Annotated in this window: 52 protein-coding genes (2 of these 52 running past the window's edge); 30 read left to right on the top strand and 22 right to left on the bottom strand. The window is 49.1% G+C overall.

Annotated features, from left to right (window positions below; genetic code table 11):
- Nucleotides 1-189, top strand: the final stretch of a protein-coding gene (gene pyrE, locus BMW71_RS11810) for an orotate phosphoribosyltransferase (protein WP_092173987.1). Its footprint begins 456 nt before the window's first position; 189 of the gene's 645 nt are visible here — the last part of the coding sequence; its start codon lies off the left edge, out of view; the stop codon is at nt 187-189.
- Nucleotides 190-272: 83 nt separating this feature from the next.
- Here the strand turns inward: pyrE and BMW71_RS11805 are convergent, their stop codons facing one another.
- Entirely contained in the window at nt 273-1,061 is a 789-nt protein-coding gene (locus BMW71_RS11805) for a TIGR02757 family protein (RefSeq protein WP_092173985.1), read from the bottom strand.
- A complete protein-coding gene (locus BMW71_RS11800; protein ID WP_092173982.1) occupies nt 1,061-1,615 on the bottom strand; it encodes a hypothetical protein in 555 nt (184 codons plus the stop codon). The genes BMW71_RS11805 and BMW71_RS11800 overlap by 1 nt, the downstream gene beginning before the upstream one ends.
- A 150-nt stretch (nt 1,616-1,765) precedes the next feature.
- Here BMW71_RS11800 and BMW71_RS11795 point away from each other — a divergent pair, with 150 nt between their 5' ends.
- From BMW71_RS11795 to BMW71_RS11785, 3 genes are read left to right on the top strand one after another with little or no spacing between them, the layout of a single operon-like run.
- The gene (locus BMW71_RS11795) at nt 1,766-3,343 is read left to right on the top strand and encodes a peptide chain release factor 3 (RefSeq protein ID WP_092173980.1); all 1,578 of its coding nucleotides are present in this window, start codon (nt 1,766-1,768) and stop codon (nt 3,341-3,343) included.
- A gap of 20 nt (nt 3,344-3,363) precedes the next feature.
- Nucleotides 3,364-4,095 (top strand): RluA family pseudouridine synthase, encoded by a 732-nt coding sequence (locus BMW71_RS11790; RefSeq protein ID WP_092173977.1) that lies wholly within the window; start codon nt 3,364-3,366, stop codon nt 4,093-4,095.
- A gap of 24 nt (nt 4,096-4,119) precedes the next feature.
- A complete protein-coding gene (locus tag BMW71_RS11785) occupies nt 4,120-4,974 on the top strand; it encodes a TraB/GumN family protein (protein ID WP_092173975.1) in 855 nt (284 codons plus the stop codon).
- A 15-nt stretch (nt 4,975-4,989) separates the two neighbouring features.
- Here the strand turns inward: BMW71_RS11785 and BMW71_RS11780 are convergent, their stop codons facing one another.
- Complete coding sequence (locus tag BMW71_RS11780) at nt 4,990-5,688, bottom strand: TVP38/TMEM64 family protein (protein ID WP_092173972.1); 699 nt, start codon at nt 5,686-5,688, stop codon at nt 4,990-4,992.
- Between the two features lie 108 nt (nt 5,689-5,796).
- On the opposite strand from BMW71_RS11780, the gene BMW71_RS11775 reads away from it, so the two are divergent.
- The gene (locus BMW71_RS11775) at nt 5,797-6,945 is read left to right on the top strand and encodes a cystathionine gamma-synthase (RefSeq protein ID WP_092173969.1); all 1,149 of its coding nucleotides are present in this window, start codon (nt 5,797-5,799) and stop codon (nt 6,943-6,945) included.
- Here BMW71_RS11775 and BMW71_RS11770 read toward each other — a convergent pair.
- The 5 genes from BMW71_RS11770 to BMW71_RS11750 form a co-directional block, all read right to left on the bottom strand.
- A complete protein-coding gene (locus BMW71_RS11770) occupies nt 6,939-7,772 on the bottom strand; it encodes a hypothetical protein (protein ID WP_092173966.1) in 834 nt (277 codons plus the stop codon). The two genes, BMW71_RS11775 and BMW71_RS11770, sit on opposite strands and share 7 nt — an antisense overlap.
- A 2-nt stretch (nt 7,773-7,774) precedes the next feature.
- A complete protein-coding gene (locus tag BMW71_RS11765) occupies nt 7,775-8,737 on the bottom strand; it encodes a Smr/MutS family protein (RefSeq protein WP_092173964.1) in 963 nt (320 codons plus the stop codon).
- A 117-nt stretch (nt 8,738-8,854) separates the two neighbouring features.
- Nucleotides 8,855-11,629, bottom strand: a complete 2,775-nt coding sequence (leuS, locus tag BMW71_RS11760) for a leucine--tRNA ligase (RefSeq protein ID WP_092173961.1) — start codon at nt 11,627-11,629, stop codon at nt 8,855-8,857.
- Between the two features lie 129 nt (nt 11,630-11,758).
- The gene (locus tag BMW71_RS11755; RefSeq protein WP_092173959.1) at nt 11,759-12,703 is read right to left on the bottom strand and encodes a hypothetical protein; all 945 of its coding nucleotides are present in this window, start codon (nt 12,701-12,703) and stop codon (nt 11,759-11,761) included.
- Between the two features lie 84 nt (nt 12,704-12,787).
- Nucleotides 12,788-13,693 carry a mechanosensitive ion channel family protein gene (locus BMW71_RS11750; protein ID WP_092174861.1) on the bottom strand — a complete coding sequence of 302 codons (906 nt, stop codon included), beginning with the start codon at nt 13,691-13,693 and terminating at the stop codon, nt 12,788-12,790.
- A gap of 228 nt (nt 13,694-13,921) precedes the next feature.
- On the opposite strand from BMW71_RS11750, the gene BMW71_RS11745 reads away from it, so the two are divergent.
- From BMW71_RS11745 to BMW71_RS11730, 4 genes are read left to right on the top strand one after another with little or no spacing between them, the layout of a single operon-like run.
- Entirely contained in the window at nt 13,922-15,463 is a 1,542-nt protein-coding gene (locus BMW71_RS11745; protein WP_092173956.1) for a GNAT family N-acetyltransferase, read from the top strand.
- Nucleotides 15,463-16,044 (top strand): KdsC family phosphatase, encoded by a 582-nt coding sequence (locus BMW71_RS11740; protein ID WP_092174858.1) that lies wholly within the window; start codon nt 15,463-15,465, stop codon nt 16,042-16,044. Before BMW71_RS11745 ends, BMW71_RS11740 begins: the two co-directional genes overlap by 1 nt.
- Complete coding sequence (kdsA, locus tag BMW71_RS11735) at nt 16,037-16,885, top strand: 3-deoxy-8-phosphooctulonate synthase (RefSeq protein ID WP_092173953.1); 849 nt, start codon at nt 16,037-16,039, stop codon at nt 16,883-16,885. The genes BMW71_RS11740 and kdsA overlap by 8 nt, the downstream gene beginning before the upstream one ends.
- Complete coding sequence (locus BMW71_RS11730) at nt 16,882-18,582, top strand: L,D-transpeptidase family protein (protein WP_092173951.1); 1,701 nt, start codon at nt 16,882-16,884, stop codon at nt 18,580-18,582. Before kdsA ends, BMW71_RS11730 begins: the two co-directional genes overlap by 4 nt.
- Here BMW71_RS11730 and BMW71_RS11725 read toward each other — a convergent pair.
- Nucleotides 18,526-19,290, bottom strand: a complete 765-nt coding sequence (locus tag BMW71_RS11725; protein WP_092173948.1) for a murein L,D-transpeptidase catalytic domain family protein — start codon at nt 19,288-19,290, stop codon at nt 18,526-18,528. The genes BMW71_RS11730 and BMW71_RS11725 overlap by 57 nt on opposite strands.
- A gap of 315 nt (nt 19,291-19,605) precedes the next feature.
- On the opposite strand from BMW71_RS11725, the gene BMW71_RS11720 reads away from it, so the two are divergent.
- The 6 genes from BMW71_RS11720 (at nt 19,606) to BMW71_RS11695 (ending at nt 23,004) form a co-directional block, all read left to right on the top strand.
- Nucleotides 19,606-20,016 (top strand): 6-pyruvoyl trahydropterin synthase family protein, encoded by a 411-nt coding sequence (locus BMW71_RS11720; protein WP_092173945.1) that lies wholly within the window; start codon nt 19,606-19,608, stop codon nt 20,014-20,016.
- Complete coding sequence (gene folE / locus BMW71_RS11715) at nt 19,976-20,677, top strand: GTP cyclohydrolase I FolE (protein ID WP_092173943.1); 702 nt, start codon at nt 19,976-19,978, stop codon at nt 20,675-20,677. Before BMW71_RS11720 ends, folE begins: the two co-directional genes overlap by 41 nt.
- A gap of 152 nt (nt 20,678-20,829) precedes the next feature.
- Nucleotides 20,830-21,510 carry an SDR family NAD(P)-dependent oxidoreductase gene (locus tag BMW71_RS11710; protein WP_092173940.1) on the top strand — a complete coding sequence of 227 codons (681 nt, stop codon included), beginning with the start codon at nt 20,830-20,832 and terminating at the stop codon, nt 21,508-21,510.
- An 82-nt stretch (nt 21,511-21,592) separates the two neighbouring features.
- Nucleotides 21,593-21,856: a hypothetical protein gene (locus BMW71_RS11705; protein WP_092173938.1), complete on the top strand. Its 264-nt coding sequence runs from the start codon at nt 21,593-21,595 to the stop codon at nt 21,854-21,856.
- 57 nt (nt 21,857-21,913) lie between these two features.
- Entirely contained in the window at nt 21,914-22,357 is a 444-nt protein-coding gene (locus tag BMW71_RS11700; protein WP_241684875.1) for a hypothetical protein, read from the top strand.
- Entirely contained in the window at nt 22,357-23,004 is a 648-nt protein-coding gene (locus BMW71_RS11695; RefSeq protein WP_092173935.1) for a flavin reductase family protein, read from the top strand. Before BMW71_RS11700 ends, BMW71_RS11695 begins: the two co-directional genes overlap by 1 nt.
- 16 nt (nt 23,005-23,020) lie before the next feature.
- Here the strand turns inward: BMW71_RS11695 and BMW71_RS11690 are convergent, their stop codons facing one another.
- Entirely contained in the window at nt 23,021-24,487 is a 1,467-nt protein-coding gene (locus BMW71_RS11690; protein WP_092173932.1) for a S1C family serine protease, read from the bottom strand.
- A gap of 253 nt (nt 24,488-24,740) precedes the next feature.
- On the opposite strand from BMW71_RS11690, the gene BMW71_RS11685 reads away from it, so the two are divergent.
- From BMW71_RS11685 to hslU, 4 genes are all read left to right on the top strand, one after another.
- Entirely contained in the window at nt 24,741-25,904 is a 1,164-nt protein-coding gene (locus tag BMW71_RS11685; RefSeq protein ID WP_092173929.1) for a 1-deoxy-D-xylulose-5-phosphate reductoisomerase, read from the top strand.
- 3 nt (nt 25,905-25,907) lie between these two features.
- Nucleotides 25,908-27,227 carry an RIP metalloprotease RseP gene (gene rseP / locus BMW71_RS11680; protein ID WP_092173926.1) on the top strand — a complete coding sequence of 440 codons (1,320 nt, stop codon included), beginning with the start codon at nt 25,908-25,910 and terminating at the stop codon, nt 27,225-27,227.
- A 189-nt stretch (nt 27,228-27,416) separates the two neighbouring features.
- On the top strand, nt 27,417-29,903 hold the full coding sequence (lon, locus tag BMW71_RS11675) for an endopeptidase La (protein WP_092173924.1): 2,487 nt from the start codon (nt 27,417-27,419) through the stop codon (nt 29,901-29,903).
- A gap of 12 nt (nt 29,904-29,915) precedes the next feature.
- A complete protein-coding gene (gene hslU / locus BMW71_RS11670; RefSeq protein ID WP_092173921.1) occupies nt 29,916-31,301 on the top strand; it encodes an ATP-dependent protease ATPase subunit HslU in 1,386 nt (461 codons plus the stop codon).
- A 47-nt stretch (nt 31,302-31,348) separates the two neighbouring features.
- Here hslU and BMW71_RS11665 read toward each other — a convergent pair whose 3' ends face one another.
- Together BMW71_RS11665 and BMW71_RS11660 are read right to left on the bottom strand one after the other, a co-directional pair.
- Nucleotides 31,349-33,475: a xanthine dehydrogenase family protein molybdopterin-binding subunit gene (locus tag BMW71_RS11665; RefSeq protein ID WP_092173919.1), complete on the bottom strand. Its 2,127-nt coding sequence runs from the start codon at nt 33,473-33,475 to the stop codon at nt 31,349-31,351.
- Nucleotides 33,472-33,933 (bottom strand): (2Fe-2S)-binding protein, encoded by a 462-nt coding sequence (locus BMW71_RS11660; protein ID WP_092173916.1) that lies wholly within the window; start codon nt 33,931-33,933, stop codon nt 33,472-33,474. Before BMW71_RS11660 ends, BMW71_RS11665 begins: the two co-directional genes overlap by 4 nt.
- A gap of 298 nt (nt 33,934-34,231) precedes the next feature.
- Between BMW71_RS11660 and BMW71_RS11650 the strand changes: the two genes are divergently transcribed.
- The 7 genes from BMW71_RS11650 to BMW71_RS11620 all read left to right on the top strand — a co-directional run bounded on the left by BMW71_RS11650 (nt 34,232) and on the right by BMW71_RS11620 (nt 43,912).
- Nucleotides 34,232-35,227, top strand: a complete 996-nt coding sequence (locus BMW71_RS11650; protein WP_092173911.1) for a beta-ketoacyl-ACP synthase III — start codon at nt 34,232-34,234, stop codon at nt 35,225-35,227.
- 25 nt (nt 35,228-35,252) lie between these two features.
- Complete coding sequence (gene efp / locus BMW71_RS11645) at nt 35,253-35,816, top strand: elongation factor P (RefSeq protein WP_092173909.1); 564 nt, start codon at nt 35,253-35,255, stop codon at nt 35,814-35,816.
- A gap of 111 nt (nt 35,817-35,927) precedes the next feature.
- Nucleotides 35,928-36,395 carry an acetyl-CoA carboxylase biotin carboxyl carrier protein gene (gene accB / locus BMW71_RS11640; protein ID WP_092173906.1) on the top strand — a complete coding sequence of 156 codons (468 nt, stop codon included), beginning with the start codon at nt 35,928-35,930 and terminating at the stop codon, nt 36,393-36,395.
- 30 nt (nt 36,396-36,425) lie between these two features.
- Nucleotides 36,426-37,787: an acetyl-CoA carboxylase biotin carboxylase subunit gene (accC, locus tag BMW71_RS11635; protein WP_092173904.1), complete on the top strand. Its 1,362-nt coding sequence runs from the start codon at nt 36,426-36,428 to the stop codon at nt 37,785-37,787.
- Nucleotides 37,788-37,973: 186 nt separating this feature from the next.
- Entirely contained in the window at nt 37,974-40,286 is a 2,313-nt protein-coding gene (locus BMW71_RS11630; protein WP_092173901.1) for a PSD1 and planctomycete cytochrome C domain-containing protein, read from the top strand.
- Between the two features lies 1 nt (nt 40,287).
- A complete protein-coding gene (locus tag BMW71_RS11625) occupies nt 40,288-41,745 on the top strand; it encodes a DUF1501 domain-containing protein (RefSeq protein WP_092173898.1) in 1,458 nt (485 codons plus the stop codon).
- Nucleotides 41,729-43,912, top strand: a complete 2,184-nt coding sequence (locus BMW71_RS11620; protein WP_244891158.1) for a c-type cytochrome domain-containing protein — start codon at nt 41,729-41,731, stop codon at nt 43,910-43,912. Before BMW71_RS11625 ends, BMW71_RS11620 begins: the two co-directional genes overlap by 17 nt.
- 75 nt (nt 43,913-43,987) lie before the next feature.
- On the opposite strand, the gene prfB is transcribed toward BMW71_RS11620, so the two are convergent.
- The 9 genes from prfB to BMW71_RS11575 all read right to left on the bottom strand — a co-directional run bounded on the left by prfB (nt 43,988) and on the right by BMW71_RS11575 (nt 53,446).
- A protein-coding gene (prfB, locus tag BMW71_RS11615; protein WP_177179624.1) for a peptide chain release factor 2 occupies nt 43,988-45,095 on the bottom strand; the annotation gives its coding sequence in 2 pieces (ribosomal slippage) (nt 43,988-45,043 and nt 45,045-45,095; 1,107 coding nt in all).
- An 81-nt stretch (nt 45,096-45,176) separates the two neighbouring features.
- Nucleotides 45,177-45,701, bottom strand: a complete 525-nt coding sequence (locus BMW71_RS11610; RefSeq protein ID WP_092173889.1) for a hypothetical protein — start codon at nt 45,699-45,701, stop codon at nt 45,177-45,179.
- Between the two features lie 24 nt (nt 45,702-45,725).
- Nucleotides 45,726-46,793 carry a branched-chain amino acid aminotransferase gene (locus BMW71_RS11605; protein ID WP_092173886.1) on the bottom strand — a complete coding sequence of 356 codons (1,068 nt, stop codon included), beginning with the start codon at nt 46,791-46,793 and terminating at the stop codon, nt 45,726-45,728.
- A 6-nt stretch (nt 46,794-46,799) separates the two neighbouring features.
- Entirely contained in the window at nt 46,800-47,348 is a 549-nt protein-coding gene (locus BMW71_RS11600; RefSeq protein ID WP_092173884.1) for a cob(I)yrinic acid a,c-diamide adenosyltransferase, read from the bottom strand.
- A 20-nt stretch (nt 47,349-47,368) separates the two neighbouring features.
- Entirely contained in the window at nt 47,369-48,085 is a 717-nt protein-coding gene (locus BMW71_RS11595; RefSeq protein ID WP_092173881.1) for an ABC transporter ATP-binding protein, read from the bottom strand.
- Between the two features lie 83 nt (nt 48,086-48,168).
- On the bottom strand, nt 48,169-50,952 hold the full coding sequence (locus BMW71_RS11590; RefSeq protein WP_092173879.1) for a tetratricopeptide repeat protein: 2,784 nt from the start codon (nt 50,950-50,952) through the stop codon (nt 48,169-48,171).
- Nucleotides 50,952-51,239 carry an Asp-tRNA(Asn)/Glu-tRNA(Gln) amidotransferase subunit GatC gene (gene gatC / locus BMW71_RS11585; protein WP_092173876.1) on the bottom strand — a complete coding sequence of 96 codons (288 nt, stop codon included), beginning with the start codon at nt 51,237-51,239 and terminating at the stop codon, nt 50,952-50,954. The genes BMW71_RS11590 and gatC overlap by 1 nt, the downstream gene beginning before the upstream one ends.
- The gene (locus BMW71_RS11580) at nt 51,236-51,994 is read right to left on the bottom strand and encodes a lysophospholipid acyltransferase family protein (protein WP_092173873.1); all 759 of its coding nucleotides are present in this window, start codon (nt 51,992-51,994) and stop codon (nt 51,236-51,238) included. Before BMW71_RS11580 ends, gatC begins: the two co-directional genes overlap by 4 nt.
- 84 nt (nt 51,995-52,078) lie before the next feature.
- Nucleotides 52,079-53,446 carry an NfeD family protein gene (locus BMW71_RS11575; RefSeq protein ID WP_092173870.1) on the bottom strand — a complete coding sequence of 456 codons (1,368 nt, stop codon included), beginning with the start codon at nt 53,444-53,446 and terminating at the stop codon, nt 52,079-52,081.
- Nucleotides 53,447-53,593: 147 nt separating this feature from the next.
- On the opposite strand from BMW71_RS11575, the gene BMW71_RS11570 reads away from it, so the two are divergent.
- The 4 genes from BMW71_RS11570 (at nt 53,594) to rpmF (ending at nt 56,827) form a co-directional block, all read left to right on the top strand.
- Complete coding sequence (locus tag BMW71_RS11570; protein ID WP_092173868.1) at nt 53,594-54,796, top strand: LysM peptidoglycan-binding domain-containing protein; 1,203 nt, start codon at nt 53,594-53,596, stop codon at nt 54,794-54,796.
- Nucleotides 54,797-54,977: 181 nt separating this feature from the next.
- Nucleotides 54,978-56,000: a 4-hydroxythreonine-4-phosphate dehydrogenase PdxA gene (gene pdxA / locus BMW71_RS11560; RefSeq protein ID WP_092173862.1), complete on the top strand. Its 1,023-nt coding sequence runs from the start codon at nt 54,978-54,980 to the stop codon at nt 55,998-56,000.
- A gap of 66 nt (nt 56,001-56,066) precedes the next feature.
- Nucleotides 56,067-56,618, top strand: a complete 552-nt coding sequence (locus tag BMW71_RS11555; RefSeq protein WP_092173860.1) for a YceD family protein — start codon at nt 56,067-56,069, stop codon at nt 56,616-56,618.
- A gap of 17 nt (nt 56,619-56,635) precedes the next feature.
- Complete coding sequence (gene rpmF, locus BMW71_RS11550) at nt 56,636-56,827, top strand: 50S ribosomal protein L32 (RefSeq protein WP_092173857.1); 192 nt, start codon at nt 56,636-56,638, stop codon at nt 56,825-56,827.
- A gap of 80 nt (nt 56,828-56,907) precedes the next feature.
- Here rpmF and BMW71_RS11545 read toward each other — a convergent pair whose 3' ends face one another.
- Nucleotides 56,908-57,671 carry the end of a hypothetical protein gene (locus tag BMW71_RS11545; RefSeq protein WP_177179623.1) on the bottom strand. 802 nt of this gene lie beyond the right edge of the window, so only the last 764 of its 1,566 coding nucleotides appear in the window; its start codon lies off the right edge, out of view — the gene reads right to left on this strand; the stop codon is at nt 56,908-56,910.

The raw sequence follows: 57,671 nt of genomic DNA, 5'->3' as shown, positions 1-57,671 counted from the left end.
ATGGTGGCAATTTTCACCTACGGATTTCCCCTGGCTGACCAAAATTTTGCAAACGAACACGTAAAGCTGGTGTGTTTGTCGGATTACGCATCCCTGCTACCTCAGGCACTGGAACAAGGCTATATCTCCAACGAGGACATGGCTGCATTGAACAGTTGGAGAAAAGAACCTGCTTCCTGGCAACCCTGACCTGAGCCCGGCACCCCCCCATGATTCTTTAGTCCACGCGAAGCGCCCGTTCCAAAATCCCCGTCAATCCCTTTCCCTACCCACTAGCGGACGGGGCCCGAACCTAGTTTCTCCACCACGCCCAAACCGAACAGGGCAAAGTCGTATTTGACCGGGTCCATTGGGTCATACATTCTCAATTGCCGGGTTAATTCCATGGCGGTCAGCCAATCGGTTTGCTTCCGCTGTATCAGGCCCAGCATGCGCCCTACCCGATCCACGTGTAAATCACAGGGACAGACGAGCTGTGAAGGAGAAAGCACCTTCCAAAGGCCAAAATCAACCCCACAATCATCCGTTCTCACCATCCAACGCAAAAACATATTGATGCGTTTGCAAGCGGCTTTTCGGGCTGGCGTGGCGATGTGCTTGCGGGTTCGTGAAGGCGCGTGGGGCGCGTCAAAAAAATAGGAGTGAAAATTTATCAATAAGCGTTCCATGATGTCCTGTTCCGCTGTCCAACCACGGGTAAAGGCCGCTTCCAGGCTATCATGTTCCCGGTAAAAGCGGGACAAAAAGTCGATGAAATACAAGGTGTCCACGTCGTTGAAGGTGCGGTGCTTGAAGGTTAAAAAAGGCTTGAGATCGGCAGAAGAATGGCCCAGAAGAAACTCGTGCGGACTATTGTCCATCCGTTCCATCAGTTCCAGACTCTTTTTGATGATGGTTTTCCGCTGTCCCCAGGCCAATATGGCCGCAAAAAAACCCGAAATCTCGATATCCTGCTTTTTACGAAACCGATGAGGAACGGAAATCGGATCCTCAGAAATAAATTCCGGGCGGTTGTAACGTTCGACCATTTCCTCCAGGTACTCCTTTAATCCTTGCTCCATCAGGCGATGGCTACTTTGACTTCCCCACCCTGGGTGCCATCAAACCACTTGAGACATAAAAAATCATCCTGCTTTTCGGAAAGATGCCAATCAAAGCACCGGATATGCGCCAATTTGGTCAATTTGTCATCATCCGGCTGGTACAGGCAGATATCAAAATCCGGTATTTGAGCAATGTCGGTCGTGTTCCATTTTTCCAGCAACAAACCCTCCTGAATCACCTTCACCTTTTTTCCGAAAATCAGGTCGTCGATTACCGAGGGTATCCCGTCTTTTCGTCTAAGTCGGTAGCATTCCGGCCCAAAAATAATCTGTTTGTAAAGTTTCCCTTCCAGAACATCCGAATCTTCGGACAGCATCGTCCAGTCGGATTCTTTTTTTACTGCCGGAGAAGACCGACTAAATCTCGCTAGAAATGAAGAGATAAACGAAAAGAAGTAAGTGACACCAATGAATAGTAAGCCAAAAGTTGCCAGAACCGGATAGGTCAACACAAAGATTGCATTCCAGATAAACTTAAAAAACCGGTGGAAGAATTGTTCAAATGTGTTCATGAGCTACCCAATACGCCTTCAAAACTACGAGAAATCGGCCAAACAAACAAAAAAGCCGAAATCCTGAACAAAAGTGTAGACCATATGCGTTCTCATCGAACATTGTCAGGCGATTTCCGTACCTTTGCAGGCTGAAAACACCTATGCTCCATGAATCTAATTCAAGAGATTTCGAAAAGAAAGACCTTTGGCATTATCGCTCACCCGGATGCCGGCAAAACCACCCTGACGGAAAAAATGCTTTTGTTCGGTGGAGCGATAAAAACCGCTGGCGCTGTAAAATCAAATAAGATTGATACCGCCACCAAATCCGATTGGATGGAAATCGAAAAGCAGCGGGGTATATCCGTAGCTACCTCCGTGATGGGTTTTGAATACAAAGGACAGAAAATCAACCTACTGGATACGCCGGGTCACCAGGATTTTGCGGAAGATACCTACCGGACACTCACAGCTGTTGACTCCGTCATCATGGTTATCGATTGTGTGAAAGGCGTCGAAATACAGACCGAAAAACTAATGGAAGTATGCCGCATGCGCAACACGCCGGTTATATGTTTCATTAACAAGCTGGATAGAGAAGGCCGAGATCCGTACGATTTATTGGATGAGGTTGAGCAAAAACTAGGGATACAAGTTCGTCCGCTTTCCTGGCCCATTTCCATGGGCAAATCGTTTAAGGGCGTCTACAACCTCTATGATCGGCAATTGAACCTTTTCACTCCCAGCCAGCGAAAAGTAAGCGATGACCGAGTTACCATAGACGATCTGGAAGCCACCCAACTGGACGACATCATTGGCCCGGGCCTGGCCCGGCAACTGCGGGAAGATGTGGAACTAATAGAGGGAGTCTATCCGGATTTTGACCCGAAAGAGTACCTGGAAGGTAAGGTTGCCCCGGTCTTTTTCGGATCAGCTGTCAATAACTTTGGCGTTCAGGAGATGTTGGACACGTTTATCAAAATTGCTCCCGGGCCCAAAAGTCGAATCACCGAGGAACGGGAAGTAAAACCCGAAGAAGATGCGTTCAGTGGGTTTATTTTTAAAATTCATGCCAACATGGACCCCAAGCACCGCAACCGAATTGCTTTTTTGAGAATTTGCTCCGGCAAATTTGAGCGCAACAAGCCTTACAATCACGTGCGGGGCACCAAGGCCCTGCGGTTTTCGAACGTAACCTCCTTTATGGCCCAGGACAAAGAGATCATTGAAGAAGCGTTTCCCGGCGACATTGTGGGACTCTACGATACCGGCAACCTCAAAATTGGGGATAGCCTTACGGATGGGGAACAGTTGCAGTTCAGAGGTATCCCCAGTTTTTCTCCGGAGATATTTCGGGAGGTAGTCAATAAAGATGCCATGAAAACCAAACAGTTGGACAAAGGACTCCAGCAATTAATGGAAGAAGGTGTCGCCCAATTGTTTACCTTTGAAATCGGATCCAGAAAAGTGGTAGGCACCGTGGGGCAATTGCAGTTTGAAGTCATCCAGTTCCGGCTTAAAAACGAATACAACGCCACGGCCGACTTTGTTCCCATGAACCTGTACAAAGCCTGTTGGATTCGCAGTAAGGACAAGAAGAAACTCGAAGAATTCGTCCGTTCCAAACAGCGGCATATTGCCCGGGACAAGGATGGAAAACTGGTATTCATGGCCGAAAGCAAGGCCTGGCTGCAAATGGTTCAGGACAACTTCCCGGACATTGAGTTCCACACCACCTCAGAATAGTTAGCGTAACGACCGACCGCATGAAGAAAGCTTTTAACGTAATTTACGAAGACAACCACCTTTTGGTGGTCAATAAGTCTTCGGGTATATTGGTACAGGGAGACAAAACCGGAGATAAAACCCTCACGGATTATTGCAAGGACTACATCGCCAAAAAATACGAAAAACCCGGAGCGGTCTTTCTGCATCCCGTCCACCGGCTGGACCGGCCCGTAAGCGGGATCGTGGTATTTGCCCGAACGTCCAAATCGCTGGAGCGCATGACCGCACTTTTCCGCAAACGGGAGGTGCACAAGGTGTATTGGGCAATCGTCAAACGCAAACCACCCGAGGAACTGGGAAAATTAACCTATTGGCTGGTAAAGGACAGCGAAAAAAACGTATCCAAAGCCTACGATAAGGAGGTGCCGGATTCAAAAAAATCCGAGCTTCATTACAAACGAATGGGCAAACTAAACGATCACTGGCTGCTGGAACTTCGCCCCCAAACTGGCCGGCCGCATCAGTTACGTGTCCAACTGGCGGCGATGGGCTGCCCCATTCGGGGCGATGTAAAATACGGGTTTTCCAAGGCCAATCCAGATGGCAGCATCAACCTGCATGCCTTTCATTTGGTGTTTATCCATCCGGTGAAGAAGGAAAAAATTTTTCTTAGAGCTGCGCTTCCCGAAGAGCCGTTTTGGGAACAATTTTTGGAGTTCGAGCAGGCAAAATCCAGCGACCGGCATTTGGATCAGACATTCAGCGGCTAATGCCGTTTCAAACATATACATCTTATGGTAAGGAAATTGGCTGCAGGCATGTGTTTTTTATTGGCATCCTTTTCTGGTTTTAGTCAGACAGAAGGCGTTTTTTGGAAAATCTCAGGCAAGGGACTTCCTGCTGTCTCCTATTTATTTGGGACCATTCACCTCATGTGCGAAGACGAATTTCACATGAGTCAGCAAATACGCCAACGACTGGGCCAGGCAGAGGCACTGGTCATGGAAATTGACCTGGATGATCCGGATCTCTACGGAGAGGTCATGACAAACATGTACAATAAAAATGGGGAGAAAATCACGGATTTTCTTTCTGTGAACGAATACCAAAAAATCCGAACCTTTTTATTGGAACGAACCGGGATGGATCTGGATAGGATGCTAGAGATGCGACCCATGGTTCTGATGTCATTGATTTACCCCAACCTGCTGGAATGCGAAACCATGGCCTTTGAAAATGAGCTTATGCGGCTCGCAGGGGAAAAAGAGACGCCGGTTTTGGGCTTGGAATCCGTAGAAACGCAATTATCGTTTTTTGACCGCATTCCATTAGAGGAGCAGTACCGAAGTTTTTTTACCTATACCGAGGACATGGAGAAAGGGAAACAAGAATTTGGCAAATTACAAAAAAGCTACCTGGCCGAGGACATTGCCGAGTTGCTAACATTGGTTGCAGAAAGCCCGGAATACCAGAATTACCAGGAAGTATTGGTGGATCAGCGAAACGAAAGCTGGATCAGACCGATGGGCGACCTGATGCAAAAGGGATCCATGTTTTTTGCGGTCGGTGCCGGCCATTTGGCGGGAGATCGAGGCCTGATTCGCTTACTCAAAAAAGAAGGCTACCTGGTAGAACGCATTTACCTGTAGGCGGCGAAGAGGCCGCTATCGCTTGAAAAACCGGTAAATTCCCCACAGGCTGATAAGGAGTAAAAGACCAATGGCGGGGTAGTGCCAGCCGGTTGTCTCTGCATTTATGGCCTGCTGAATGGTGCCGGCGAGTGTCCCTGTAAGAAATGCGAGAAAGGTTCGGGGCAACATCCCCAACAAGCCAAACCACAGTACACGCTGCAACCCGCTATTCAATAAAGCAAACACCAAATTGGAAATGGCAAACGGGATCACCGGGCTAATTCTGACAAAAAATACCAACCAACCCATTTGTTCTTTTTTTTGTTCAATGATCCGTTTGGCTTTGGGATAGGGCTGTAGCAACCAGGGCAGGCTGTCCTTTTCCAGTGCTTTACCGGAAAGGTAGCCCATACCACTTGCCAATGTATAACCCAGAACCATAAAAGGAAATGCTTCCCATCCGAAAACGAATCCACTTAGCACAGCGAATAGCGTGGTAGGTATCAAGGCAAAGCCCATTAAAACTGCCCCAGAAAGCACGTACACAAGAGCCGATTCTACATCTAACAAGGAGGGAACCGTTAATGTCCCCCAGTGCAGGTAGAGCACCCGAATGAACAGTAGTCCTCCCAGAGAGGGTAGTAAGCCCGCCCATAAAAAGGCCACTACTACCCAAGGATTTCTGCGATAGATAACTGCCAAATGCTTGAAAATAGTCGCTTTTTTATTCATCTTTGGACAAAGCTAAAAATAATCCCAATTTTAATTCATCGAATCTGAACCTTATCAGCTGCTTGCGTGAAAATAAAGGCGGTTCGCATGAATAATTAGTTGCTACTTATGAAATTTGGAACCAAAGTCATCCATGCGGGCGTGCAGCCTGATCCCAGTACCGGGGCCATCATGACCCCAATCTTTCAAACATCGACCTACGTGCAGCAATCGCCCGGAAAAAACCAGGGATTCGAATATTCCAGAACCCATAATCCCACCCGCGCAGTGCTCGAAAAGAATCTTGCCGCCCTGGAAAATGGATCTGTCGGATTAAGCTTTGCCTCGGGTATGGCTGCTATCGACGCCATCCTTAAGCTTTTGAAACCGGGAGATGAGGTGATCAGTACCAATGATCTGTATGGAGGAACCTACCGGATCTTTACAAAGATATTCGCCAATTATGGCATCCGCTTCCATTTTGTCAACATGCAGGATATGGCAGAAGTTCGGTCCCATCTCACCAAAAACACCAAATTGATATGGGCTGAAACCCCGACCAACCCCATGATGAATATCGTTGATATAGAAGCCTTGGCTGCTATTTCGAAGGAACATGGCGTGTTGCTGGGTGTGGACAATACCTTCGCCACCCCCTTTCTGCAAAACCCCCTGGACAAAGGTGCCGACCTGGTCATGCATTCGGTTACTAAATACCTGGCCGGACATTCGGACGTCATTATGGGCGCCATTGTGGTAAAAGACGCTGAACTGGCAGAGAAATTGGCTTTTATCCAAAACTCATGTGGTGCTGTACCCGGACCCCAGGATTGTTTTTTGGTATTGCGTGGTATCAAAACGCTGCACCTACGAATGGAACGGCACAGTCAAAACGGGAAAACCATTGCGGCCTATTTGAAAAACCACCCCAAAGTCGAAAAGGTGTATTGGCCGGGCTTCGAAGATCATCCCAATCATGCGATTGCAAAAAAGCAAATGCGGGACTTTGGAGGGATGATTTCCTTTACGCTAAAAGACAATCGTTTATCCGATGCCATACAGGTACTCGAAAATTTCAAGGTCTTTGTGTTGGCGGAATCCCTGGGAGGAGTAGAATCCCTTTGCGGTCATCCGGCCACCATGACCCATGCCAGCATTCCACGGGAGGAACGGGAAAAGGTGGGCTTGTCCGATTCGCTTATTCGTTTAAGTGTGGGGATAGAAGACGCCGAAGACTTGAAAAATGACCTTGCCCGGGCATTGGAGTCCATTCAGTGAAGCATTTTTGTAAACAATAGCTTGCACCTCTCTGTAATGCTTTGGGTCATTCCCTGGTGGTCTTTCTGGATTTGCGTAAGTACGAGTTGGTATTTTTTACTTACCCGCTCTTTTTGTCCAAGGTAGCAGCCCAGGTGCTGAAGCAAGAGTTGATTTCGGTGCCAGGGCTCCAGTTGCTGTGTAAGTTCGGCAATTTGCTCGTGCACTTTATCGGTAAAAATGCTATTTAGCCCAATGCTCAATCGGATTTTTTCGAGAACGGTGACTTTCTCCAGGCCTCCGGCGATCTCGTGGATGGTCTGAGGATCCAATCTGGACTTGGTATCAAAATAAAAAAAGTCGATCTCTTCATTAATAATCTGCGTAATGGCTGTATTGATGGTCAAAACAGTCATTCCCTCTGAAAAATGCCTCACCGCTGCATAAAGCGCTTCCCAGTCCTTTAGGGGAATGGACAGAATGATTTCGTAAACCTGTGAGTATACCTCTTTCTTATTTTGAGCAAGCTCCTTCTCGTAATCCGCAAAATCTTGTGGCTTGTTGCCAAGATAGGTATCAAAGCCATCTGCAATCATCCGGATATGTTGCACCTTGCGCAAGTTTTTATTCAATTCTTTAAAAGGAGTAAATACCCGGCTTACCTCCTGCTTGTTGGAAAAATGGACTTTTTCCAGCACCTGCAGAAATACCCGGAAAAAAAATAGCTCTCCATACAGGTCCAGCGCTTTTCGGGACTTGATCTTCTTCGAAAGTTCACCAAAAACGGTCTTGCCGGCATCAAAGTGCCGGTCAAAAACTTGCATGATCAGCGGTAAGGTCGATTCCATCGCTAGTCGTGAATTTTTACAGTGGTAGCTCCATAGCCAAAGTTCGTCTTCTGGCTGTCTTTAAAATACTTAATCCCGTTCATTTGACTTAGGTACCGGTGTATTTCCTTCCGCAATACCCCATTCCCAATGCCGTGTATAAAGGTAATCTCATCCATTCCCGTAGCAATGGCGTCGCTCAGCTTCCGCTCAAACACTTCCAGTTGTAGCTGCAACATCTCACCATTGCTCATCAAATCGTGGTTTTCGGTGAGCTTTTCAATGTGCAAATCAATGGATGCCGGCGGACGACTGATCTTTTTGATGGAAAAAGCAGCCGTATCCTTGGGATTCAGCGCTTCGTTGAGCTTCCGCACATCCAGTGGCGTCTCCTGTTCGTTCAGCTTGAAAAAATAAGCCTCCTTTTCAATCAATGGCGCCTTGCCTTTGTGCTTGAAAAAAGAGGTAGCTTTAAATTTCAGCCGCTTCTCAATGGGCATTTGGATCCCTTCCAGCTTTTTGTTTAGCGGTACCATCAGTATTTTCAATGCGGGCCATTGTTCAAAATCCCGAATCATTTTCTCTGCTACCTTTTTGTGGGAATCCGAATGAATGATGCCGGCATCCACATTTTTTGACGCCTCTCCCTGAAGCTCGTCCAGGGCATAAAGCACCTCTTTTCGGGTAGTATTGATCAGAACTACATCGTGTATCTGATCATTGTACGGAACGTATGCCAGAAACACACCTTCCCTTTTATCACGCACCTGTGCCTGCTGCCGGGTGTCGCCAATGTAGGACTTCGCTCCAGAAGGAGGATCAAAATAGGCTTTTTCTGCTGCATCAATGACGACCACCTCCGATTTTAGTGCCGGAATGCGAAAACCATCCTCTATTTCAATCTCTACCTGCCCTCCGGAAGAAAGCCGAGTAATGACTCCCTCCTCTTTGCCATGTAGCAACCGTACTCTATCCCCAATATTCATGCCGTAAATCTACCAAATAGTACGAGGAAAACCACGATTCCCGGGCATTCCCTGTCCAAAGTCACCGAAATGAAAAAAGAGACCCCGGATAATCTTCCCGGGGCTAATTTCCTTTTGCTAAATGACTATGTTTACAATCTTACCCGGAACAACAATGATCTTCTTAGGTATCTTTCCCTCGATCCATTTTTGCAGGTCCTCGTGAGCCAGCGCAGCTTCCTCGATTTCTTCCCGCGAAAGGTCGCTCGGTAAGCTCAATTTTACACGCATCTTACCATTTATCGAGACCGGGTACTCGTGACTGGATTCCACCAGGTACTTGTCCTCGGCTGTTGGATAACGCTGTTGGAGAATGGATTGATCGTGGCCCAGCCTTTCCCAAAGTTCCTCTGCAATGTGTGGCGCGTAAGGAGAAAGGATTACCAGTAGGGGCTCCAGAACGGACCGTTGGTGGCACTTCAAGGCCGATAATTCATTGACACAAATCATGAACGAAGATACCGAGGTATTGAAGGAATGCCGTTCGATATCTTCCTCCACCTTACGAATGGTCTTATGCAGGACCTTTAACGCCGCCATCTCGGGCTTTTGATCCGATACCTGCCAGTTTCCCTTCGCATCGTAAAAGAGCCTCCAAAGCTTTTTCAGGAATTTGAACACCCCGTCTATGCCGTTGGTGTTCCAGGGCTTAAACTGTTCCAATGGCCCAAGAAACATTTCGTACAAACGTAGCGTATCCGCCCCATACTGTTCGATCACGTCGTCCGGATTGACCACATTGTATTTGGACTTGGACATTTTTTCTACTTCTGCGCCACAGACGTACTTTCCTTCCTCCAGAACAAACCCGGCATCTGCCAGATCGGGTCTCCAGTTTCTAAACGCCTCCGTATCCAGCTGATCGTTGTGTACCATCCCCACCTCCACGTGCATGGAGATCACCTCGTATTTGTCAAGCAAACCATGACTTACAAACGTATTGGTACCTTTCTTTCGGTAGACAAAGTTGGACCGGCCCTGTATCATTCCCTGATTGATCATTTTACCAAAAGGCTCCTCGATCGGCACCCAGCCCCTGTCAAAGAGGAATTTGGTCCAGAATCGGGAATAAAGCAGGTGACCCGTTGCATGTTCGGCACCTCCAATATACAAGTCCACCGCACCCCAATAGGCTGCCGCTTCCTTGCTGACAAATTCCTTTTCGTTGGTTGGATCCATGTACCGAAAGAAATACCAGCTGGACCCTGCCCAACCCGGCATGGTACTCATCTCTAGCGGAAACGTTCCCTCCGGAGTGGTATAGGACCAATCCCGGGCTCTTCCGAGCGGAGGCGCACCGTCTTCGGTAGGCAGGTATTTATCTACCTCAGGCAGGCGCAGTGGGAGGTCCTTCTCGTCAATCAGGTAGGGCAGACCCTCTTTAAAATAAACGGGCAGGGGCTCGCCCCAGTAGCGCTGTCGCGTAAAAATGGCATCCCGCATTTTGTATTGGATTTTTCCCTTTCCGATTCCCTTCTCTTCAAGAAAAGCGATGGCCTTGTCCATGGCATCCTGCATAACCATGCCGGAGATAAACCCGGAATTAATGAGGGTACCTCCCTTGCCCGGAAACGATCCGTTTTCCATACTCCCTTCGATTACCTGTCGTATCTCCAGATCGAAATGTCTCGCAAAATTGTAGTCGCGTTCGTCATGAGCAGGGACTGCCATCACTGCTCCAGTACCGTAGCCTGCCAGTACGTAATCCGCAATCCAAATGGGAATCCGTTCTCCGTTAAACGGGTTGGTGGCGTAGCTACCGGTAAAGGCTCCCGAAATGGTTTTGACATCGGCCATTCGATCTCGCTCGGACCGGTTTTTGGCTTGCGCTACATATTGCTCCGCTTCCTCCCGCTGATCTTCGGTGATCAGCTGTTCCACCAATTCGTGTTCGGGGGCCAATGCGAGGTAGGTAACCCCGTAGATGGTATCGATTCGGGTCGTAAATACCTTAATGGTTTCCTCGATTCCTTCGATCGCAAATACCATCTCCGCACCTACCGACCTGCCGATCCAGTTTCGTTGCATTTCCTTTACCGGCTCCGGCCAATCCAATGAATTCAGGCCTTTCAGCAATCGCTCCGCGTAAGCGGTGATACGCATGCTCCACTGCATCATTCGTTTTCGTTCTACCGGATGACCGCCTCTTTCGGAAAACCCGTCTTTCACTTCGTCATTGGACAGTACCGTACCTAGCGCGGAACACCAGTTGACAGTAGTCTCCGCCAGGAAAGTAAGCCGGTACTGCAGCAAAAGCCGCTGTTTCTCCGATTCGGAAAATGCCAGCCAGTCATCCGCGGTAAACGGCGTCGGGTCTTCGTCGCAAACCGCCCGTACTCCCCGGCTTCCTTCTTTTTCGAAAAGCGAAACCAGGTGCGCGATGGGCAGGGCCTTGTCGGCATCCAAATCGTAATAGCTGTCAAACAGCTGCATAAAAATCCATTGGGTCCAGCGGTAGTATTCCGGGTCCGAAGTACGCACCTCCTTTTCCCAATCAAAGGCAAACCCGATATTCTTGAGTTGTTCCGTGTAACGTCTGATGTTTTCCTCCGTGGTTATCGCAGGGTGCTGCCCGGTCTGTATGGCGTATTGCTCCGCCGGAAGTCCAAAGGAATCGTACCCCATGGGATGCAGCACATTGAATCCTTTGAGTCGTTTGTAGCGTGTCACGATATCGGAGGCGATGTATCCCAGCGGATGCCCCACATGCAATCCCGCTCCGGAGGGGTAAGGGAACATGTCCAGGGAATAAAATTTGGGTTTGCCGGGATCCAGACGTGCATGGAAAATCCCGCTCTGCTCCCATCGGTCCTGCCATTTTTTTTCTATGGTGCGAAAATTATACTCAGACATTTGCTGTTTTGGTCAGTTTTTTTTGAATGATTCAATTTCAAAATTAAAAAAAATTATCCGTATTCGTTTCGAAAGCACCCCGGGATGTGCAAAATGAACACCTTTGATGGCAAGCCAATTGGGAGAACGTTACCAGAACCTAAATCCCCGCCCCCTGTTTCTAAAAATCCAGTTGTCCCAAATATCTTGCGAAAAATAAATCTCGGCACCGAAGTTTAACGTAAAATAGCCGTCGTATCTGGCCCCTGGCTCATCAAGTCGGGGATCTCCACTACCTCTCCGCGGGGCCCCTCGCCGATTGCGAATCAATTCCACATTGGGTTCACCATTGGGAAGCAGGTACCGGGGCTGCCTGACCGACAAGCGAAGCCGATCCGGGTTTTCGCCCGAAACGTAATCGGCAATTAGCTCTTCGTAATAACCGGATATATTGAACGTACTAATATCGTCCAGGTAGTCCGAGAGGGTAAACCGGTAATTGCCCTCGATAAAAAAATCCATGTATACATTTACCTTGTATTTCAAACCCAAGCCCATGGGGAACACCATAACCACATCCGAATACAGCTCATTTTCGGTCCGCAAAGGCCGTAAGTCCACCCATTGATCCCGATACAGGGTTTTCGGATTGTTGGTCGTGGCCCCGACGCCGAAAAATACGTACGGGTTAATAAACTCGCGGGTAATGTTATAGACCTTTACCGGCTTGTAATAGTATTCGACCAAAAAGGCTGCTTCCCAGTTTCTGCTCCTGAAGTTCAAATCTCTGGGAATCCGGCCGCTCCGGGGGTCTGCTTTTACATCTTGCCCGGAAATTTGATAATACGAGACATCTGCCCTTGCTTTGAGATTGGTACCAAAGGTGTACCGGGCACTAAAGGCCGCATTGTAGTCGGGTTGAATCCCTTCACTGTATTGCCACAACGCATACAGGTCACCGAAATACTGAGAAGGACCCGCTTGAAGTGAGAACGACCAGGGTTCTTCAAATCGAAAGCGATACATGCTTTGGGAAAAACTATCGTTGGAAAAGGCAAGTAAAAAAACTACCAAAAAAAATAAGATTCTCTTCATAAATAAAGCAGGCCTGATTCCCCTCGTTTAACCAACTGACCATTAACGCTCTAAAGATACAGGAAATGCCTAAAATAAAAAAAATTAGGATGAGGTAAATTTTTCCAGGCCGGAACGGATATGAAGGTCCCGCTGCGGAAAGGGAATCTCCACCATTTCCTCTCGGAATTTAGCGAAAATCGCATAGTATAGCTGGCTTTTTAGCACTTTCGGTTTATTGATGTACTCCGAAGTCCAGACCCTAAGGTTGAAATCAATGCTGCTGTCATTGTATTGCTCAAAAAGCACGTCTGGTTCGGGATAGCTGAGTACACCGGGATTGGCCTTTACTACCTCCAGCAGGATTCGCTTGATTTTATTGGGATCCTCCTTGTAGGACACCCCCACGGGTATATTGAACCGAATATTCCGGTCGTTGTGCGACCAGTTGATGACGGGGTTATCAATAAACTGACTATTGGGCAGGATAATGGAAATGTTGTCGTTGGTAAGCACCATGGTGGACCTGGCGGATATTTTGATCACATCTCCGTACACATCGTCCACCTCAATTCGATCGCCCACCTTGATGGGTCGTTCGACGAGAATGATCAATCCACTGATAAAATTATTGGTAATGTTTTGGAGACCAAAACCGATACCAACACCAATGGCTCCTGCAAGTATGCCCAGAGCGCTCAAATCGACGTTGCTATTTTGCAGGATGGTCACCAGGCCGAAAATGATCAATACGTATTTAAAAATGGTAGCAATGGACTGCCGGATTCCCACATCCAGATTGTACCGCACCAATACCTTATTCGCCAAAAATTTCCGGGTGATTTCGGAAATGATAAATAGGAAAACGATGGAAAGAGTAAGCCCGATAAATAAACCCACCGTCAGCCTGGTTTCACCAAGCATGAGCAGCTTAAAATTCCAAAATTCATCAAAATGCTCTAAAAAAGCCCAAAAATCCCCGTTCTTGATATCTTCTATAATTTCTTTCATTCGTCTCCCGTTTACATCTCTTGCTACATCCTGCCCTGCCCACCGGAAAAGGTTACGCAGGTGTCTGATTCGCTCACTTTTTTCCGCTATGTGGTAAATTTGCACCTGTAGGGATGCAGACCTACCGAACAGTCCGGTACCTTTTTTGCTGGAAAAAAGCGGGATAAAATCCCCGTGTCCTACACCAATAGCCACCAATTTAGGTAAATTTGTGATTAAAATAATGGTATGAGCAAGCAAAAAGAAGAACTTGAACATCGTCTAAAACTTAGGAACATCAAGCATTCCGATTTTAATGATATCCGGGAAATCATGGTTTCGGCTTATAAGACCCAGGGCATGACCTGGACCAAGGAAGAATTCAAGAACCAACTGAATGCCTTCCCCGAAGGACAGATTTGCCTGGAGGACAATGGGAAAGTAGTGGCCGTAGCGCTCAGCCTCATCGTAGACTATGCCAAATATGGAGATAATCACAGCTACGATCAAATCACGGGCTTCGGGAAATTCGATACCCACGATGAGGAAGGTGACACCTTGTACGGAACGGACGTTTTTGTAGATAAGGAGTACCGTGGACTGCGGCTGGGAAGAAGACTCTACGATGCCAGAAAGGAACTCTGTGAAAACCTGAATTTGCGGTCCATCATTGCAGGGGGCAGAATTCCCGGGTACAGCAAATACGCAGATCAAATGTCTCCGCGAAAGTACATCGAACTGGTAAAAAACAAGGAAATTTTTGACCCGGTCTTATCGTTTCAGCTGGCCAATGAATTTCACGTTCGGAAAGTGATCACCAAATACCTTCCGGAAGATACGGATTCCAGGGCCTATGCCACCCTTTTGGAATGGATCAACATCTATTACGAGAAGGACGAAAAGCTGATTGGCAACAAAAAAACGATCGTACGCCTGGGCCTGGTACAATGGAAGATGAGGCGGTTTACCGACGTAGATGACCTCATGCAGCAGGTAGAGTTTTTTGTGGATACGGTCTCCGATTACAAATCGGATTTCTGCTTGTTTCCAGAATTTTTCAATGCACCCTTGCTGGCGGAGTTCAACAAAATGGACGCGTCCGAAGCCATCCGAAACCTCGCAGATTACACCGAAGAAATTGTCAACCGCATGCGCGACCTGGCACTCTCCTACAACGTGAATATCATCGCTGGTAGCATGCCGGAATACGACGGGAAAAAACTCCGAAACGTGAGCTACCTCTGCAGAAGGGACGGTACCATGGACAAGCAATACAAACTGCACATCACCCCGGATGAGCAGTCGTACTGGGGCTTACAAGGAGGGAATGGAATCAAGGTATTCGATACCGATGCCGGAAAGGTTGGCATATTGATCTGCTACGATGTGGAATTCCCAGAGCTCAGCCGGATTTTGGCGGAAAAGGAGATGGATATCCTCTTTGTCCCTTTTTGGACGGATACAAAAAATGCCTACCTTCGGGTAAGCACCTGCGCCAAATCCCGGGCCATCGAAAACGAGTGCTACGTGGCCATAACCGGCTCCGTTGGTAATCTTCCACGGGTTGAAAACATGGACATACAGCATTCCCAGGCTGCCATTTATTCGCCCTCCGACTTTTCGTTTCCGCACGATGCGATCATTGCGGAAGCCTCGCTCAATACCGAAACGACCATCGTGGCAGACGTGGATCTGGATTTGCTGACGAAACTACGAAAAGCGGGAAGCGTACGAAATTTGGCACAGCGAAGATTGGATCTTTACTCCATACAATGGAAAAACAAACGATAATGCGTTATTTCAGCCATATTCCAAACGAACTCCTTGACCGTGCAAAACCCATCCGGATGCTGGTCACAGACCTGGACGGCGTATTGACCGACGGGGGCATTATTCTGGATAACAACGGCATGGAATACAAGTCCTTTCAGGTAAAAGACGGCCAAATCCTTCGGTACCTGCGGGATGCAACCATACAGGTAGGCGTACTTTCGGGCCGCGATGTAGCTGTATCCAAAATAAGGTGTGAGCAAATGAACGTGGACTTTCACCGACACGGACTAACAGACAAATGGGGGGCGCTATCCGAAATTCTATCCGACAAAGGCATCCTGCCAGCCGAAGTCGCCTACATTGGAGACGATTTGATAGACCTGGACCTGCTGCAACGGGTGGGTTTCTCTGCTGCCCCCTCAGATGCCATGCCGTATATCCTGGACAAGGTAGACTACGTGTGCAGAAAAGGGGGAGGGAAAGGCGTCTTTCGAGAAGTGGCAGACCTTATTTTGTATGCGCAGGGCAAACTGCCCGGCCTCCTTTCCGAAAACTCCCGGCTAGACCCTACCGGCACCAACCCAACAAACAATGAGTAGCCCCACACATACCATGCGCATCGGCGCGTCCGTAACACTAGGAACCGACCGGCCTGTTTTGTTTTCCGGCCCCTGCGCCGTGGAAAGCAAAGAGATCTGTCTCGAAATTGGCAGCAAGGTCAAATCCTACGCACAGAAGCATGGTTTTGACTACGTTTTTAAAGCTTCTTTTGACAAGGCCAATCGCACCTCCGGAAGCTCATTCCGGGGGATTGGTTTCGATCAGTCGATAAAGGTACTGCAGGAGGTGGGAGAAGCCCTACACCTACCCCTGGTAACGGATGTACACGAAAGTTATCAGGTTGAAGCCGTCGCAGCTGTGGTAGACGTGATACAGATACCGGCATTTTTGTGCCGGCAAACAGACCTTTTGCTGGCAGCCGGAAAATCCGGAAAGGCCATCAAGATAAAAAGAGGTCAATTCATGGCTCCGGAAGACATGCAGTTTGCCGTGGATAAAATCCGCAGTACCGGTAACCTCAATGTGTGCCTGACCGAAAGGGGGTTTTCTCTGGGCTATCACAACCTGGTGGTAGACATGCGCGCATTACCCATCATGCGTCAATTCGCCCCCGTGGTGTTTGATGTCACGCACAGCGTACAGCAACCCGGTGCCAACCAGGGTAGCAGTGGGGGACAGCGGCAAATGGCGCCCTACCTTGCGCGGGCAGCGGCTGCAGCCGGCGTAGACGGATTTTTTATCGAGACCCATCCGGAACCTGCTAAAGCCCTGAGTGACGGACCAAACATGATTCCCCTCGCAAAAATGGATGCATTCCTGGGCATGATAAAAGATGCCTGGGACACCGGCAACCGGTACCGGAATTTTCCCGCCGTATGAATGCCTCTTTTCGCCTCCGATTCCGCCTACCTTTCCTGGTGGCCTGCCTGACGGTGGCGCACGCATCCGTTTTAGCCCTACCGAATAATGCCGGCACCGCCTCGGAAATACGGTCAATCCTGGAACGAGACGAAACACAAACAAACACAATTTTTGGGCATTCTCCGATACACGCCAAATCCCACCTACTCACATTTTATTCGGAGAGGGCCTTCGCACCGGCCTGGTCTGCCCAGCAGGAGCCTACCTGCGAAGCACTAGAGTTGTGGCAACTTATCGGGCAGGCAGGTTTTGATGGGTTACTTCCGGAAGATTATCACCTTTTGCCGATCAGTGAACTAATTGCCCGTTTTTTCGACACCGGACTACTCAGAGAGCGGGAGCTTGCCCTACTCGATGTTCTGTTAAGCGATGCCTTCATCGGGTATGCCCACCACTTGTACCAGGGAAAAATTCATCCCGAACACGTAAAGGGCGTTTGGAACATTCAAACCAAGAGACACGAACCACGGGTGCTGGAAAAATTAAACCGTGCCCTGGCTACCAAAAAGGTACGCGAGGAACTCTTTAGTCTGCGTCCAAAATTCCCTATTTACGACAGAATGCGTACTTCCATGAAAAAATATGCAGCGTTGGCCAGGGAATATACGGACCAAAACGAGCCCATACCTACCACCGAAAAACCCTTGGAAATCGGCCAACGATATTCTCAGATTCCGACCGTTCGGGAAAAATTGATTTTTTGGAAAGACCTGGAAATGCATCCGGTAGCAACCGGTCGGGATGACTTGTACGACAGTATCCTGGCCATGGGCGTAAAAAACTTTCAGCGAAGAAATGGCCTCCAGGCAGATGGGGTCATCGGGAGGGGCACCCTGGAGGCACTCAATCAGAGCGCCGAAATCCTAATGAACAAGCTAGCAGTAAACATGGAACGCCTTCGCTGGCTTCCGGACACCACGCTGCAGGAGTTTATCCTGGTCAATATTGCCGGGTATTCCATGGATTTTATCAGTGAGCAGGACACCCTGCTCCACTCAAATGCCATTGTTGGAAAAACCTACCGGAAGACACCGGTATTCAACGCTGCTATGAGCTACCTGGTCTTTAGCCCCACCTGGACCATCCCTCCTACCATCTTGAAAAACGACGTGTTGCCTTCGGTACGAAAAAACAACGCGTATCTTTCGCAAAAAAATATGCGGATTCTGGACCATTCCGGAAGGGAAATTAACCCCGACGAAATAAAATGGGATGACATGACGGGAAGCAATTTTCCCTACCTTATCCGACAGGACCCGGGACCTGCCAACTCACTCGGTTCCGTCAAGTTTATGTTTCCCAACCAATACGACGTATACATCCACGATACGCCGTCACGGGAATTGTTTTACCGGGAAGACCGGGCCCTGAGTTCCGGCTGTATTCGCATCCAAAAACCGTTTGAATTAGCCCAATTGTTGTTAAAAGACCGGCCGCTATGGACAGATGAACGCATTCGAAGCGCTATGCAACAAAAAAACGAACAGGTTGTGATGTTGAACAGGAAAATACCTGTCATTATACTTTATCTGACCATTTGGACAGATTCCAATGGCCGTGACAACGTGCGCAAGGATATTTACAACCGAGATACGGAACTATTGCACTTGCTGCGCCAACCCCTGCTCGAAGGCCGCCTCCGCAGCGAAAATTGATTTTTCCTGGTAAAAAGGCTGGTCGGCATGAATGTACAGGCAGCTTTTGTCTTGAATCAACGCAATCACCCCTTCGAAGTTTTCGTGAGGAAGTGCCGGACAACCCAGACTCCTTCCCAATCGACCGTAGCTCGCAACAAACTCTTCGGTGGCATAATCTGCCGAATGGATGACAATGGCCCTGGCTCTGGCTTTGTCGTTGATACCTTTTTCCAGCCCGTCCAGCCGCAAGGAGACCCCATGTTTACCGATGTATTTTTCTCCGGTCAAGTAAAAACCCAGGCTGCTCATGTAACTATCGGGCGTATTCGAAAAATTGGTCGCAAGCAAATCCCCGGAATTCCGTCCATGCGCCACCAACGAGGCATGCTTCAGGGTTTTGGCTTCCATGTCGATGATCCATAAGCGTTTTTCTGTTGAGGGAAGATCGAAATCGACCAGCGTGAGGGGTTTCCCCTCCGCCAACATACCCTTCTCTGCCAACAGGTGGTAACCACTGAGGGCACGTTGTAAAACTTCCTTTCGGAGGGAGCCCGCATCCTGCCGTACATTCTCCCAGATGCGTTCAAGCAATTCCAGGTTCTTTTCCGTGACCGATCGTTCCATCGGCTCAACAGACGTTGGACCCGGCTGAACCAGGTGAGCGTCGCCGAAAGAAAGTACCGGACTGGCGATCAAAAACAAACAAACGACTAGTTTTTTCCTCATATTCACTAAAACTGGTTCAGGCATGGTGCCACGAGATCCCCTGCCCACTGGTTGGAATAACAGTCCGGATTGAAAAATAATTTAATTTGCGTTCATTTTTTTAGTTTTTTTCCCATTGGCTGATAATTTATAGTATTTTGAACCCAACCGCCTTATTCAGGTGTTCTTTGGCTTGGCAATGAACTCACTGGAACGAAGGGTATGCCTTTTTCCGAGGAATTGTTCCGCTGGTGAAGGTGTGCTTTGCAGGTTATTTTGTTGAGTTTTTGCAAAAATAAAGTGAACAAATAAACGGATAATCCGGTTAGAGAAACTATGAAATTATCAATCTACCGAAAAGAACACTTCAATGCCGCCCACCGACTGCACAATCCAGCCTGGTCGGATGATAAAAATCAGGAGGTTTTCGGAAAATGCAACAATCCCAATTACCACGGGCATAATTACGATTTGATTGTAAAGGTCTCGGGTCCGGTTGATCCGGATACCGGGTATGTATACGACATGAAATTGCTGAAAGATCTGATCCGAGCGCATGTCACCGATAAGTTTGATCACAAAAACCTAAATTTAGATACGGATGAATTTAAAAATCTTAACCCAACTGCGGAAAACATTGCTGTGGTTATTTGGCATATTTTGAGAAATAAAATTGAAAAAAAATACGACTTAACAGTTCGATTATATGAAACAGAAAGAAACTTTGTTGAATTCAGCGGGAATTGATCTCAATCAGACCATAGAGGAATTGGGCGACGAGCACATGGCGTCCTCTCACGACACCCCCCTTCGGGAGGACGCATTTGAGATGGATGATGACCTGAAAATGGAGCTGATTGAAAAACATTTTAAGGAGATCATGTACATTTTGGGTTTGGACCTGACAGACGACAGCCTGAAAGGAACACCGAAACGGGTCGCAAAGATGTTTGTGAAGGAGGTTTTTAGTGGTTTGGATCCTAGAAACAAACCGGACGCCAAGCTTTTTGAGAATAAGTTTCGTTACAGCGAAATGTTGGTCGAAAAAGACATCACGTTCTACTCTCATTGCGAGCACCATTTTGTCCCAATCTACGGAAAAGCGCACGTGGCGTATATTTCTAATGGGCACGTCATTGGTTTATCCAAAATTAATCGCATCGTTCAATACTATGCCAAGCGACCGCAAGTACAGGAACGGTTGACCGTGCAAATTGGAAACGAGTTAAAAGCTGCATTGGGCACCGAAGATGTGGCCGTTATTTTGGATGCCGACCACATGTGTGTGTCAAGCAGGGGTGTCCGGGACACCAGCAGCAGTACCGTCACGTCGTTTTACAGCGGACAGTTTGAACATTCGGCACAAAAACGAAACGAATTTCTCAAATACCTGGAACTTCCCCGGTAATCGAACGAATAAGGTGTATTCTGGCTCGTTTCCCAACCGGAGTAATTGTGTCTCCCATCAATCGGTTTTGATGGGAGATTTTTTTAAAGGGCTTGTACTGGCAAACAATTTGATGTTTTATTCATTATACTAAGGTAAAGGAGGAAAAACTTATGAAGGACAAAAATATAGTAATCATTGGTGGAAACAGTGGAATCGGAGCGCAGGTAAAAGAGATACTGCAGGCGGCCGGGGCAGAGGTATTTACCTACTCCCGTTCTCAGGAAGGCAGTCAAAAATTGGACGTGCGTTCAGACTTTACAGAAATTGAAGGCATACCCGAAGTTGTCCACGGAGTACTTTATTGTCCCGGTACCATACAACTAAAACCCTTTCACCGATTCGGTCTGGACGATTTCAGAAATGACCTCGAAATCAATTACCTGGGAGCAATCAAGGTGTTGCAGGCGCTTCAGCGTCCGCTCAAAAAATCCTCTGGAGCTTCTGTCGTGCTGGTAAGTACGGTTGCGGTACAAACTGGATTGGGATTTCATTCTTCCATTGCCGGGGCCAAAGGGGCAGTCGAGGGTCTAACCCGATCTTTGGCAGCGGAATGGGCTTCGAACGGCATCCGGGTAAATGCCGTGGCTCCCTCACTCACGGATACACCACTTGCACAAGTCTTGCTTTCCACACCAGAAAAGAAAGAGGCGGCCGGGAAACGGCATCCGCTGGGACGCTTCGGGACAGTCGATGATATTGCAGCGGCCATCCACTTTTTATTATCCGATAGCTCTTCCTGGATCACCGGACAGGTGCTAAAAATAGACGGAGGAATGTCGAGTATCCGGTGAAAGGGTTGTATTTTTGCAACATTTAGGTTGAACAAAGTGTAGATAGATAAGGGTATTGTCCCTGAATAAAATTAGTAAACGTATGAGGACCCCACCTGAATCATTCTTGATCTTTAAAGCGGAGCTGAAAAAAGCTCAGCTTGAGAAAGAGCGATTGCGAAAAGCCTACGAGGAGAAACTCGCTGACATGAACCGCGAGCTTTCCCGATTAAAAGAACAAATAGAGGCCCAACAGGAATTAATGAGAACAACGATTGACTACGCCATTAAGCTGGAAGAAGACCTGGGGAATTTCAAAGAAGAAGTAGAAAACGAGAAAAAACAAAGAAAAAGCTCTTTTCACTAAATCTATTAGGTAAGTATTCCGTAAATTAACAGGTATTTGATGTAAACAAAGGTTACCATGAACGACACCCTAAACAAATCAGCGATGGAAAACTTTGACCTGTCTTTCGAAGGGAGATATGCCAAGGTATTTGTCGATGAATCCCGTGGAATAATCATTTGCGAATTGTTGGTGGATTACGTACCAATAGAAGACTTTAAGGACACGTTTCACAAAATATCCGCACTGGTGAAAAACGGTTCTTTTTACAAATTTATTTTTGACAAACGTGCGCTTCGTGCCTTTCATCAGCCGAGCATGGAATGGTATTTCCTGGACTGGAAAAAAGAGATGTACTTTCAAGGCATCACGGTTCATCGCAAAATACTTCCCGCAGAGAAATGGTTTGAAAAGATGGTGATGATCGCGAAAAAACAAATAATTGAAAACAATCCGGGCAATATTATCGAAAACCTGGATATCAGCTATTGCGACACGATCGAAGAAGCTATCTTAACCTAATGAAGCATTTTTCCAAAAAAGCCATTCTTGACGCCGATAAGAACTTCAGGCGAGATTTTGTCAATTGCTTGAGCGGGTACAAGAGTTTAAACCTTATCGGAACCTTCAACGAGGAAACAGGGGAAACAAATCTGGCCCCCTTTTCCCAGGTTTTCCACATAGGTGCCAGCCCACCACTAGTAGGCGTACTTTTCCGTCCCCCTACAGGCGAGCGGCACTCACTTGGAAATATTGTCCACAATGGAGACTTTACCCTAAACCACGTCACGGAGAGTTTTTACAAAGAGGCGCACCATTGCGGTGCTCGCTGGCCTAATTCCGAGTTTAAAGCGACCGGACTCAAGGAAGAATACAAAGACGGGTTTCCGGCTCCATACGTCGCTGGAAGTCCCCTGCAGGTGGGCTGCACGATGGAAGAACAAGTACGCCTGTCGGTGAATAATACGGTTTTAATAATCGCCAACATCGAACACGTCTACGTACAGGAAAACGCCCTGGGAGAAGACGGTTTTATCGATCTTCAGGCGTTGGGGACCGTAACCGTATCTGGACTGGATTCATACCACCTCGGCCAAAAACTGGCACGGTTGGCCTACCCCAAGCCCGATCAACCGATACGAGTAATTTCTTCCGACGGAGACGAGTAGAAAATTCAGTATTCTGCTACTGAACGCTGTAGGATTGAATGAACGGTTGCCCACCGGGCGTTCTGCCTTCGAGTACCAATCTACCGCTGTAATCTTCAAGAAATCGCCCGACCTCCTCCGGGTCCGTTGCGGGGGTTTCGTTGATATGTGTCAAAATAAATCCCTCGCCCAAACCCAGGTCTCGGAGGTATCCCCTCGTCATGGTGGAAATTTTTACCCCATAATCCAAATCAAATCGATCCATCTCGATGGCATTGATGGCTTCAAGCTTTGCCCCTAACAGCGGAGAAGAGTAAAACGAACGTTTGATTACGCCAGTTCCTCCGAGCAGGTTTTGCAGAGTCAGTTCGGATGTCCGGAGTACATTGTCCCTCAGGTAATCCACCGTTATTTTATCCCCCGGGTAATAATAGGAAAGAGCTTCTTCGAAACTCCCCTTCCCGGAAATACGGTTACCGTCAATGTTAACAATGACATCTTCTACCCGCATGCCTGATTTTTCCGCCGCACCACTTCGGATGACGTGCGAGACCACCACGCCATCCAGGGATTTTAATCCCATTTCCTCCGCCAATTCGGGAGTTATCTCGTTTACTTCCAGTCCTGGAATGGCTTTCTGCACTTCTCCGTACTGAATCAAATCGTTGGCAATCTTGGTCGCGATATCTACCGGGACGGCAAACCCATACCCGGTGTAGGAACCCGTGCGGCTTAAGATGGCGGTATTGATTCCGACCAATTCCCCCCGATCGTTGACCAGCGCACCGCCAGAATTTCCAGGGTTGATGGGGGCGTCCGTTTGAATAAATGACTCCAGGGGAAATTCCCCTCCCATAATGTTGATCTGCCTTTCTTTCGCCGAAACAATGCCAGCGGTAACGGTGGAGGTGAGATTAAACGGATTCCCTACTGCCAGCACCCACTCACCGATTTGAAGGGATCGGCTGCTACCGATCTTTATTGCGGGAAGCCCACGTGCTTCAATTTTCAAAACGGCGATATCGGTGTTGGCATCCGAGCCAATTAGACTGGCCTTATACGTTCGCTTTTTGTGAACAACTTCGATGGTTTCGGCCCGCTCCACGACGTGATTGTTGGTGATGATGTAGCCGTCTTCGGAAAAAATCACGCCTGATCCGGTACTTACCGTTTGCTGGGGCACCCCCTGCCTGAAGAAATAATCAAAAATACTATACCGCCGGGAGTCCTGTCCCGAAAAATTTTTGATAAATACCACCGATCCGGTACTCTTCTCCGAGGCCTCCACGAAGGAGTCCGGAACGCTCGGCGGGTTTTGGACAGTTGTTTCCGAAAGTTTTTCCCGATTTTCCTCCATGCGGGAGGTACGGTATCCGAGGTTTTCGTTCCACTCCTGGTTCGGAACGATTGCGCTGCGGTCTTGCATCAGGCTGGAATAAGACCAGGCACCTAGGATTCCTCCTACAAAGGAAATGATGGCAACAACAAAATAGCTTCTTTGCATGACTCCACAATTGGTGTTAAATGGATTAAACGGAAAGGTTCCCCGTTTACGTTGGGATTTTAACATAAATTAGCACGAACTATCGTAAGAACGCTACCCCTTTTCGTATCCTAATTTTATGCCAAAAAAAGAGATTCTGTAAAAAGCACAAAAAAAACAGGGAAAACTGTTTTTACCTTGTAAATTTGTCAGTAGTTTCGACTGAAGCTGCCGGATACAGCAGCACACTTTTTGACTAAAGTAAGAAAACCCCATGTCTACAATTAAACGAGTCGCTATCCTGGGTTCCACAGGAAGCATTGGTACCCAGGCCTTGGAAGTCATCCAACAACACCCCGAAAAATTTCAGGCCGAGGTATTAACCGCACAAAACAATAAAGAGCTACTCATTGAGCAGGCCATTCAGTTCCAGCCCAATGCGGTGGTGATTGGAAACGAAGGCTTGTATCAGGAGGTAACACAACGCCTCTCGGCCTACCCCATCAAAGTATACACCGGACAAGATGCCATTGCATCCATTGTGGAAATGGACTCCATTGATATCGTATTGACGGCCCTGGTAGGCTATGCCGGCCTCATTCCTACGTTACGGGCGATTGCCGCCGGAAAGCCCATCGCGCTGGCCAACAAAGAGACCATGGTGGTGGCTGGAGATCTGGTCACCCGTCTGGCCAGGGAAAAGGCCGTCAACATTTATCCGGTAGACTCGGAACACTCTGCCATCTTCCAATGCCTGGTGGGGGAATTTCATAACCCGATCGAAAAAATAATCCTTACCGCTTCTGGCGGCCCGTTCCGGGGTAAAGACCGGTCTTTTCTGGCAGGAGTGACCAAAGAACAAGCCCTAAAACATCCCAATTGGGACATGGGTGCCAAAATCACCATTGATTCTGCTTCTCTAATGAACAAAGGTTTGGAGGTAATTGAAGCCAAATGGTTGTTTGGGCTTGAAACCAACCAAATTGAGGTGGTTGTTCATCCCCAATCCATCATTCACTCCCTGGTACAATTTGAAGACGGATCGATGAAAGCGCAACTTGGACTGCCGGATATGCGTATCCCTATACAATTTGCATTGTCCTACCCCGACCGTATCAAATCATCTTTCCCAAGGTTTGACTTCGCAAACTATCCCAATCTGGAGTTTGAGCAGGCCGATGAGGAGACATTCCGAAACCTCAGACTGGCTTACAATGCATTGGAAAAAGGAGGAAATACCGCTTGTTCACTCAATGCTGCCAACGAAATGGCAGTGGCAGCATTTTTGCAGGACCGAATTAAGTTTCTGGAAATGTCTGACCTGATTGAACAGACTATGGAGAAAATTGGTTTTATTAAGACGCCAAGTTTGGATGACCTCATCCAAACCGATAAGGAAACTAGAAAATTATCAGAGGAAATCATCAGTAGATTTTAAGGAATGGATACATTAATAATGGTAGCACAACTGCTACTGGGCTTGTCAATTTTGGTAGGGCTGCACGAAATGGGGCATTTACTGGCAGCAAAGCTGTTTGGGATGCGTGTGGAAAAGTTTTCCATCGGCTTTCCACCAAAAATTGCCGGCTTTCAATGGAAAGGGACCGAATATTCGATAGGAGCCATTCCTCTGGGAGGCTTTGTAAAAATATCTGGAATGGTGGACGAATCCCTGGATGCCGAACAAATGGCGTCTGAACCCCAACCCTGGGAATTTCGATCCAAACCTGCCTGGCAACGATTGATCGTCATGTTGGCGGGCATTATTGTAAACGTCGTGACTGGCGTCATTGTCTTCGTCTTTCTGGTCTACAATAATGGCGAAACCTATTATTCCCGCGATCAGGTGATCGAACACGGGATTGTAGCTTATGATATCGGCGAGCAAATCGGCCTGCAAAAAGGGGACAAAATTTTGGATATCAACGGTATCCCCTACGAGTCGTTGAACGACATCAGCAGTGGAGACGCCCTGCTCAGCTCCGATGGCTATTACACCATCGAACGCAATGGGGAGCGCATGAAAATATCCATACCCCGCGGATTTATCAATTCCTTTTCCAACGAAGAAAGCATGTCTAACTTCATCCAAATCCGGTTTCCATTTGCCGTATTGGATGTCATGCCGGATGGTACCGCTAAAAATGCCGGTGTAAAGGCCGGGGACAAAATTCTGGCAGTAAATGACACCGATATTTATTACTTTGATGAGTTGCAGGCCGCCCTGGAGGAGCACAAAGGTGGGGAAGTGGCACTCACGCTGGAGCGCGACCAACAGGAGCTCATCGCTCAAGTAGCAGTCAGCGAGGAAGGCACGATTGGCATCGCGGCAGAAAACCTTCTCGAACCGGTAAAAAAGAAATACTCCTTTGCGCAGGCAATCCCAATAGGGACAGAAAGGGCCTTCAGTGTGGTCATCATCAACGCCCGGGCAATGGGGAAAATGTTTACCGGAGAGGTTTCGGCTAAAAACGTAAGCGGACCGATAGGCATGGCGAAATTTTATGGCTCCACCTGGGACTGGACAAAGTTTTGGTCCATCACCGGGCTCATTTCCATGATTTTGGCGTTCATGAATTTGCTTCCGATACCGGCACTGGATGGGGGTCACGTCATGTTTTTATTGTACGAGATGGTATCCGGTAGAAGTCCTTCCGATCGCTTTTTAGAAAATGCGCAAAAAGTGGGCATGGTCTTACTGCTGGCGATCATGGTGTTTGCCATTGGCAACGATATCCTAAAGTTGTTTACCGGAACCTGACGAATGTGACTGGAAAAGCGTTTAGTTTTAGTCCGGTTGTATTTTGGCTGGAGCCAAGGGTTGCCTGACAATTTGATCCGCAAAGCAACTTGGCATACGCCTTGGACATTTTATTCGTATCTCCGGAAGAAGGGAGTTTTTTTGTATATTAAAAAAATAACGTGACAGACTGTCTGTCATTATGTCTGTATGAACAATAACGACAATCAACTATATCATTCATTAATATTGGGCGATTATTCTGGCGAAGGGGATCTGATACAACTGATTACTGACGACGAGGACGAAGGCACATTAACGGAGGAAGATCTTTCCAAAGAAATTTCGATTTTATCCGTACGAAACACCGTACTGTTCCCAGGCGTGGTCATCCCAATCACGGTAGGCCGACAACGCTCCATCAAACTCGTAAAAAAAGCCCAAAAAGGCGATAAGCTGATTGGGGTGTGCGCCCAGAAAAACCCCAACATGGAGGATCCTTCCTGGGAGGACATTTACCATGTCGGTACATTGGCGAAGATTATAAAAATGATTGTATTGCCCGATGGCAATACGACCATCATCATTCAAGGAAAAAAACGGTTTGAAATCGAGAGTGAACTCTCGGAAGACCCCTATTTTCAGGCAAATGTGCGGTATCTGGAAGAAACCTTTCCGCAAAACAGCGAAAAAATCGAAGCGCTGGAACAATCCCTGAAAGAAGCGGCCTTCAAAATTTTGCAACTAAACCCGGAAATTCCCCGTGAGGCGCAGGTAGCCTTGGACAACATCGACAGCACGCCTTTTCTAACGCATTTTCTTTCATCCAACATCAACGCTCCGGTAGAATCCAAACAACGCCTGCTGGAGATCAACGATGGCATCGATCGGGCCACGCTCTTGCTGGAATTCATGATGAAGGACATCCAAATGTTGGAGCTCAAAAGTGAGATTCAGAAAAAAGTCCATACAGATATCGATCAGCAGCAGCGGGACTATTTTCTCCGGCAGCAAATGAAAGTCCTGCAAACCGAACTGGGCGAAGAAGGACCGGAAAAAGAGGTAGAAGAGCTGCGCGCGAAGGGTAAAAAGAAAAAGTGGCCCAAAGAAGTGGCCGTACAATTTGAAAAAGAGCTGGATAAAATCCTGCGGATGAATCCGGCCGCGGCAGAATACCCCATTTCGCTCAACTATGCCGAGGTATTGGTAGAGCTCCCATGGAACGAGTTTACGTCGGATAACTTTGATCTGAAACGGGCCAAAAGAATCCTGGACCGGGATCATTCGGGCCTGGACAAGGTGAAAGAACGAATCATCGAATACCTGGCCGTATTAAAACTAAAAAACGACCTCAAAGGCCCCATTCTTTGCCTTTACGGCCCTCCCGGTGTGGGGAAGACTTCCCTGGGCAAGTCGATTGCCAAAGCATTGGGGAGAAAGTACGTGCGGATGTCCCTGGGGGGATTGCATGATGAGGCAGAAATCCGCGGGCACCGCAAGACCTATGTAGGAGCCATGCCTGGAAAAATCATTCAAAACATGAAAAAGGGCAAATCATCCAACCCGGTTTTCGTTTTGGATGAAATCGACAAATTGAGTTCCGATTTCCGAGGCGATCCATCCTCGGCCTTTTTGGAGGTATTGGACCCGGAGCAGAACAATGCCTTTGTGGATAATTTCCTGGATGTGGAATACGATCTGTCCAAAGTGCTATTTATAGCAACGGCCAACACGCTGGAAACCTTGCAGCCTGCGCTCCGAGACCGGATGGAGATCATCGAAGTGACCGGCTACACCCTGGAAGAAAAAGTAGAAATTGCCAAAAAACACCTGGTCCCCAAACAACGAAAGGAGCATGGGCTAAAAGCCAGGGACATTTCCTTTTCGAACGCGGCCCTCGTCAAAATTATCGAAGACTATACCCGTGAATCCGGCGTTCGAACACTGGAACGACAAATAGGAAAGTTGGTGCGCAACATCGCCAAATCCATTGCAATGGAAGAACCGTACCAGAAAAAGATCACCCCACAGATGGTTCGGAAAATCCTGGGAGGAGAGATCTTTGATAAAGAAATTTATCAGGACAATTCACTTGCCGGTGTGGTTACAGGTCTGGCCTGGACCTCCGTAGGCGGAGAAATTCTGTTTATAGAAGCGAGTATAAGCCGGGGAAAAGGCAAATTGACGCTTTCCGGCCAATTGGGAGATATAATGAAAGAGTCGGCCATGACGGCCATCTCCTACCTTAAATCCCAGGCCGACACGCTGAACATCGATCACCGGGTATTTGATCAGTACGATTTGCACATCCACGTACCTGCCGGTGCCGTGCCAAAAGATGGTCCCTCGGCTGGTATCACCATGCTGACCGCCATTGCGTCGGTCTACACCCAGCGCAAGGTGAAATCCAAGTTAGCGATGACGGGCGAAATAACGCTACGGGGAAAAGTAATGCCTGTAGGCGGGATTAAGGAAAAGATCCTGGCGGCAAAACGCGCCGGCATCAAAGACGTTTTGCTTTGCAAACGAAACCAGCGGGACATCGAAGAAATCGATGAAAGTTACCTGAAAGGGGTCACCTTCCATTTTGTCGATCACGTAAGCGAGGTGTTGGATATCGCACTTCTTCCCGAAACAGTGGATCATCCGGTCAAGTTTACCTTTGACACCGATGCCAACAAAGCCGGATCCAACTAAAAAACAAACGACATGAACCATTTGACACCGAAGCAGATTGTTGCGGAACTGGATAAATACATCATTGGACAGACAGATGCAAAAAGAAACGTTGCCATTGCGCTGAGAAACAGGATCCGACGACTCATGGTCAAGTCTGACCTGCAAAAAGACATCGTTCCAAACAACATCCTTATGATTGGTTCCACCGGGGTAGGCAAAACCGAGATTGCGCGCAGACTGGCAAAAATTGCCAATGCCCCTTTTACAAAAGTGGAAGCCTCGAAATTTACGGAAGTGGGGTATGTGGGCCGTGATGTTGAATCCATGGTTCGGGATCTGGTCGAGCATGCCATCAATTTGGTAAAAGAATCAAAAAACGAAGAAGTAAAGGAAAAAGCAGCCCTGATTGTCGAAGACATGCTGCTGGACATACTGATTCCGCCCGTCAAGGGGACGGGATTTACGGGCACGGTAACCAAAGAAAATTTCAACCCTGATCAGGCTTCAGAGCAGGAATTAAACGAACGGACCCGCGAACGATTTCGTGAGAAATTGAAAAACGGCGAATTGGAAACCCGAAAAATCGAAATCAATGTCAAGCAGTCTGCCCCTTCGGGAATCGGAATGATCGGCAACGGCATGATGGATGAAGCCAGCATGGCGGGCCTGCAGGACATGCTCAGCAACATGATGCCCAAACGGACCAAAAAACGAAAAGTGAGCATCGGAGAAGCGCGAAAAATCCTGATGGAAGAAGAGGCTTCCAAATTGATCGATTTCGATGAGGTGAAGGAGCAGGCCATCCGGCTGGCGGAAAATAATGGTATCATTTTCATCGACGAGATTGACAAAATAGCCTCCGGATCCCGAAAGTCCGGTGGTGGACCCGACGTCAGCCGGGAGGGTGTCCAACGAGATTTGTTGCCCATCGTGGAGGGCAGTGCTGTGAATACCAAATACGGACTGGTGCACACCGATCACGTACTGTTTATCGCTGCCGGTGCCTTTCACGTGAGTAAGCCTTCAGATCTCATTCCTGAATTGCAAGGAAGGTTTCCGATTCGGGTGGAGCTATCCAGCCTGACACAGGATGATTTCTACCGCATCTTAAAAGAGCCCAAAAATGCGCTGACCAAACAATACCAGGCCTTGTTTGAAGCAGAACAGGTCTACTTGGAATACACCGACGAGGCCATTCAAGAAATTGCAGCTCTCGCGTTTAGCATCAACGAAGAAGTGGAGAACATTGGGGCGCGCAGGCTTCATACCGTCATGAGCCACCTGTTAAACGATTTTCTTTTCGACGTACCCGATAGTATCGGACCGAATAGCAAGATCATGATTACCAAAGAGATGGTGCAGGAAAGACTCAGTTCACTGGTAAAAAACCGGGATTTGTCCCAATACATTCTCTAAACAAAGAGACGATACCGTTCCAAGATCGATTAATACCCCTGGGACATTCAGGCGTTCGGCACCCGTCCGGAAGGCACCATGGGAAGCCGGTAGAGTTTTACACCCACAGCATCGTCAATGGCATTCCGAATGGCTGGAGCGATGCAGACAATAGGCGCCTCTCCGGCACCAGATGATGGAAGGTCTTTTCGGTTAACCAGCAGTACTTTTGTTTGGGGAATATCCTTGAAACGGGGCACCCGGTACGAAGACAGAAACGCATTGGATACATTTCCGTCGTCAAATTCCACGGCTTCGAAAAGCGCTCCACCCAGGCCTTGCAAAACGCATCCGGTGACCTGGCTTTCCAGGTGTCGCGGATTGAGAATTGCCCCACACTCGAAGGCCGTTACGGCAGAAATAACCCGCAGTTCCCGTGTATTTGGATCTACCGCCACCTCGGCAAAGGTAGCAACAAACCCGCCTTTTACCGCACCGCATGCCATACCAAACCCGTGGTTAGATGCCGGTTTTTCCCGGTTCCAGTCAAAGGCCTGTCCGGCTGTTTTGATGACGGATTTTAGGCGTTCGTCTTGCAGGTTTTTCAGTCGAAATTCCATGGGGTCGGCCCGAACCATTTGGGCAAGGTCGTTGATGGTGGATTCCATGGCGAAAATATTGGCCGTAGAAGCCAAGGCCCGGTAAGATCCTTGCCGCAAGGGCGAATCGGAGCGGTGGTATTGCTCGTATTTCGTGGCACCAAGGTACGGGGAGTTGATGCCTGCTCCTCCCGAATTGTAATTGTGAAACTCCCAAGAGGAAAGGCGGCTGCCGTCCACCGCTGCCCTCACCTGTATCAATCCCGCCGGCCGGAAATACGCCCACTTAAATTCTTCTTCCCTGGTCCAGGTAACCTTTACTGGTTTGCCTACCGCCTTGGCGAGCATAGCGGCTTCTATTCCCGCTTCACCGGTATGCTTTCCTCCGTACCCAGAGCCCGTATCGGGCATGTAAACCCGGATTTTTTCCTTGGGAATGGAAAAAGCCCGTTCCAACTCTTCCTGTACGCCAAAGGGTCGCTGCGTACCGGTCCACACTTCCAGAGAACCGTCCTTCCACCGAGCCAGGCCCGCCCTGGGCTCCAGGGGTACATGTGCGATATAGTCTATTTTAAATTCTTGTTCCAGCTTCAGGGAGGCGAATTCGTAGGCAGCTGTGATTTCGGAGGGTACCGCATTTCCTGGTTCTCCCGTGCGCTTCAAATGGTCAAATAACGCGGCGCCTGCTACCTGAGGGGAACGTTCCCATTCGGCTTCTATCGTCGCAAGGGCCATGGCCGCAGTTCGGGAATTTTTGGCAACGACGCCGATAAAATCTCCTTGCTGCACTACCCGAACCCCAGGTATAGTGGCAGCGGCATCGACATTGGCACGAATCAGCTTTGCTCCATAAGCCGGGGGGCGGAGCACTTTTCCGTAAAGCATATCCGGTACCACCATGTCCGAAACATAGCGATGCTTGCCGCGAACAAAATCCACTCCATTTATTTTTTTTACAGGGGTGCCCGCCACGGTCCATTTTGTGGGATCGATGGTCCGTACGTTTTCATTCATTGGAAGTAGCAGCTGTTTGGCGTTTGCCAGGCTACCGTAGCCCAATTGTTTTCCATTTGTGGGGTGCTTTACGGAACCTTTTTCCAGCTTTAGTTCGACTTCACCCAGTTTCCACTCCTTCCGCGCCTCCTGAAGCAGGATCTCCCGCAAACTTGCGGCGGCCTTTCGGAGAATTGGCGCCATCTGTGGGGTGGTCAGGCTGCCGTAGGTTCCCCGGTCGTAAGGGGTTCGGGCGGTATCTCCCATAATCAGGCTAATTGTGGAGATCGGTACGAAAAGCTCTTCTGCCACCACTTGTGTCAGGGAGGTACGAATATTTTGCCCAACTTCCACCTTACCGGTAAAAACCGTGATGGCACCGGTTGCCGATACGTGAATCCAGGAAGATAGCGTATCGGGGGCTGCCGGCATACCGGTTTCCGAAAGCCGGGAGAGGCTTTCTGACGCCAAGTAGTCGGTCCACACAAAGTAAGTGGCGATGCCGGCCCCCATGTATTTGAAAAAATTTCTTCGGCTAAGCCCGCGGCCAGGCAATGACTTTCTACGGTAGTGGTTGATTGATGTATTGCAGGTATCTTTCATGCCTTGGTGGTGTTTTGGGTTAGTTTCTTTAATGCATTCAGGATGGCCGGATAGGTGCAGCACCGGCAGATATTTCCGTTCATGCCGTCCAATAGCTCCTGCTCGTCCAGAGATTTTTTGCTTTCCACGAGTGCCACGGCCGTCATGATCATCCCCGGAGCACAATAGCCACATTGAAATACGTCTTCCTCCAAAAAAGCCTCCTGCACCGGATGCAACCGTCCATCCGCATCCAGTCCCTCAATGGTCCGTATGCGTTTGCCCTGAACGCTGGTTACGGGGGTGATGCATGCCGGAGTAGGGGTTCCATTCACCAGCACCTTACAAGCTCCACACGCAGCTTCTCCGCAACCGTATTTGGTCCCCGTAAGATCCAATTGTTCCCGGAGTACTTCCAGCAGGCTGGGGTTGCCTTGCACGTCCACGGTGTATTCAGTAGCATTGACGTTGATTTTCATGATATTCTTTGGGTTTCAGGGTAAGTGACTTAATTTAGTCAAATAAAGGGAAAAATACAACGAAATGCCTTTTGGCGGGTAAATCCGGTGCGCCCGTTTTCATTTATTTTCCACATATCCATAAAATCTTTGGTGGACAAGCACATTTTAAATAATTTTGGGATTCTTAATTTAAAACTGTGAAGGCCAACCCTTAAAAAACAGTAAAAAAAACCGGAATTTGCCGAAATAAACTGTTGGAACAAAACAAACGAACGACAGTCCTGCCCGATTCCTTTTTGATACAAGAACACATTAAATGAAAAAAAGAGCTGTAATTACGGGCGTCCATGGCTGGGTGCCGGAGTACGTACTGGATAACAAAGAATTGGAAACCATGGTCGATACCAACGATGAGTGGATCACCAGCAGGACCGGAATCAAAGAACGAAGGATACTTAAAGGTGAAAATCAGGGCACTTCTGTGATTGGTACGGAGGCGGTAAAAGGGCTGCTCGCGAAAACCAATACCAATCCGGAGGACATTGATTTGATTATTTGTGCGACAGTGACGCCAGACATGCTATTCCCCGCCACTGCCAATATCGTGGCCCATAATGTGGGGGCAACGAAGAGTTATAGTTTTGACATCTCGGCAGCATGCTCGGGATTTTTGTATGCATTGACTATCGCCAGCCAGTTTATCGAAACCGGTGCTCATAAAAAAGTAATCGTGATTGGCGCGGATAAGATGTCGTCCATCGTCAATTACGAGGACCGTACCACCTGCATCATCTTCGGCGACGGGGGGGGTGCGGTGCTTTTGGAACCTACCGAAGAGCCGCTGGGGGTGATGGATTCCTTGTTGCATACCGACGGATCCGGTGCGGATTTTCTTCACATGCGGGCTGGCGGAAGCCGAAAACCCGCCACCCTGGAAACGGTAAAAAACAGGGAGCATTACGTATTTCAGGAAGGGTCCACTGTCTTTAAGTTTGCTGTCACGAAAATGGCGGATGTGAGTGCCCAAATCATGGCAAGAAACCACCTGGAAGGTGCAGATATTGCCTGGTTGGTTCCGCACCAGGCCAACAAGCGAATCATCGATGCCACGGCAAACCGCATGGGTATCGGTCCGGAAAAAGTAATGTTGAATATCGAAAAATACGGCAATACTACGGCTGGCACCCTTCCATTGTGCCTTTGGGATTACGAATCACGCCTGAAAAAAGGCGATAACCTGATTCTTGCGGCATTCGGCGGGGGATTTACCTGGGGAGCGGTTTATTTGAAATGGGGATACGATCCAAACTAATACGTAAACAAATTAACATTCAGATATGGCAAGTACCGCTGACTTTAAAAATGGGCTTTGCTTGGTGTTTAACCACGACATCATGTCAATTGTAGAATTCCAACACGTAAAGCCCGGCAAAGGCCCTGCCTTTGTACGAACCAAACTAAAAAGCCTTACTTCGGGAAAAGTACTGGATAAAACCTTTAATGCGGGAGAAAAGGTGACTACCGCCCGGGTTGAAAAACGGTCGCACCAGTACATCTACAACGACGATTTTGGCTATCACTTCATGGATACCGAAACGTTTGAGCAAATTCCCATCGAGAAAAAGTTGATCGAACGGCCCGAATTGCTAAAAGAAGGGCAGGTGGTGGACATTCTGATACATGCCGAAACGGACAAGCCATTGGGGGTAGAACTGCCTCCATTTGTTGAATTAATGGTGACCTACACCGAACCAGGCATCAAAGGGGATACGGCTACAAACACCTTAAAACCAGCCACCTTGGAAACGGGTGCAGTGGTAATGGTCCCGCTTTTCGTGGAACAAGACATCCTGATCAAGGTTGATACCCGTGACGGTTCGTACTCGGAAAGGGTCAAATAAAGCAGGTAGTTCCGCAGAAATTCATTAACTTACATAGATTTAGTACCTTAAAAAAATAGACAATCGCCTCCCGGGAAATCCGGTAACAGGACGATATTAAAATAAACGATTATGAAGGCAAAAGAAATCCAAGAATTAATTGACTTTATTTCAAATTCCGGGTTGGCCGAGGTAAAAATAGAGACGGATGAATTCAAGCTTTCTATTAAGAAAAACTCGGAAGTGGCTGTGGCGAGACCAGCCGACGTTTCCAATCCCCAAGCAGTAGCCGTGCCACAGCCGGCAGCCAGCCATTCGCCGGAAAACAACGTTAACCACGCGCCGGCTGCCGCTTCTTTCCTGGAAGTCAAATCGCCCATGATTGGTACCTTTTACCGCTCGCCCAACCCCGACTCCGATTATTTTGTCAATGTGGGCGATGTCATTCAAAAAGGACAAACCGTCTGCATCATCGAGGCCATGAAGCTTTTTAACGAAGTGGAATCCGAGGTGTCCGGTAAAATCGTTAAAATCCTCGTTGACGACGCGTCTCCGGTGGAATACGATCAACCGCTTTTTCTGGTTGAGCCTCAGAATTGATTTTTTTTCCAACCAAATTCACAGAAAAACGTGTTCAATAAAATATTAATAGCCAACAGGGGAGAAATAGCGCTGCGAATCATCCGCACCTGTAAGGAAATGGGGGTGAAAACGGTGGCCGTGTATTCGACTGCAGACAAGGATAGTCTACACGTACGGTTTGCGGATGAGGCCGTTTGCATCGGTTCTCCTCCCAGTAAAGATTCCTACCTCAATATCCCCCGAATAATCGCCGCCGCAGAAATCACTAACGCGGATGCCATCCACCCGGGTTATGGGTTCCTCTCGGAAAACGCGGAATTTTCCCGCATCTGCGAGGAATACAACATCAAATTTATTGGAGCCAGCCCCGAAATGATCAACCAAATGGGCGATAAGGCAACAGCCAAGGCCACCATGGCGGCGGCCGGTGTGCCTACAATTCCTGGCTCGGAAGGCTTGTTGGATTCCGTGGAACAGGGGCTGTCCCTGGCTGAGGAAATTGGCTATCCGGTCATTCTAAAAGCCACCGCCGGTGGGGGTGGCCGTGGCATGCGTATAGTCAACGAACCCGCCGGTTTCAAAAAGGCATGGGACGATGCCCGACAGGAATCGGCCGCTGCATTTGGCAATGCTGGCCTTTACCTGGAAAAATTTGTGGAAGAGCCCCGGCATATCGAAATCCAAATCATTGGAGATGCAACCGGAAAAGCCTGCCACCTATCGGAAAGGGACTGCTCCATCCAACGACGCCACCAAAAACTGGTGGAAGAAACCCCTTCCCCATTTATTACCGATGACCTTCGGGAACAAATGGGAAAAGCAGCCATCAAAGGAGCGGAAGCCATTTCCTACGAGGGAGCCGGCACCATTGAATTTCTGGTGGATAAAAACCGCAATTTCTACTTTATGGAGATGAATACCCGAATCCAGGTAGAACACCCCATCACAGAAGAGGTAACGGACTTTGACCTGATCAAGGAACAAATCAAAGTAGCGGCAGGCGAGCATATCAGTGGGAAAAATTATTTCCCGAAACTCTACGCCATGGAATGCCGGATAAACGCCGAAGACCCTTCCAACGGCTTCCGGCCCAGTCCCGGTAAAATTGTCAATCTACACCTGCCCGGTGGCAAAGGGGTGCGCATCGACAGCCACGTATATGCAGGATACGTCATTCCCCCAAATTACGATTCCATGATCGCAAAATTGATCGTTAGCGCCCAATCCAGGGAAGAAGTAATCGTGCGCATGAAGCGGGCATTGGAAGAGTTTGTGATCGATGGGATAAAAACCACCATTCCTTTTCACCTGGCCTTACTCGAGGATCCACAGTTCGTTGCAGGGAATTTCACAACGAAGTTTTTGGATACCTTCGATTTTTCGACCATCAAAAGTACCAAAGAGCATTAGTCAGGTGTGAATACCTAACTTCCGTATATACAACGTTTCAAAGGAAGGCTTCGGCCTTCCTTTTTTTGTCTTCCCCCCAGAGATGACCCCTTTCCACCCATCCCGTACTTTCGCGGCAATTTTAACTATTGCTTGTAATTTCACGTATTAATTGTGAAATTGTTGGTTGTTAATTAATTATAACCAATGCTTAAGTACCCAACGTATTTCCTTTTTGCCCTTGCCCTGCTGGGCGCTTGCTCCGAAAAGCCTGCTGACGGAGAATTCATGGCCTCAGGAGATCAGATCAGCTACAATTTCCATGTTCGTCCAATACTTTCGGACAATTGTTTTGCCTGCCACGGACCGGATGAGAACAAGCGCGAATCGGGTCTTCGGCTGGACATGGCCGAGAGTGCCTATGCGGCGCTGAAAGAAAACCCGGGCGCCCACGCCATTGTGCCTGGCAAGCCTGCCGAATCCGAAGTCATCAAGCGTCTGGTATCCACCGACGCAGCCGAAATGATGCCACCACCGGAATCCAACCTCAAACTGAGTGAAGCCGAAAAGGAGATCATCCGTAAGTGGATCGATCAGGGTGCCGCCTACGAACCGCATTGGTCCTTTGTGCCGCCCGTAAAAGCGGCCCTTCCGGAACTATCCGATCCTTCCTGGCCCCAAAACGAACTCGATTATTTTGTGGGCAGCCGATTGGAGCAGCGCGGCCTGACGCCCAATCAACCTGCGAATAAAATGCACTTGCTCAAGCGCCTGAGCATCGACCTGACCGGGTTGCCTCCAAGCCTGGAGCTGATGCAAGCCTACCAGGCCGACGAGTCCCCGGAGGCTACCGAAAAAATCATCGACCGCCTCTTGGATAGCCCTGCCTTTGGCGAGCGCATGGCCGTGCTCTGGATGGATATCTCCCGGTATTCGGATAGCTACGGCTACCAGGACGACAACGTCCGCACCCAATGGCCCTACCGGGACTGGGTCATCCACGCCTTCAACAACAACATGCCCTACGACCGGTTCATCACCTGGCAACTTGCAGGAGACCTGCTGCCCGATGCGAGCAAAGAGCAAATCCTGGCCACCGCCTTTAACCGCAACCACAAGTACACGGAAGAGGGCGGCGTGATCCCCGAAGAATACCGGGTGGAATACAACGTAGACAAAACCAATACCTTCACCAAAGCCATCCTGGGCCTGACCGTGGAGTGCGCGCAGTGCCACGACCACAAATACGACCCCATCTCCCAGGAAAACTACTTTCAGCTATACGCCTTTTTTAACAACACCCCCGAAAAAGGGTACGAAGGAGACGTAAGCATTTCCAAGCCTGCCAAAAATCCGATCATGTGGATCGAAAAAGAGGACCTGCAGGGCGTACTTGATTTTGTCAACCACAAAGACACCAGCAATATCATGGTTTCGGTCATGGCCGACTTCAAGGACAGCCTGAGGCGCACCTACATTCTGGATCGGGGGCTCTACGACCAGCCCACCCGGGAGGTGCAGCCCTCCACCCCAGAAGCCATCTTTTCCTTTGACCAGAACACCTACAAACCGAACAGACTGGGTCTGGCCGAATGGACCTTTGCCGAGGACAATCCCCTCACCGCACGGGTCTTTGTCAACCTGATCTGGCAAGAGCTTTTCGGGGCAGGGATCGTGCGCTCGGCCGGAGACTTCGGCATGCAGGGAGACCTACCCACCCATCCCCAATTGCTGGACTGGCTGGCGGTCGATTTTCAGCAGAGCGGCTGGGACATCAAGCAGCTGATCAAAACGATTGTCAGCTCGGCCACCTACCAGCAGTCGGCCGAAGTAGACAAAAAGAAACAGGAAAAAGATCCGGATAATTTCTATCTGGCCCGTGCTCCCCGTATCCGCATGAACGCCGAGCACATCCGGGACATGGTCCTGTTTAGCAGCGGGCTGATGGTACAGGAACTGGGCGGTCCCAGCGTGAAGCCTTACCAGCCGGAAGGGCTCTGGGAAGCCTCCACCTCTGGCCGGGGAGAATTGGCCGAATACCGGCAGGATGCCGGTAATTCCCTGTACCGCCGGGGACTGTACACCTTTATTAAATTAACCTCACCTCCGCCCAAACCCATCATCTTCGATGGAAGTAACCGGGACGTATGCGAAGTGACGCGAAACCGCACCAATACCCCCCTGCAGGCGCTGGCCATGCTCAACGATCCCCTGGTACTGGAAGCCTCCCGGGTGCTGGCAGCCGGACTACTCGATCAGGGAAAATCCGAGGACGCTGCAATTGAGGAAGCATTTGCACGCATCCTTTGCCGTCCTCCCAGTGCGGAGGAACGCGGGTTGCTGACCGAGTACTACCGGGAAGAGTTGAAACGGTTTCAACAGAGCCCCGAGAAAATACTGCAAGCCGTCAGACCGGGGGAATCTCCGCTTGGTCCCATGGGAGATACCGCCGAGGCAGCCGCCCTCATGCAAGTAATAGTGGCCATTTACAACGTAGAAGAAGCGATTACCAAAACCTGATATGGAAAAAGAACAATTAGAAAACGGATTGAACGAAAACAGGAGAAAGTTCCTGTCCAAGATAAGCCTGGGACTGGGAAGTGTCGCATTGGGCTCGCTTCTGATCCCTGATTTGTTTGATGGAAAATCCCAGCTGGACACCGATAAGCTGATGGCCAGCCTGCCCCACTTCGCCCCCAAAGCCAAACGGGTGATCTATTTGTTTCAAAACGGAGCCCCCAGTCAGCTGGAATCCTTTGATTACAAGCCCACCCTCAACAAGCGACTTGGAGAGGAACTCCCCGACTCCATCCGTCAAGGGCAACGCCTGACCGGGATGACGGCCGGTCAGTCCTCCTTTCCCCTGGTCGGCTCCTACCACGGATTCAAGCAATACGGGCAATCCGGGGCCTGGGTAAGCGACTTGTTTCCCTACACAGCCAAAATTGTGGACGATCTGTGCATCGTCAAATCCATGCACACAGAAGCCATCAATCACGATCCCGCATTGACCTTTTTTCAGACGGGTGCACAGGTAGGCAACCGACCCAGCATGGGCGCCTGGCTGAGCTACGGACTGGGCAGTGAAAACAACAACCTGCCAAGTTTCTGCGTGCTGCTGTCCCGGGGAAAAGGCAACGGACAGGGCGTCTATTCCAAACTCTGGACCAATGGCTTTCTGGACTCGGTACATCAGGGTGTGCAGTTTTCCAGCGGAGACGACCCGGTACTCTACCTAAACGATCCCGAAGGCATGAACAAGACCGACCGCAGGCGCATGCTCGACAAGATCTCCGCACTCAACCAGATGAACTACCAGTCCTTTGGCGATCCGGAGATCAGTGCCAAAATACAGCAATACGAAATGGCTTACCGCATGCAGACCGCCGTACCGGAGGTAACCGACGTGTCCAAAGAGCCCGACAGCATTGTCAAACTCTACGGTCCCGAGTGCCTGGTACCCGGTACCTATGCAGCCAACTGCCTGTTGGCACGGAAGCTCTCCGAAAACGGCGTACGCTTTGTCCAGCTGTACCATCAGGGATGGGATCAGCACGGCAACCTGCCCAACGAAATGGCCGGACAGGCCCTGGATACCGATCAGGCATCCGCTGCCCTGATCACCGACCTCAAGCAGCGGGGACTACTCGACGAGACCCTGGTGATCTGGGGAGGAGAGTTTGGCAGGACCAATTATTGCCAGGGCAGGTTCTCGGCCGACAACTACGGCAGGGACCATCACCCCCGGGCCTTTTCCATCTGGATGGCCGGAGGCGGCGTGAAGCCAGGGATCAGCTACGGAGAAACCGACGAGTTCGGCTACAACATTGTCAAAAACCCCGTACACGTGCATGATTTTCATGCCACCATGCTTCACCTGCTGGGCGTAGATCATGAAAAACTGACCTTCAAACACCAGGGTAGAAGGTACCGGCTTACCGATGTGGCCGGAAACCTGGTCAATGACATCATCGCCTGAGTCTTCACCCTCCTTTTCGTACCTTATGTTATCCAATAAATTGAAGGCCATCCTGGGCCAGATCGTATTTGCCGTCAATGTCTTTGTGCTCTTTCTGGTCCTGGCCGAAAACCGGGTGCTCATTCCCGACTGGCTGCACGTCTTCGGACGCATGCACCCCCTGCTGCTGCACTTTCCCATCGTGTTACTCCTGATGGCCCTGTTGCTGATCGGTATCCCCGACTTGTTAAAAAACCAGGAGGACAGCCGCATGTACGGCCGGGACCTGCTGCTGCTGGGTACGCTCACGGCTGGGTTTACGGTCATCGCCGGCCTGTTGCTTTCCCACGAGAGCGGCTACGAGCAGGATGCCCTGAGCTGGCATAAGTGGACCGGCCTGCTGGTGTTCTGGACCTCCTCCCTGCTCTACAACTTCCTGCAGTACCCCAACCGGCTGCTAATCAAATCCTCCACGGCCTTTCTGGCCTTGGTAGTGGTCCTTTCCGGCCACCTGGGTGCCTCCATTACCCATGGAGAAGACTTCATCACCGGCCCCTTGAAATCCGACGAGCAACTCACCGTCAGCCTGGAGGAAGCAGAAGTATTTGCCCACGTCGTGTATCCCATCATCGAAAACAAATGCGTCAGTTGCCACAAAGCCTCCAAGCAAAAGGGGGAACTGCGCATGGATCAGGTAGAACGCCTGCTCAAAGGTGGTGAATCCGGACCTGCTATCGTGCCCCATGACCTGGAAAACAGCCTGATGGTACAGCGCATCAATCTTCCCCAGGAAGACGAAGAACACATGCCGCCCGAAGGAAAACCGCAGTTGACCGCCGAGGAAAAATCCATACTGGAAGCCTGGATCCAATCCGGCGCCCCGGTAGAAGGCAGGGTACAGGAGCTATCCGACAGCAGCAGTATCTACAGCCTGGCCGTAAACAAATTCAGCGCCCAGCCTGCAAGCTATGGTTTTGACGAAGTTTCCTCCGCTACCCTGGAAGAACTCACCAATTTTTACCGAAAGGTACAACCCCTGGGGCTGGAATCCCCGGCAGTATCGGTCAGCTATTTTGGCAGGGCCAGCTTTGATCCCCGCTCCTTGGAAGAGTTGGCTCCCATTCATGTGCAGACAGTCTCCATCAACCTGAACAACATGCCTCTGGAGGACTCAGACCTGCAATCCCTGGCGGGCTTTGTCAACCTGGAAAAACTCTACCTGAATTTTGCGTCCATCCAGGGAGAAGGCCTGCAGTACCTCAAAGGACTCGAAAAACTCCAGCTTTTATCCCTGGCAGGCAACCCCTTGCAGGAGGCTGCCCTGGCACAACTGGCGGAACTTAAAAGCCTGAAAAAACTCTACCTCTGGAATACCGGGCTTTCGGAAAGCTCCCTGGAAGAGCTCCGGGCAGCACTCCCTGGCACTCGGATTGAATCCGGCACCAGCGTCAGCGAAACGATCCTGAGGCTTAATCCACCCGTGATTACCTTTGACCGGGCATTTTTCCGCGACAAACTAAATGTCCAACTCAGCCATCCCATCGGCACCACCACCATCGGCTATACCCTGGATGGAACCGAGCCCGACAGCAGCAATCACCTGGTGTATACCGGACCCCTGGAAATCGACGCCGACAAGACGCTAAAAGCACGCGCCTTTGCCGACGGATGGATCGGAAGCAAGACCGCTGAAGCCGAATTCATCCAATCCACCATCGTTCCGGATAGCTTCCAAATGAACTACCTGCCCGAAGATCGGCACAAGGGAGATGGACAGGAAAGCCTCTTTGACCGAAAAAAAGCCATCCCCGATGGCTGGAATCTCAACTGGCTGGGTTTTCTCAACAATCCCCTGGAGGTAGAAATGGACTTTGATACACCGACCACCATCAACTCCATGGCCCTCTCCATCTGGCAAAACGGCGGTGCGCGGTTTTTCCCCCCCAGTCAGGTGCAGCTGTGGACCCGGGATAGCCCGGACCAAAACTGGAAGCTGGCAAAAACCTACCAGCCCAGCCCTCTGGCCAAAGACGACCCCTCCCTACTGCGGCAGTTTGAAATTCCCTTTTCCGCCAAAGACGTTCGCCACCTCAAGCTACTGGCCAAACCCGTCGAGCGCATGCCCGCATGGCACGGTGCCGCCGGCAGCAAAGCCTGGCTCATGGTAGACGAAATCGTGATCAACTAGCATTCGAACCGAATACGATACGGTCAATAAAAAAGGGGCGATTTACAAATCGCCCCTTTTTACTACAAACCCATTTTATAGGGTATTATCGGATGCTTCCTCCTCACTTTGAGCAAGGAGAAAGGCTTTGATAAAATCATTCAGTCCTCCATCCAGTACCGTCTGCACATCGGATGTCTCGTGGCCTGTTCGGGCATCTTTGACCAGCTTGTAGGGATGCAAAACGTAGTTTCGGATTTGCGAACCAAAGTCAATTTTCATTTTTCCTGACTCTACCTTGGCCCGTTCTTCGTTGCGCTTGTCCATTTCCAGCTGGTATAGGCGGGACTTCAGCATTTGCATCGCTTTCTCCCGGTTTGCGAGCTGGGAGCGTTCCACCTGGCATACTACCACTATTCCCGTAGGTTTATGGGTCAATTGCACCTTGGTTTCTACCTTGTTTACGTTCTGCCCACCGGCTCCTCCGGAGCGAGAGGTGTGAAATTCCACATCGGCCGGATTGATCTCTATGGTAATGGTATCGTCAACCACCGGGTAGACGTACACCGATGCAAAAGAGGTATGCCGTCTACCGCCACTGTCAAAGGGAGAAATCCGCACCAATCGGTGCACGCCGCTTTCGGATTTTAAAAAGCCATAGGCAAGTGGTCCCTCAAACTCAAGCGTAGCCGATTTGATACCCGCTACCTCGCCTTCCTGCATATCAACCTCCCGAACTTTATAGCCGTTCTTTTCACCCCACATGATGTACATGCGAAGCAAAATAGAAGCCCAGTCGTTACTTTCGGTTCCGCCTGCACCCGGATTGATTTCCAGCATGGCATTCAATTGATCCTCCTCTCCACTGAGCATCTTTTTCAATTCAAGATCCTCCACCTTCTGTAGCTGTTTCAGGTAATCCTTCTTCATTTCTTCCTCGGATACCTCCCCAGCCGTATAGAACTCCAACAAGACTTCCAGGTCCTGAACGGCCGCATCTACGGATTCATACTGATTGGTCCAGGATTTCCGGGCCTGAATCTGCTTCATCATCTTTTCCGCTTCGTCGGGCTCGTTCCAAAAATCAGGTTGGGCAGAAATTGCCTCAAATTCTTCTATTTCCTTTTTCTTCCGGTCGTAGTCAAAGGTACCTCCTCAAGGCCGAAACGCGGGCCTTCAAGTCTTTCAACTGGTCTGATGTCATAATTGCTTCTATTTTTTGGTTAAAATTACACGCAAATTTGGTCATTTACACCCAGAATACCTATTTGGGATTCGAATGAACCTACTTTTCGCCGGAGGTTTCCAGGAGAATGGTCTGTATTTTATTTCTACCTTTTAGCTTAAACCGTTTGTACCGCAAGTGCTGAAAGAGCAAACCCGCTCCCAATAAACCTCCCGCCGTGGTAAGGGTTTCGGAAGAATAGCTAAGCCGCCCCTCCGAGTACAGGCTATTGATTCCACCAGCGAGCAGCAGCATACCTCCAGCGGCCATGGAAAGAAAACTCACATTGGCCAGGGTGCGGTTTCGTTCGTCTTTGTTCCGAATATCGACGGCTTCTATCTGTTCCAAGGACAATACATTCTCCTCCAGAATAAGGATATCCTGGCCAATTTCGCGGATGTTGTCTCGAATGTAGTAGTCCAGGCCCTTCTGCAGGTAAACCAACTCATCCCCTACCTCGTACACCAGGCGAGTCTTTTCGTTGGCACCCCGCTGCAGGATCAGGTAATTTTGGCCATAGGCCACTTCCCCTGCCAGGAAACCTGACAGTATAAACGCTAGCAAAACTCGAAATCGTCCGGGCATGTGGAAGGTGATTGGACGCGCTTTTCAGAATTTCATAATCCAGCCACGCTCATCCGCTACCTTGCCGTATTTGATGTCATCGAGCGTTTTCAAAATTCGGTCGGAAAAAGCGTTGGTCGATTTTTCAGGCAATAAATAGTCTTTCCCGTGAATGTTAATGAGGTGGATAAAAGCTACCGTTGCGGCCGTACCGGTACCAAACGCTTCCTCCAGCGTACCGGAAAGCAGGGATTCTTCCAGCTCTCTGACGGGTAGAAACCGCTCTTCGACCGGAAATCCCATTTCCCTGGCCAGTATCAGCACGCTATCCCGGGTGATTCCCTTCAGGATGGTACCGGTCGTGGTGGGGGCCGTAATCAGGGTACCATTGATTACAAACATGACGTTCATGGTACCACTCTCTTCAATGTATTGATGGGTTTTACCGTCGGTCCAGAGCAATTGGTCGTACCCCTCTTTCTGGGCTTTAAGTGCAGGAAAAAGGGAGCCTGCGTAATTCCCAGCCGCCTTGGCCGAGCCGGTACCGCCTTCAATGGCCCGGGCATACTGGGTTTCCACTTTTACCGCTACCGGTTTGGCATAATACTTTCCGACTGGCGAGGTGAGAATCATGAAGGTGTATTTTCTCGACGGACGAATGCCCAGGTAATCATCCGCAGCAAAGATAAAGGGGCGTATGTACAGGGAACAGCCAGGTTGCCTGGGTACCCATTCCCGGTCTACCTCCAGCAACTTCCGCATGCCTTCCATGAAAACCTCCTCGGGAACTTCCGGAATGCACATCCGAGCCGCCGATTCGTTTAAGCGGCGTTGATTTGCGTCTCCCCGAAACACGAGCAACTCTCCGGCTTCGTTTCGGTACGCTTTCAGTCCTTCAAAAACCGACTGCCCATAGTGAAGGGTGGCATTTGCCGGATTGATCTGCATAGGGCCGTAGGGCTCTACCCGCAGATTTTGCCAGGCCCCATCCTCGTATTCGGCCACAAACATGTGATCACTGATGATTTGACCAAAAGCCAACGCATCAAAATTGGTGCTTTCCAACCGGGACTGGCTGGCTTTCGTAACTCGAATCGTTAATGTCTTATTCATAATCTTCTACTTCTCTGGCCGCCAGGTGACTTCGTTTACTGCTAATTCCTTTGCGAGTTGCCTGCCCAAAACAAAAAGGTAATCCGATAGTCGGTTTACGTACTCGGTAATCAACGGATCTACGGGCGATGAATCGGCCAATAACACGATGGACCGCTCCGCCCTTCGGCAAACAGTCCGGGCGATGTGGGCATAGGAAACCACCGGGTGCCCGCCCGGTATGATAAAGTTCTTCAACTCTGGCAAGCCGGATTCCATGGCATCGATTTCTCCTTCCAGAAACGTAACATCCTCCTTTTTTAAGGTCGGTAGCTTAAGGGTTTTGAATTCCGGATCAGTAGCAAGCAAAGCACCGATGACGAACAGTCGATCCTGTATGGCATAGAGTTTTTCGGTTCGCTTTTGGTTGACCTCCTGATCTCTCAAAAGTCCCATCTGCGCGTTTAGCTCGTCGATGGTGCCGTAAGCGTCGATACGTAGATGGGATTTATGCACCCGTGTACCGCCCAGAAGCGAGGTTTCTCCTTTATCTCCAGTTTTGGTGTATATCTTCATGTGATTTCCATGGAAATGGATTAAACTGCTGACTTGTCGACGACGGTGGGATTGGGATTGACTTCGTCTGATTCCACCAAGCCATCTCGCAACCGGATTACCCGATGCGAATAATGCGCAATGTCGTCTTCGTGGGTGACCATGATGATGGTATTCCCTTTCTGGTGCAATTCATGAAAAAGATCCATGATATCGTAGGAGGTTTTGGAATCCAGGTTTCCTGTGGGCTCATCGGCCAAAATAATACTCGGATTGTTGACCAATGCCCGGGCAATGGCTACCCGCTGCCGCTGCCCACCGGAAAGTTCGTTGGGTTTGTGATGGATGCGATCGTCCAGACCTACACTCTTTAACGCCAGAAATGCTTTTTCATCCCGGTCCTTTTTATTAAAACCAGCATAAATCAAGGGCAATGCTACGTTATCCAGGCAAGTTGCACGGGGCAACAGGTTAAAGGTCTGGAAAACAAACCCGATTTCTTTGTTTCGAATTTCTGCCAGCTCGTTTTCACTCATGTCACTTACATCTTTTCCATTCAAAACGTATTGCCCGAAAGTAGGCGTGTCCAGGCACCCAATGATGTTCATCAACGTGGATTTCCCGGATCCGGAAGGCCCCATAAACGCTACGTACTCTCCCCTGTTCACTTCAATGCTTACCGACTTTAATGCATGCACTTCCTCAGCACCCATTCGGTAAACTTTTTGCAATTCCTTGGTTCTAATGATTTCTGGCATACTGCACAATGAATTATAAAACGTGAAGATAGGGGATTATGGATAAAAATAGGAATTCCGTTGGTTAAATTATATTAATGGAACTAAAGGTGTTCCAACTGCAACCTGGTGAGTTCTTCCTGTCCTATCCAGCCTGCCATGATGGCAAGGTTGCTACTGGCATATTGATCCAATCCAATAATTCTACAGTATCGTACCAATTCAATCCAAAGCATGGGGTCTTTGTTAAATTGACTGGCTTCCTGAAGGTGCCGGTACCGATCCTCCTCGTCCGTCAGGCTATCCAGACCAGCTAAGACCAGCGGAGTGAGGTAGGCATTTGCCGAGGACACAGCCTGCCATTGCTGATTTTCCGGTTGGGAATCACCCAGGATGCTTTTTACATAATCCGCTAAAAATGATTTCTCTTCCTCCGAAAGGAATTTGGATTCACCGGCAACGGCAAGCAATGCCGCTCGATCCAACTCGTTCAACCAGTGTCCTTTCCTAAGCAAAATTTCTCGCGCCAAATACTGCCTAAATACTTCATTTTCTAGCTTTTCCATCGCTGGCATCAATTCAGCACCCAACATTTTCGGTAATTCAGCCCGAAGCTGGAAAAACGTGACTGTCTCGTTCGGTAACAGCTTTCCTTCCGAATCAAACGCCATCCATTCGGGAAAAGCCAGCTGCTGGGTACCGGCAATAAATCTTGCTTCCTCTTCCATGCCCCCAAAATACAGGAAAGGCAGGTGTGCCGACGTAAACTGGGCATAGCCTTTAAGCGCCGCCTGCTTCCATTCAATGGCCGCTTTTTCAAAATCGCCCTCTCTGGAAAGCACCCATCCGGCAAATGCATGGTAATATCCGGCATTTCCGGAAAACCGGAAGGCCATACCGTTCAACCGCTTCACTAATTCGTTTATCGCTCCTGCCCGAAACTCCAGAAGCAGGCGGGACTCCCGAATGCTTTCTTCTTCTGAAAGGGTTAAGGACTCGCCTTCCTGCAGACCTTCGATGCGATCCCGGATTTCCTCTTCCGAACCGGCCACAATGCCCGCTGTCAACTGATTGCGCAACAAGGCGCGGTTGACCAGATTTCCTGCCTGTGTAAGCGTATCCAGGGAAACCCTTTCCAGAGCTGGGATTCCTCTCATGTTGAACGAAGCTAGTAGATTGATTTGTTGCTTTAGGGAATACGTATAAAAGTCGTCAATCCCGTCGAGTTGATTCTCCTTGATTTCCAGGGCCAAGAGATTGAGCGCTTGGACGGCTCCCCCTCCTTCCATCGCTCTTAGCACGGCCAATGCATCCTGGGGCCGGTTTATCCGATGGTAAATAAGGGCCAGGTTTGTTGACAGGTAGGGATTTCCCGGGTACCGGCGCAGGCCTTGCTCCAGGTAAAAAATGGCATCGTTGGTACGCTCACGCTTTTCCAGAAGCTGGCCGAGCAACACGATATCCACCACCCTGGGGTTTTCGTCAAAGCTCCGTACCATCGTATTCAACGCCAAGGTGGGTTGGTTTTGCTCCAGGTACAGGTGAGCAGCTGCCAGGAGGGCTTTGTCGTTTCTTCGGTACCGCTCAAAAGCATTCTCGTACAAGGCAGTGGCCTCCACCGGACGCTTGCTAGCGTAGTAATAGTCCGCCGACAGTTGGGTTGATGCCGTGCTAAACTGCACGGCTATGATCCCATCGGCATATACCAGGAATATCAACAAACTCATTGCCCCACCCAGACGAAGGTGAAAAAAAGGGAAAAACGGCGGCTTATACACGATTTTGTCGATCTCCTTTCCGCTGTTGATAATCCCGGAAAAGTTTACCCATACATAGAGAAAAAACAAAAGCCCAAACCCCAGTTGACTGTAAACGAAGAGGTGATTCAAGAAATCGATCATCGGGGTGTTTGCGGTAGCCATTCCCTTGAAAAGTACCAATAGGCAGATCAAAAAACCGATTAGGTAATACAGCTTACCCACCCAGGGCGGACCGAAAAGCTGCGGACTGTTTCGAATTTTATGCAAGACGACGGGGTAGCCCACAGCGCCGACCACAAGCAACACGAGTTGGAAGGGTGGCAGTGCCCAGTCGTTTAGACTACCGGTCAGGTCCAGTAGCATCAGCCCCATCAGTAGCAGGTATAGGCTGGAGATAACCCCAAAATGCCAGGCAATTTTGATCCCAACACCGGTATTCAAACGGGCCAGAAACAGGTAGACACCAGTAAGAAAGACATTGCCCGTATACACCAAAAATCCGCCAGCGATAACCAGTGCCATCAGGGTGCCGTTTTCTGAAAACAGCAACGTAGGGTTGGGAACGGCAGAAAAATAAATCAATACCCCCAGGCAGATTGCCCCCAGTCCGACGGTAACAATGGCCCGCCTCCCGGCAGCCATTGATTCACCGAAAAAATGGATCAGGGCTGCAGGCAACAGCAAGAAAAGCAGGACCAGAATTAATCCCCACTTACTCCCCACACTACCGATATTGAGTCCATTTACGCCACTGACCGTCAGCAATAGAATCAGCAATCCGGCGCCTACCAAAAACGTGTTTCGCTTCAGAAAAGTAAGCAACCAAACACCTACCAGGAGAAGCACCCAGAAAAGTAATCCCAACAGCTGCGTGGCAACGGGAAAAGACAGCGGAGCTTCCGAAACATATTGCTCTAGTAAAAGCAGGTTCTGTGTGGTGAGATACAGGTAATCCACTCCAGAAAAAAACTGATCCAGCGGCACCACGATGCGCTCAAAGCCCGTGCGTATTGCAAGCGGAAGTGAACTGAGTTCTGCAAAATACAGCACCAAAATCCCCAAACCTGCCCCGAAAAGGATAAAAAAAACAGGATATTGAATGACTTTTACCCAGGCATCCCTATGCATTATTCCATTACCTTCGGAACACGAAAATAATCAGAGTCGCGTTGCGGTGCATTTTTAAGGCCCTTTTCGTGGTCCAAATGCTCCCCAACTTTGTCTTCACGCATGACATTCACTTCCGAAGACATGGTAATCAGCGGCTCTACCTCTGAGGTATCCAGTTCGTTCAGCTTTTCTACCCAATCCAGAATCTGCGTCATATCCCGGGTCATTTTTTTCGCGCCACGCTCGTCAAACTCCAACCGGGCAAGGTGTGCGATTTTCTTCAAAGAATTAATATCTATCTTCATGTACGATGAATTTTATTAGTTACGGGAGCGTTGTCTTTCCACAATTGCTCCTGGATGATGTGGTAGCATTTTTCCTTCAAAACGGACACATCCTTTGCCCCCAAACCTTCCACCGATAGGGGAGGATGGACGACTACTTTCACCGGCTTGTAGCGCAGCAAAAACCGGCCATCATCCGGCAAAATTAAGTGATTGTAGGATAAAGTGATAGGAATAATCGGAATTTGTTTATCCAACGCCACTTTAAACGCCCCATCCTTAAATCGGGACATGGCCGGAGGGCGCTCACTGGATATGCCCCCCTCAGGAAAAAAAACCACGCTACTCCCCTGCTCCAGTGCTTCTTTTGCTTTTTGAACGGAAACCCCGCGACTCTTTAGGCTGTTTCTATCTACGGCAATGTGCAGGTGTTTAAACATGTATCCGAAAAGTGGTACCCGTGCCAGGGAACTCTTGCCAATAAAGACCAGGTCAAAGGGAATAAGACCCAACACCGGAATATCCAGGTAGGAGAAGTGGTTCGCCACGATCACATAGGGTGCATTCCCTTTGAAATGGTGTAGATTCTCCATGCGTACCTTGAAGAATAGCATCCCAAAAAACACCTTGGACCAGATTCGGTTCATCCTCCTTCCGCGGGACTTTTCTCCGGAAACCTCAATGGTGTAGGCGAAGATCGGCAGCAAGGCCAGAAAGGTGAGAATAAACACGAGCGACCCGTAGAGGGAATACAGCCTTTGGACTATTTTCTTCATTCGAAAGCGTTCTTTGGGTCCCGAAAATAAACAAAATTCAGGACCCAGACCCGATTCGGCCGGATTATCCTCCAGACTGCCGCGTTAAGCTTGGACTTTTTTTACCCGGATGGAGGTACCTTCGGTGCTGATTACCTGGATTTTTTCTCCCTTGTCAATAAACTCCCCACGGGAATAGGCATCGTACATCTCATCGTCTATGAGTACCTTACCACTAGGCATCAAGCGGGTATGCGAAATACCTTGTTTTCCAAGCAGGTCGTTACTATAAAACGAAGAGGTGTACCCGTCTGATTTTTGCTGGGTACTCGCCAGGGAAATCTTACTGAAACTTTCCCATTGATTGACCTTCGGCGTTAGGGTGAAAATCAACACGGTAGCAACAATTGCCGCCAAAATCACCGTCAAGAGTGCTGTAAACAGCTTCCCGGAACTAACGAAGGTAAAATCAAACTGGTCATTGGGAAGCATGCCCATGGTGAGACCCGCCAGAATACAGACAATCCCCAGAATGCCAAACACCCCGAAGCCGGGAATGACGAATATTTCCACGGCCAATAAAATAATACCTAGAATAAAAATGACCACTTCCAGATTGCTGGCCAGCCCGGTCAGGTAATAAGGAATGAAATAAAGCACCACCGCAATGGCACTGGCGGCCAGTGGAAAGCCGATACCCGGAGTCTGAATTTCAAAATAAATCCCCGCAAAAATAACCAAAATCAAAAAGCCACTCACTGCCGGATTCAGGAAAAAGGCAATGATGTCTTCGGCTACCGAGGGTGCATACCGATAGATTTCGTAATTTTCCAGTCCATTTCGTTCTATAATCTCTTCGATTGAAGCCACTTCCGCTTCACAAAAACCATTGGCGATGGCCTCGGATACGGAGAACGTGACCACCTCCCCTGCCTCCGATATCCCCTCCACCTCCAGGTCTTCGTCCACCATTGCTTCTGCAATCTGCGGATCCCTGCCCCGAGCCTCCGCGGTACTACGCATCATCGACCGCATGTACGACTGGTATTTGTCCGGGGCTGCCTCGCCCCCACCTCCCATGACCACGGTGGCCGCACCAATGCTACCCCCTCTGGCCATGTAGATGCTATCGCAGGCGATGGAAATCAACGCACCTGCCGAAGCGGCATCCTTGTCGATAAACGAGTGAATCGGCACCTTGGACTCCAAAAACAGCGTACGGATGTCGTCTGCATCGGTAACTGCGCCACCGTAGGTATCCATGTGTACAATGATCATCGCAGCATTTTTCTCAGCTGCTTCTTCAAGCGCTAGCCGTACCTTTCGGTTCATCCGGGGATCGATATCGCTTTTCATGTCAAAAACATATACGGTCTTGACCGAATCGGCTGTTACCTCGGTTTGCCCCCAGGCCGGTAGCAGGGACACGAAAAATGCGCTTGCGAAAAACAATAAACTAACTGCGAATTTCATTTATTACCAGATTTAATAACTCCCGTTGAATATACCAATAAAAACCGTCATTGTTCCCATTGAACGAAAATGGTGTTGCAATTGATAAAATAAATATCAAATTTGCATGAACATTGGTAATTTCTTATCAGAAAACTGTTTTTAAACATGAAGTGCTGGATTTTGATTTTGGGGATAATCGGTATTGCAATCCCCGGCAAGGGAAGCGAACTGACAGCGATTGATTCGGTGGGTATCGAGCGAGTTGGAGATAAATCCTACATCATCCACGAGGTCGATCCCCAGGAGACCCTATTTGGAATTTCCCGACGCTACGGCACACCCGTGGGGGAAATCGTCCAAAGCAACGACAATCTGAAATCCGGCTTAAAAATTGGACAACGCATCCGAATACCGTTTGTGGAAAAGGAAGCCATCCCGGAAGGAGCCAAAGTTCACCAGGTACTCCCCGGAGAAACGCTTTTTTCCATTGCCAAAACCTACCAGGCAACCGTCAATGAACTTATGGAATGGAACAACCTCCGGGGCACCGATATAAGTGTGGGGCAGTCGCTGCTTATCAAAGGCCTGGAAAAGAAAGAAGCACCGGTCGCCGAAGAAAAAATTGAGGAAACGGTAGAACTGGCGGATCAAACCGTGGCTGTTACCAACGAACAGGTAACGCCAGCTGCCGAAACCTCCGACAAAAACGTAAAAAAGAAAACCGAGAGGGAGGTCAAAGAACCGAATCGTTCGAAGCTACCCGAGGCAGCTAGCCCCGAGAGCAAACCTACTGTATCCAGTACTGGCAACTGGATTTCGCACGAGGTAGTACAGGGAGAAACGCTCTTCGCTATTGCGAGAAAATACGATGCGAAGGTGGAAGACCTGATTCAGTGGAACGGCCTCTCTTCCAATAACCTACGAATCGGCCAAACCCTGAAAGTGGGCCGGGAAACCAATGCCCAAATCCCGGTCACTCAACTTCCCGGGCCTTCCGAACCGACTGCCGAAGCTGCTCCAAGCAGCACCCGGTCCCCTTCGCAGCCTGCACCCGCACAACGGGGAACCAGCTCCTCTTCCAGCATCGACACCTCCACTGCCTTTAAAAACATTTCGGAAAACGGGCAGGCAGAAGTGATTGCTGGTACCGGCAACCACAAGAAATACCTGGTACTCCACCGCAGCGCTCCCGTAGGGACAATCATGCGCATCCGCAACGAAGAAAATGACGTTACGGTATTTGCGCGAGTGGTAGGGGTGCTTCCAGATACGGGCGATAACAACAAACTCTTGATCAAGGTGTCCAAAGCAGCTTTCGATCAACTAAAAGCAGTCAATCCCCGGTTTCGGGTAGCCATCTCCTATTGATGGATTTTGGAAAAACAACGGCTTTTTGGCCTTTTTTCCGGGAGATACCACGCCAGGTGCTAGTTTTTCCTGCTGAACCTCGACAAATACCTCCCCTGGATTTCTGAAATGCACTGGTTCCGGATAAATGGTTAACTTGCGGGAATGGATTGAATAGGTATACACACAGGTTTGAAACACGATGAACGTAAGAAAAAATAAACCCGTTATAGGCATAAGCATTGGCGACATCAATGGGATCGGAGCTGAGGTAACCATGAAGGCGCTGCAGGATAGCCGCCTGCAAAAGATGATCACCCCGGTTATTTACGGTCATGGAAAAGCGATTACCTACTACCGGAAAATACTGGAAATGAACGACTTCAACTTCATGCAGGTGAGAAGTATTGAAGAAATTCACCACAAAAAAACCAACGTGATCAACGTGGTGCAGGAATCGCCCGAGGTAAGTCCCGGTATAGAAACGCGGGAGGCGGGAAGAATGGCCCTGGCCGCCCTGGATCAGGCGATCGTGGACCTAAAAGCGGGTCACCTGGATGCATTGGTCACCGCTCCTTTAAACAAAAACAATATCAACAGCGAGGAAACGCCGTTTATTGGACACACGGAATACCTCACAGAGGCCTTTGAAATCGGAAAAAGCCTGATGTTTATGGTTTCGGAAGACATGCGTATCGGCCTTGTAACGGGACACCTTCCCCTGAGAGAAGTGGTTCATTCAATCAATTCGGACACGATCAAGGAAAAGTTAAAAATCATGCTCAAATCCCTGAAACAGGATTTTGGGATTGCAAAACCGAAAATAGCGGTATTAGGCGTCAACCCACATGCAGGCGAGGACGGGCTTTTGGGTTCCGAGGAGCAAGAAATCATCGAACCAGTGGTCAAGGAGTTTAAGGACAAAGGCAACCTGGTTTTTGGCCCCTATCCTGCAGATGGCTTTTTTGGCATGATGCACCAGAAGAAGTTTGATGGCGTGCTGGCCATGTACCACGATCAGGGTTTGGTGCCCTTCAAAACCGTATCGTTTGAATCGGGCGTCAACTTCACCGCAGGGCTGCCAATCATCCGAACCAGTCCGGACCACGGTACCGCTTACAACATCGCTGGAAAAAATTGTGCCGAAGCGGGTTCCATGCGGGCTGCCATCTACCTGGCCCACGACATCATTAAACGTAAACATGACTGGGCATCAGAGAATTAAAATAATTAGCCTCTACACTTTAGAAAACAAAAATTATTCCTTAAATTTGCGGTCTTAATTCGGAAAATGAAATTCATAAGGAACTTCGATATTGACATCATCCGACTGAAAGAGGGGGAGCATTTATTCCACTTCGAAATAGGTGAGGAATTCTTGGCTCACTTTGAAGTGATCAAAGAGGTGGTCCATAAAGCTGCCATTCGGGTGGATGTAAAACTAGATAAACGTATCAATCTGATCGAAGCCGATTTTGACGTACAGGGTACGGTAGGGCTGACCTGCGACAGGAGTCTGGAAAAATTTAACCAGCCACTTGCGGTCCAACAAAAAATTCTGTACAAATACGGAGAGGAAGAAAAGGAAATCAATGAGGAAGTTTTTTTGATTACCAAAGATACTCCGGCCATAAATGTGGCACAGTTGATTTACGAGTTTATCCTTTTAGCCATTCCGGCCAAAAAAATCCATCCGGAGCACCGCATCGATGGAGACGAGGAGGAAGAAGAGGACGGCTGGATTGTATACGAAGCAGGCGAAGAAAGAAACGAAGACGACACCAGTAATGCCGAACAGAATCCGTTCTGGGAAGCATTGAAAAATTTAAAAAATAACGAATAATCTAAAATCACATAGATATGGCACATCCTAAAAGGAAAATTTCCAAAACCAGAAGAGACAAGCGACGAACGCATTATAAATTAAACGCGCCCGGTCTGGCTCAGTGTCCTACCACCGGCGAATTTCACTTGCCTCACCGTGCCTTTTGGCTCGATGGCAAACTGTACTACAAAGGTCAGGTCATCATCGAGAAGGAAGTCGTCGCCTAATTACCGGATACGTTCCTTTTTTAAGACTGCCCGGGAAATTAACTTTCCGGGCAGTTTTTTTTATCGTTCCTCACAGTCTCCTATTTTTCTTTTTCCAGCAAGGACTTTTCCAAAAACTTTTGCCGGATGATCTGCTGTACGGGTCGGTTTTCGATTTTGCTCTCCAGCCAGGAAATGATATCCAGGTATAAAAAGGCCCGTTTTTCGTACGGATGATGCTCGTATACAATTAGTTTCTCCCGGAGTTCAATAAACGCCGCTTTCAGTTCGTGGTCGTATATCCGGCTTAGGTTTCGGACAAAGCGGACCATTTCTTTTTGTACCTGATGCAAATCATCCATTTTGATCAAAAACCGGTACACGTTCCGAATCTGCCCATCCAATTTTTCGTCCTTGCCGGCCTCGTAGCTGGCTATCAACTTTAGGATGTGCGCAAAGCATTGCAAATCCTCCCTCAGGCCATCCTGATTGTTTTGGATCACCTGGTCCAGGTAGTAAATCGTCTTTTCATTATCCCCGTGCCCAAAATACAAACAGGCTACTTTGTAATGCAAGACCATGAGGTGGTGCACATCCAACTTACTTCGAATGGGCTTCATGTCCTTCAGCAAGGCCGGTACCACCTGTTCTACCCCTCGGGTAAATTCCCCCTTCAAAAAATGAATGTTCACCAAATTAGAATACAGGTATAAAAAGGCCAGGATTCGGCTATTGTCATCCATCACAAATGCACTGCTCTCAAGGCTTGCCTGAAACTCCTCCAAAACCTGGGAAAACCGATCGTAATACCCCAGGTAAAAAAGGGTGTCCAGCAAGTAGTGGTAGGCTTTCAGGTAATTTCCAC

Origin of the sequence: Cyclobacterium xiamenense, from assembly GCF_900109255.1 — a bacterium.
Taxonomy (GTDB): domain Bacteria; phylum Bacteroidota; class Bacteroidia; order Cytophagales; family Cyclobacteriaceae; genus Cyclobacterium; species Cyclobacterium xiamenense.
The sequence above is the reverse complement of the archived record's forward strand: the minus strand, read 5'-3'. Positions and strand labels throughout refer to the sequence as shown.

Excerpts from the sequence above, each read along its gene's own strand:
- BMW71_RS11805 (WP_092173985.1), bottom strand. The coding sequence starts at position 1,061 with ATGGAGCAAGGATTAAAGGAGTACCTGGAGGAAATGGTCGAACGTTAC.
- BMW71_RS11800 (WP_092173982.1), bottom strand. The coding sequence starts at position 1,615 with ATGAACACATTTGAACAATTCTTCCACCGGTTTTTTAAGTTTATCTGG.
- BMW71_RS11795 (WP_092173980.1), top strand. The coding sequence starts at position 1,766 with ATGAATCTAATTCAAGAGATTTCGAAAAGAAAGACCTTTGGCATTATC.
- BMW71_RS11790 (WP_092173977.1), top strand. The coding sequence starts at position 3,364 with ATGAAGAAAGCTTTTAACGTAATTTACGAAGACAACCACCTTTTGGTG.
- BMW71_RS11785 (WP_092173975.1), top strand. The coding sequence starts at position 4,120 with ATGGTAAGGAAATTGGCTGCAGGCATGTGTTTTTTATTGGCATCCTTT.
- BMW71_RS11780 (WP_092173972.1), bottom strand. The coding sequence starts at position 5,688 with ATGAATAAAAAAGCGACTATTTTCAAGCATTTGGCAGTTATCTATCGC.
- BMW71_RS11775 (WP_092173969.1), top strand. The coding sequence starts at position 5,797 with ATGAAATTTGGAACCAAAGTCATCCATGCGGGCGTGCAGCCTGATCCC.
- BMW71_RS11770 (WP_092173966.1), bottom strand. The coding sequence starts at position 7,772 with ATGGAATCGACCTTACCGCTGATCATGCAAGTTTTTGACCGGCACTTT.
- BMW71_RS11765 (WP_092173964.1), bottom strand. The coding sequence starts at position 8,737 with ATGAATATTGGGGATAGAGTACGGTTGCTACATGGCAAAGAGGAGGGA.
- leuS (WP_092173961.1), bottom strand. The coding sequence starts at position 11,629 with ATGTCTGAGTATAATTTTCGCACCATAGAAAAAAAATGGCAGGACCGA.
- BMW71_RS11755 (WP_092173959.1), bottom strand. The coding sequence starts at position 12,703 with ATGAAGAGAATCTTATTTTTTTTGGTAGTTTTTTTACTTGCCTTTTCC.
- BMW71_RS11750 (WP_092174861.1), bottom strand. The coding sequence starts at position 13,693 with ATGAAAGAAATTATAGAAGATATCAAGAACGGGGATTTTTGGGCTTTT.
- BMW71_RS11745 (WP_092173956.1), top strand. The coding sequence starts at position 13,922 with ATGAGCAAGCAAAAAGAAGAACTTGAACATCGTCTAAAACTTAGGAAC.
- BMW71_RS11740 (WP_092174858.1), top strand. The coding sequence starts at position 15,463 with ATGCGTTATTTCAGCCATATTCCAAACGAACTCCTTGACCGTGCAAAA.
- kdsA (WP_092173953.1), top strand. The coding sequence starts at position 16,037 with ATGAGTAGCCCCACACATACCATGCGCATCGGCGCGTCCGTAACACTA.
- BMW71_RS11730 (WP_092173951.1), top strand. The coding sequence starts at position 16,882 with ATGAATGCCTCTTTTCGCCTCCGATTCCGCCTACCTTTCCTGGTGGCC.
- BMW71_RS11725 (WP_092173948.1), bottom strand. The coding sequence starts at position 19,290 with ATGAGGAAAAAACTAGTCGTTTGTTTGTTTTTGATCGCCAGTCCGGTA.
- BMW71_RS11720 (WP_092173945.1), top strand. The coding sequence starts at position 19,606 with ATGAAATTATCAATCTACCGAAAAGAACACTTCAATGCCGCCCACCGA.
- folE (WP_092173943.1), top strand. The coding sequence starts at position 19,976 with ATGAAACAGAAAGAAACTTTGTTGAATTCAGCGGGAATTGATCTCAAT.
- BMW71_RS11710 (WP_092173940.1), top strand. The coding sequence starts at position 20,830 with ATGAAGGACAAAAATATAGTAATCATTGGTGGAAACAGTGGAATCGGA.
- BMW71_RS11705 (WP_092173938.1), top strand. The coding sequence starts at position 21,593 with ATGAGGACCCCACCTGAATCATTCTTGATCTTTAAAGCGGAGCTGAAA.
- BMW71_RS11700 (WP_241684875.1), top strand. The coding sequence starts at position 21,914 with ATGAACGACACCCTAAACAAATCAGCGATGGAAAACTTTGACCTGTCT.
- BMW71_RS11695 (WP_092173935.1), top strand. The coding sequence starts at position 22,357 with ATGAAGCATTTTTCCAAAAAAGCCATTCTTGACGCCGATAAGAACTTC.
- BMW71_RS11690 (WP_092173932.1), bottom strand. The coding sequence starts at position 24,487 with ATGCAAAGAAGCTATTTTGTTGTTGCCATCATTTCCTTTGTAGGAGGA.
- BMW71_RS11685 (WP_092173929.1), top strand. The coding sequence starts at position 24,741 with ATGTCTACAATTAAACGAGTCGCTATCCTGGGTTCCACAGGAAGCATT.
- rseP (WP_092173926.1), top strand. The coding sequence starts at position 25,908 with ATGGATACATTAATAATGGTAGCACAACTGCTACTGGGCTTGTCAATT.
- lon (WP_092173924.1), top strand. The coding sequence starts at position 27,417 with ATGAACAATAACGACAATCAACTATATCATTCATTAATATTGGGCGAT.
- hslU (WP_092173921.1), top strand. The coding sequence starts at position 29,916 with ATGAACCATTTGACACCGAAGCAGATTGTTGCGGAACTGGATAAATAC.
- BMW71_RS11665 (WP_092173919.1), bottom strand. The coding sequence starts at position 33,475 with ATGAAAGATACCTGCAATACATCAATCAACCACTACCGTAGAAAGTCA.
- BMW71_RS11660 (WP_092173916.1), bottom strand. The coding sequence starts at position 33,933 with ATGAAAATCAACGTCAATGCTACTGAATACACCGTGGACGTGCAAGGC.
- BMW71_RS11650 (WP_092173911.1), top strand. The coding sequence starts at position 34,232 with ATGAAAAAAAGAGCTGTAATTACGGGCGTCCATGGCTGGGTGCCGGAG.
- efp (WP_092173909.1), top strand. The coding sequence starts at position 35,253 with ATGGCAAGTACCGCTGACTTTAAAAATGGGCTTTGCTTGGTGTTTAAC.
- accB (WP_092173906.1), top strand. The coding sequence starts at position 35,928 with ATGAAGGCAAAAGAAATCCAAGAATTAATTGACTTTATTTCAAATTCC.
- BMW71_RS11630 (WP_092173901.1), top strand. The coding sequence starts at position 37,974 with ATGCTTAAGTACCCAACGTATTTCCTTTTTGCCCTTGCCCTGCTGGGC.
- BMW71_RS11625 (WP_092173898.1), top strand. The coding sequence starts at position 40,288 with ATGGAAAAAGAACAATTAGAAAACGGATTGAACGAAAACAGGAGAAAG.
- BMW71_RS11620 (WP_244891158.1), top strand. The coding sequence starts at position 41,729 with ATGACATCATCGCCTGAGTCTTCACCCTCCTTTTCGTACCTTATGTTA.
- BMW71_RS11610 (WP_092173889.1), bottom strand. The coding sequence starts at position 45,701 with ATGCCCGGACGATTTCGAGTTTTGCTAGCGTTTATACTGTCAGGTTTC.
- BMW71_RS11605 (WP_092173886.1), bottom strand. The coding sequence starts at position 46,793 with ATGAATAAGACATTAACGATTCGAGTTACGAAAGCCAGCCAGTCCCGG.
- BMW71_RS11600 (WP_092173884.1), bottom strand. The coding sequence starts at position 47,348 with ATGAAGATATACACCAAAACTGGAGATAAAGGAGAAACCTCGCTTCTG.
- BMW71_RS11595 (WP_092173881.1), bottom strand. The coding sequence starts at position 48,085 with ATGCCAGAAATCATTAGAACCAAGGAATTGCAAAAAGTTTACCGAATG.
- BMW71_RS11590 (WP_092173879.1), bottom strand. The coding sequence starts at position 50,952 with ATGCATAGGGATGCCTGGGTAAAAGTCATTCAATATCCTGTTTTTTTT.
- gatC (WP_092173876.1), bottom strand. The coding sequence starts at position 51,239 with ATGAAGATAGATATTAATTCTTTGAAGAAAATCGCACACCTTGCCCGG.
- BMW71_RS11580 (WP_092173873.1), bottom strand. The coding sequence starts at position 51,994 with ATGAAGAAAATAGTCCAAAGGCTGTATTCCCTCTACGGGTCGCTCGTG.
- BMW71_RS11575 (WP_092173870.1), bottom strand. The coding sequence starts at position 53,446 with ATGAAATTCGCAGTTAGTTTATTGTTTTTCGCAAGCGCATTTTTCGTG.
- BMW71_RS11570 (WP_092173868.1), top strand. The coding sequence starts at position 53,594 with ATGAAGTGCTGGATTTTGATTTTGGGGATAATCGGTATTGCAATCCCC.
- pdxA (WP_092173862.1), top strand. The coding sequence starts at position 54,978 with ATGAACGTAAGAAAAAATAAACCCGTTATAGGCATAAGCATTGGCGAC.
- BMW71_RS11555 (WP_092173860.1), top strand. The coding sequence starts at position 56,067 with ATGAAATTCATAAGGAACTTCGATATTGACATCATCCGACTGAAAGAG.
- rpmF (WP_092173857.1), top strand. The coding sequence starts at position 56,636 with ATGGCACATCCTAAAAGGAAAATTTCCAAAACCAGAAGAGACAAGCGA.